This window comes from Streptomyces sp. NPDC050287 (assembly GCF_044459385.1).
Classification (GTDB): domain Bacteria; phylum Actinomycetota; class Actinomycetes; order Streptomycetales; family Streptomycetaceae; genus Streptomyces.
In genome coordinates this window covers 111,651-167,596 of the sequence record NZ_JBITIY010000016.1, presented here as the reverse complement: position 1 = coordinate 167,596, position 55,946 = coordinate 111,651, and the positions used below count along the sequence as shown (strand labels likewise).

The following is a 55,946-nucleotide window of genomic DNA, read 5'->3' as shown; positions in this document are numbered from 1 at the left end:
ACGGCGCTGAGCGAGGGGCAGGCCCTGATCGAGCGGCAGCGGCTCCAGTTGATGGAAGTGGCCACGCCGGTCATCAAGCTGTGGGACGGCATCGTGGCGGTGCCGCTGATCGGGACGCTCGACAGCGCCCGCAGCCAGGTCGTCATGGAGAACCTCCTGGAGGCCGTCGTCGAGCAGCGCGCCCGGTTCGCGATCCTGGACATCACCGGCGTGCCGACGGTCGACTCGCTGGTGGCCCAGCATCTGATGAAGACCGTCGCCGCGACCCGGCTGATGGGCGCGGAGTGCGTCGTCTCCGGGATCCGTCCGGCGATCGCGCAGACCATCGTGCACCTGGGCCTGGACCTGGGCACGGTGATCACCCGGTCCAGCCTGGCCGACGCCCTCGCCTACGCCCTGCACCAGCTGGGGGCCGGCATCATCAACGCGACGCCCGGCGGTGCGGGTTCACGGTGAGCCACGACTTCTCCCGCCCCGTCACGGGGCATGTGCCGGTCCTGCGGCTCGGTGACGTTCTCCTGGTCACGCTCCAGGGGGATCTGTACGACAGCACGGCACAGCAGTTGCAGCAGGACATCGGCGAGACCATCGCCGGCACCGGGGTGACCGGTGTGGTGATCGACATCTCCGGCATCGAGATCATCGACTCCTTCCTCGGGCGGGTACTGGCCGAGATCGCGGCGAACGCCCGGCTGCTGGCCGCGCGGACCGTGGTGGCCGGCATGCGGCCGGCGGTCGCGATCACGCTGGTGGAGCTCGGCCTGACGCTGCCGGGGCTGCGCACCGCGCTCACCACCGAGGCGGCGATGGACCTTCTCGCCGGACTGGATCCGGACACCCGCTCCGGCGGCCGGCGCCGGGAGAGCCGGTGATGCAGACAGCTGCGGGCGTCGAGGCCTGCCTGCCGATCCGTTCGGACATGGATCTGGTGTGGGTGCGACAGCACGTGCGGCAGGCAGCCGGCCTGCTGGGATTCGGTCTGGTGGAACAGACCAAACTGGTCACCGCGGCCAGCGAACTGGCCCGCAACACCCTCGTGCACGGCGGGGGCGGCCAGATGGAGACGGTGCCCGTGACCAACGGGCGGGCTCGCGGACTGCGGCTGACCTTCGCCGACGACGGGCCGGGTATCGAGGACCTGGAGCGGGCGCTGAGTGACGGCTACACCTCCGGCGACGGCTTGGGGATGGGCCTGGGCGGTGCGCGCCGGCTGGTGCACGAGTTCGCCATCGACAGCACCCCGGGTGTCGGCACCAAGGTCACGGTGGTCTCGTGGGCGGCGGTGCCACGTCCGCGCGAGGAGGTCTGATGCCGCGCGTGTGGGACGTCCCGGTGCACGACTCGACCCGGGTGCGTGACGCCAGGGTCGCCGCGGAGAGGGCGGCCACCCTGGCGGGCCTCGACGAGCCGCGTACGGCGGCGGCCTCGCTGGTGGCGACCGAGCTGGCGACCAACCTGCTCAAGCACGCCGGGGGCGGTCAGGTGCTCATCGACATCATCGACGTCGTGGCCCCGCCGCGGGCCGGCGGCTCCCGTCTGGTGCAGATCGCCGCGATCGACCACGGGCGGGGCATCACCGACGTCCGGGCCGCCCTGCGCGACGGCTACTCGACCGCGCGTTCCCTGGGCGCCGGGCTCGGCACGTGCCGTCGTATAGCGGACGACTTCGACCTGCACAGCGTGCCGGGCCGGGGCACGGTGGCGCTGGCCCGGGTCGGTGCCCGCCCCCGGGAGGCGGCACCGGCGGCGGCCGTGCGGGTCGGCGGGGTGAACGTCCCGTTCGCCGGGGCGGACTACTCGGGCGACGCCTGGGCGTGGGCCTGGTCGGGCGACCGGCTGACCCTGATGATGGCCGACGGGCTGGGACACGGTCCCGAGGCGGCCCGCGCGTCGACGGCAGCGGCCGAGGCCCTGCACCGCTCGGCCCACCTCTCGCCGTCTCAGGCGCTGCTCCAGCTGGACTCGGCGCTGCGCGGCACCAGGGGGGCGGCCGTCGCGGTGGCCCAGGTCGAGACCGGCGCGGGCGTGCTGCGTTTCGCCGGAGTCGGCAACATAGGGGCACGGCTGCTGGAGGGCGGCACCTGGCGTTCCCTGCTGTCGCGGCCGGGGATCGTCGGCGTCCACAAGCACGCCACGCTGCGTGAGGACCGTCTGCCCTGGGCGGCCGACCGGCTGCTGATCCTGCACAGCGACGGCCTGCCCAGTCGCTGGACGCCGCCGTCCGATCCGCGGTTGCTGACGGCCGACCCGGCCGTGGTGGCCGCCGTGACGGTTCGCGACGCGAGCAGTTCCGCCCGTCCGGTGCGGGACGACACCGCCGTGGCGGTGCTGGCTCCGACCCCGCCGGAGGCTTCATGACACGCAGCCTGCGGATCACCACCGTCGTCGACGCGGCCCGGGCCCGGATCGCCACCGCTCGGCTGGCCGCCGCCTACGGTGTGCCCGCTCTCGAACGCACCCGTCTGACCTCCGCGCTCAGCGCGCATCTGCGGCAGTGTCTGACGAAGGGCGGCACCTGGCGGCTCACCCTGCAGACCACGGCCGCGCCCACCGACGAGGGGCTGCTGCACGTGGAGGTGACGCCCGCGCGGGGCACGGGTCTCGCCACCGCTCAGACGCAGTGGCGGATGACGGTCCGCTGCCCCGAGGCGGCCGACCCTGCCGGTGCCGCCGCGGTCGCCGACGACCCGACGGTCCTCTCGGAGGCCCTGCTGGGTGCCGACGAGGACACCGCGCTGGTGCTGGAGAAGCTCGCCGAGCAGGAGGATCTGGTCACCTTCCACCGGGAGGAGCTGCACCAGACGAACCAGGGCGTGCTGGCGCTGCACGCGGAACTGGACGCGGCCGGGCGGGCGCAGCGCGAGGCCTTCGCCGCCGAGCGCAAGGCGCGCACCGAGGCGGAGAGCGCCCGGCGCCGGCTGACGTTCCTGGCGGACGCCAGCGCGGTGCTCACGGCGTCGTTGAACCATCACGAGATCGTGCGGCGGCTGCCCGACCTGCTGGTGCCCGAGTACGCGCGCAGCGTCGACGTCTGGCTGTTCGACGACGAGGACCGGCACCGGCCCGCCCCGCACCCGGCCGCCGCCGTGCTCGCGGCCCGCACCGGACGCCCGCAGTACGCCGCCGACCACCCGGGCGGTCTGCCCGGCGTCGACGACCAGCCACCCTCGGCGCTGGATCCCGCCCGGCCCCTGCTGTGCATCCCGCTGCCGACACGGCGCGCCCCGCTGGGCGTGCTGACGCTGTCCCCGCCCGGTGGCCGCTGGGACCCGGACGACGCGGTGATGCTGATCGAGCTCACCAGACGGGCCAGCATCGCCATCGACAACGCCCGCCGCTTCGAGCACAACCGCGACATCGCCGAGACCCTGCAGCGCGCCCTGCTCACGAATCTGCCCGCCACACCGGGGCTCAGCCTGGCGGCCCGCTATCTGCCGGCCACGCACGGGCTGAACATCGGCGGCGACTGGTACGACGCCTTCACGCAGCCCGACGGCAGCCTGATCACCGTCATCGGCGACGTCACCGGGCACGGTCTGCACGCGGCCGTGATGATGAGCCAGCTGCGCACCGCGCTGCGCGCCTACGCCGTCGACGGTGGCAGTCCCGGCCAGCTGCTGACCCGGCTCCACACGTTCCTGCACCATCTGCAGCCCGATCTGTACGCCACCGCGGTCATCGCGCGGTTCCGGCCCGGCGACCCCACCCTGACCTGGGCGGCGGCGGGCCATCCCCCGCCGGTGCTGCGTACCCCCGACGGTCAGGTGCACACCCTCGACGCCAAACCCGGCGCCATGCTCGGCATCCCGCTGCGGCAGAAGATCGCCGACCACACCGCGCCGCTGGCACCCGGCTCGACACTGGCGCTGTACACGGACGGCCTGGTGGAACGGCGTGCGCGGGGCATAGACCCGGGCATCGAGCGCCTGGCGGACGCGCTCGGGTCGTTCGGCCCGGCCGAGCTGGACGCCGATCTGGAGGGTGCGGCGGACGGGATCCTCACCCCGCTGCTGAGCGACTCCGAACGCGACGACGACGTGTGTCTGCTCCTGTGTCATCTGCGTGCCTGAGGTGGCGTCCGCGCAATTCCCTCGCTTTCTTTCCGTTCTGCCCCGGTGCGTTTCGGCGGCCGGGCGGGCATGGTGGTGATCGACGCGTTCGTCTGCCTGCCGGGGCCCGGCAGGTGAACGGCCGGCATCGCGGTGGGACCGATGAGGTGCGAAGCGGCGATCCACGGGCAGGCGAATGGCGTTCGAGGCAGACCGCCTGGAGCCGCAGAAAGGGATGAACACCGTGACACGACCCAGGATCCTGGTGGTTGGCGCAGGCTTCGCCGGAGTGGAGTGCGTCCGCCGTCTGGAACGGAAACTCTCCCCGGACGAAGCCGACGTCACGCTGGTGACGCCGTTCGCCTACCAGCTCTATCTTCCGCTGCTGCCCCAGGTCGCCTCCGGCGTGCTGACACCGCAGTCGATCGCCGTCTCGCTGCGCCGCAGCAAGAAGTACCGCACCCGGATCATCCCGGGCGGCGCGATCGGCGTGGACCTCAAGGCGAAGGTCTGCGTCATCCGCACCATCACCGACCAGATCATCGACGAGCCCTACGACTACATCGTGCTGGCCCCCGGCAGCATCACCCGCACCTTCGACATCCCCGGCCTCACCGACAACGCCTTCGGGATGAAGACCCTCGCCGAAGCCGCCTACATCCGCGACCACGTCATCTCCCAGCTGGACCTGGCCGACGCCAGCCAGGACCCGGCGGAGCGCGCCTCCCGGCTGCAGTTCGTGGTCGTGGGCGGCGGCTACGCGGGCACCGAGACCGCGGCCTGCCTGCAGCGCCTCACCCACGCCGCGGTCAAGCGCTACCCGCGTCTGGATCCAGGCCTGATCAAGTGGCACCTGATCGACATCGCCCCGAAGCTGATGCCGGAGCTGGGCGACAAACTCGGCCGCAGCGCCCAGGAGATCCTGCGCAAGCGAGGCATCGAGGTCTCGCTCGGCGTCTCCATCGACAAGGCCGCCCCCGAGGAGGTCACCTTCACCGACGGCCGGGTGGTTCCCACCCGCACCCTGATCTGGACCGCCGGTGTCGTCGCCAGCCCCCTCATCGCCACGCTCGGCGCGGAGACGGTGCGGGGTCGGCTCGCGGTCACCGCCGACATGAACCTGCCCGGACAGGACGGCGTGTTCGCGCTCGGTGACGCCGCCGCGGTGCCCGACGAGGCCAAGGGCGAGGACGGCGCGGTGTGCCCGCCGACCGCGCAGCACGCCATGCGACAGGGCAAGCACGTCGCCGACAACGTCATCGCGACGCTGCGGGGCCAGGCGATGAAGCCGTACGTCCACAAGGACCTCGGCCTCGTCGTCGACCTCGGCGGCAAGGACGCCGTCTCCAAGCCGCTCGGCATCGAGCTGCGGGGTGTGCCCGCGCAGGCCGTGGCGCGCGGCTACCACTGGCAGGCGCTGCGCACCGGGGTCGCCAAGACCCGCGTGATGACGAACTGGGTGCTCAACGCGCTCGCCGGCGACGATTTCGTCCGCACCGGCTTCCAGGCCCGCAAGCCCGCCAAGCTGAAGGACTTCGAGTACACCGACTCGTATCTGACGCCCGAGCAGGTGCGGGCCCACGTCGACGGCACCGAGCGGCAGGAGCAGTGACGCTCCCGCCCGCGTGACGCGGCTCACTCCTGACCGCCGATCAGTTTCCGTGAGATCGGCGGTCGAAGGAGGGACAGCGCAGCGCCACGACGAGAGGACATCCCCATGACCGCGACCGTGAAGGGCCCAGCGAGCTACTTCCCCGCCATCGAGAAGAAGTACGGCCGCCCGGTCGCCGAGTGGCAGGAGCTCATCCGTTCCTCGCCGCTGACCCGGCACATGGAGCTGGTGTCCTGGCTGAAGACCGAGCACGGTCTGGGGCACGGTCACGCCAACGCGCTGGTGGCTCACACACTCGCGGAGGCCGGGGGCAGGTGATCCGCCCCGTCATGACATGCTGAACGGAGATCATGACGTGACACGGGAGTGAGTCAGGCGGCGTGAAGGCAGCGGGACGTTCGGTCCGGGCACGACTGCGGGACGGCGTCGCGGCGTCCGACCCCGGACTGCTGCGGCTGACCGCGGGACTGAGAACGGTCGGCGCCATCGCGCTCACCCTGGCGGTGCTCGGGCTCGTCGGCGCCGGCATCACCCTTCTGGTGGCCGGGGCCATGGCGGCGATGGTCGCCACCTTCGCCATCCGCGAGAAACAGCGCGCGCGGCAGGCGGTGACCCTGGCGCTGGGCCTGCCGGTGGCGCTGACGTCCGTGACGCTGGGCGCGGTGCTCAGTACCCGTGTGGTGGGCGGTGACGTCTTCTTCGTCGCGCTCATCTTCTGCGCGGTCTACGGCCGCCGGTTCGGCGACCGGGGCACCGCGCTCGGCCTCATCGGCTTCCAGCTCTACTTCCTGTCCCTGTTCGTCGGCGCCACCGTCTCCGGGCTGCCCCGGCTGTACGGCGTCCTCGGCATCGCCTTCGCGAGCAGCGCCCTGGTGCGTTTCGCGCTGGTGCCCGAGACACCCGCGGGCATCCTGGAACGGCTGCGCGACGCCTTCCGGGCCCGGCTCGCCCAATTGGTGTCCGCGCAGATCGACCTGCTCGACGCCGGGCCGGACGAGGTGGAGAAGGCCCTGGCGGACCTGCGCGACGGCAATGCCCGGCTGCACGAGACGGCGATGATGATCCAGGGCCGGCTCGAGGACGGCACCGCCGACAAGGCCACGGCCCGCCTGCTGCAACGCCGTGTCGCCGACGCCGAGATCGCCGCCGAGCGGCTGGGCCTGCTGCTGCTGACCGCGCGCAGCGCCGAACGGGCCGACACGCTCACTCTGCACCTGCCGGGCGCCTCTGTCCGGGTCGGCGCTCCCCCGCCCGTGCGGGACGAGGCGACCGTCACCCTGCGCCGCGATCTCGAAGCGGTGCGGATGCTGGTGCTGCGCCCGGTCTCCGACAACACCGGGACCGCACTGGCCCTGGTGCGCAACCGGCTGCTCGGCTACCGCGACGAGGAGCACCTGCCACCCGCCTCGGCCGCCGTCCAGGACGTGTTCCGGGGTATCGGCGAGGCCGCGCGCGCGGTGCTGGGGCTGCGGATCGCGCTCGGTGGGGCCCAGGACGACGCGGACGACTCCCCGGCGACGGCCCGCTCCCGCGAGGAGCTGGACGCCGAGGACGCGGCGATCGACGCCGGTGGGGACGAGAACCAGGAGGACGAGGCGGCCACCGGGCTGCGGCGGCCGACGACGCGGGCGGCCGTGCAGGTCGCCGTGGGCTCCTCGCTGGCCATCGTCGGCGGCGAGTTCCTCTCCAGTCAGCGCTGGTACTGGGCGGTGCTGACCTGCTGGATCGTCTTCCTCAACACCGCGTCCACGGGCGAGATCCTGGTCAAGGGATACCGTCGGCTGGTGGGCACCGTGCTGGGTGTCGTGGCCGGTATCGTCCTGGCGGGCCTGGTCGGCCATCACACCTGGACGGCGTTCGCGCTGGTGCTGCTGCTGGTCTTCGCGATGTTCTACACCGCGCCCCTGTCCTACACGCTGATGTCGTTCTTCGTCACCGCCGCGCTGGGGCTGCTGTACACGCTGCTGCACACCTACAGCTTCTCGGTGCTGGTGCTGCGGGTGGAGGAGACGGCACTCGGTGCGGCCTGCGGGGTGGCGGCTGCGGCCCTCGTACTGCCGGTGCACACCGACCGTCGTACGAACGATCTGCTGGTCACCGTGCTGGAGCGGCTCGCCGATGTGACGCAGTCGGCGGTCGACCAGCTCAGCGGCGGGCCCGCGGTCGATCTGCTCGACCAGGCGCGCGACCTCGACCAGGCGCTGGCCGACCTGAGGGCCGCCACCCAGCCGCTCACCTATCCGATCACCCCGTTGCGGGCCCGGCGGGACACCGCCCGGTATGTCGTCGCGCTGCTGGAGACCTGCGCGTACCACGCCCGGTCGCTCGCGGCGACGGCCGAGCTGCTGCCCACGCATCGATCGATCGCGGCGGACCCGAGACTGCGCCGCGCCGGAGGGCGGATCGCGCACAACATCGAGGCGATCGCCGCGCACGTCACCGACGGGCAGGTCGCCGCCGGGATCGAAGCAGGGCCGAGCATCGCCTCGCTGCTGGAGCCGGACGCCCCGGGCACACCGAGGTACGGCAGGATCACCGACCGGGTGCTGCGGCATCTGCAGCGTCTGGACGAGACGGTGGCCGGTCTGGCCCGCCCGCTGGACGTTCCCGTGGCCGAGCCCCGGCGGTGATCGCCGTCGCGTCCCTGGGACACCCGAGGGATCCTCAGATGTCCGTCGGCAGGTTGCTCACTTCCGCGATGCCGCGCAGCTCGTCGTTGAGCTGCTGGCGTTCACGGATGTAGTCGGCGATCTCACCCAGGCGGACCGGGTCGGACGCGGTTGCCGCGTCGGTGACGACCCGGACCGGTCCGGTGTCGTCGATGTCCAGCTCGATCACCTCGTTGTCCAGCCGGCCGGTGACGGCGGTGGCGATGACCAGGGCCGCCTCGTCCCGGATCTCCTGGGAGAGCTCGTCGGTATGGGATTCGTCGAGTGCGAAGTCGAGTGCGGGCAGACGTTGTTCGTCGATGGCCCGAAGAACCGGTTCGACCACGCTGAGCAGCATCTCGTAGTCCTCGGTGTCCATACGGATGCGCAGCAGGCCGAGGTAGACGTCCACGGGCCGGCCGTCGGGCGGAAGCTCGGGTTCGTTCATCCTGTGCGGGTTCCCCCGGCAGCGCCGGTTCAGACCCGGCGCCAGCGTGCCATCGCGAACGAGAACAGACCGAACAGGACGAACCCGGCGGCGACGCACACGAGCAGCCACGGTCCCAGGGGCGTACCGGCGAACGAGCGGAGCGTGTCGTCCAGCCCCTTCGCCTTGTCGGGTTCGTAGTCGACGGCGGCGCGCACCGCGAAGCCGCCGGCGGCGGCGAACACCACGCCCCGGGCGATACCGCCGCCCACCCCGGTCACGTCGACCAGCTTCCGGGTGCGCGGGGACAGCTCCCCGAGCTTGAGCTTGTCGTGGTACTTGCGCAGCAGCGCGCGGGCGGCGATCCACACGCCGGCCACCACGATCCCGGCGCCGGCCGCACCCACGAGCCACTGTCCGGCGGGCGCCGCCAGAGCCCGGGCGGTGACGTCCTTGGACTGCTCGTCGCTGGATCCGCTGCCGCCCGAACCCGCCGCGAAGGACAGCACCGAGTAGGCGACGAACGAGTAGAAGACCACGCGCACCGCCGACAGCAGGCGTTTGCTCGCCTTACGGCCGTCGGGTCCCGCCGAGCCGAACAGGACCTCGGACAGCCGCCACAGAGCCATGCCGGCCAGGCCGACGCCGAGCGCCCACAGCAGGACGGCACCGAAGGGTTTCTCGGCGAGTTCGGCGAGGGCGCCGCCGCGGTCCGCCTGCTGCCTGCTGTCGGTGAAGGCGATCTGCAGTGCCAGGACGCCGACCAGCAGATAGATGACGCCTCGCGCGGTCAGTCCCGCTCGTGCGGCGCCCTCCACCGCCGATCCCCTCGCCATCCGGTGGGCCCGCATCCGGCCGGGACTTGCCGTGACACTCGTGTTCATGTCGACCTCCTGGAATCGGGGATGCCCCGGCCTCCGCCGGACACGCCCGGCGCGGACGGTGGTGTTCGACGGCACGTCCCGTGCGCGGGCTCACGACCGTCGCATCCTCAGGCCGCGAAGGGGTGCGGCCGAGGCCGTGCAGGTGCTCCAGGGCGTCCAGGACCACCGTGTGCTCGTGCCAGGCGAGCCATCGGCCGGTCTCGGCGCCGAGCTCGTCGAGCGCCTTGAGCTGGGCCTTCGTCAGTCCGGGCACGGGGTGGGCCAAGTGGGCCGAGACCATGCCCACGCACCGACCGGACGCCGTCGTCAGTGGAACGCTGTGGCAGACCCGGCTGCCCGCCGCGAGGATCGCCGCCCGGGCCGGTTCGGTGAAGACCGGGTCCGTCTCCACGTCGCGGACGGTGACCTGGGCGGCGTCCCGGGCGGCCTGCGCGCAGGCGGTGCCCTGCTCCCCCACGTGGGCGAAGAAGTCGACGAAGTCGCGGTCAGACCGGTGTGCCTCTCCAGGCACAGGCCACCGCGCACCGGGTCGGGCAGTGGCACGGTGCCCATGTCGGTGCCGGTCACGTCGAGCGTCCGGCTCAGTACGGCGCCGAGTACGGCGGTGCGGTGGCGGCCCCCGGGCCCGGCTCCCGCCACGAAGCTCACCGAGGGCTCCGGTTGGCGGACCCGGGACGGGAACCACAAGGTGTCCCGCGGGTCCGGGCGCGGGGCGCTCAGCAGCGCCCCGGCCAGGGTGCGCATCTTGACGTTGGACCGTTGGGACGCCCGCTGCGGCAGCGAGAACGCGCTCTCGGCGTCGGGCAGCGCGTATCGTTCCCGCAGCATGCCCTGGGCCTGCGCGATGAGCGGACGGACGCGGGCCCGGGCGCGCAGATCGCGCACCTCGGCCCGCAACCGCTCGAGTTCCTCCCGCTCCGTGCCGTCGTCGCCGCCGCCGACGACGCTCATCCGCATGCCGTCACTCGAATACCTGCGCGGTTTTGGGCTCCGGGGCGACCTCCAGCAGCCGGTGAGCGGTCTCCAGAGCCAGCCTCACATCGCGCGTCCCGGTCGACACGCACAGCGTGTAGGCGAGGTCGCGGGCCCGCGGACCGGGTCCGCTCGCACCGGCGGCCTCCTCGGCGGCCAGCGCCTCGTACTCGTCGACGAGTCCGCGCAGGAACGCGGGGTGGGGGATCAGCATCCGTTCTGCTCCTCCTTCACTCAGGCCTCACTCAGGCCACCCGCCCGCCCGGGCCACGGCCGTTCGCCCGCTGTCCCATCACCTCGTCGCGCACCCGGGCGCAGCTGCGGCTGATAAGGCGGGAGACATGCATCTGGGAGATGCCGAGCTGGTCGGCGATGCGGCTTTGGGTCATGTCCTCGAAGAAGCGCATGTAGAGGATGGCGCGCTCCCGCTCGGGCAGCCGGCGCAGGCCCTCCTTGGCGGACTCGCGGTCGACGACGGTGTCGTAGGAGGCGTCCGCGGCGCCCAGGGTGTCCACCAGGCTGTAGCCGTCGTCGCCGGCCGAGAGTTCGGCGTCCAGCGACAGGGTGCTGAAGCTTTCGAGGGCCTCCATCCCGGTGGCGACCTCGTCCTCGGTGAGTCCGGTGTGGGCGGCGATGTCGGCCGCCGACGGTTCCGGGGAGCCGGGGCTCTGGGTCAGTTCCCGGCGGGCCACGCGCACCTTGTTGCGCAGTTCCTGCACCCGGCGGGGCACCCGCAGCGCCCACATCCGGTCCCGGAAGTGCCGCTTGACCTCACCGGTGATGGTGGGCACGGCGTAGCTCTCGAAGGCGCCGCGTTCGGGTTCGAACCGGTCGATCGCCTTCACCAGTCCCAGCGCCGCCACCTGACGCAGGTCCTCGACGGACTCGCCGCGGTCGCGGAAGCGGCCGGCGATCCGGTGGGCCATGGGCAGCCAGGCGGTGACGAGTTCGTCGCGGACGGCGTCCCGCTCGGGACCGTCCTCCAGTTCCGCCATACGGGCGAACAGGGCGGCGGTGTCAGGGGCGTCGTCGTGCCGGCGCCGGTTCTGAGAGGTCTGCTGGCCGGACGCACCGGGACGGCTTGTCGACATATCGATGAGCATGCGGAATCGCTCCTGAGCGGTCGGTTCAGGGAATTGCCGCGGGAAGGTCGCTGCCCGGATGACCTGGAAGGGGCCCCGGAGCAGCCACACCACTCCCGCTGGCGCGCCTCCGGTCCGAAGCACGAAACTGCGTCTGCCCTGCCCTCCTGGGTGCAAACTCGGGTTCCGAAAACTCTTCAGGACAGGGGCACCATGGCGGTGATGCACTTACCGCCGGACGGCAGGTCGGTCACCCGGATGTCGTGGGCCAGCCTGCAGACGATGGGCCAGCCGTGGCCCCCGATCCGGCGCCGGCCCCGCCGGTCCACCGCGGGGGCGACGACCGGTACGTCGTCACTGCGGTCGCTCACCGACACGCGGACGTCGAGCCCCACCACGTCGACATGGAAGTCGGTGATGCCTCCGCCGTGCAGGATGGCGTTGGTGGTGAGTTCCGACGTGACGAGCAGGGCGTCGGAGAGGGCGTTCGCGTCGCACCGTGTGCGGGTGGCACGGCAGCGTTCGGTCACGGCCCGCTCCACGGCCCTGCGCGCCTCGGCCGGTTTGCACGGCCCGGCATGACCGCGCCGGTAGGCGGCGAACGGCTCGAGGGCGATTTCGGTCCCGTGCTGATCGCACATCCCTGTAACTCCCTGATCGCTGAAAGAAGGCGGCAGCCCGTTGCGGTCACATCCGCGGCGGTCCCGGCCGGGCACGGGCGCCTGGGTTCCGGCGGCTCCCCGCACCGCCGCAGCGGTCGTGCACCCTCGCTGCGCGGGCCCTGTGCAGGTCTCTCTCTTCCGGCTGACCTTTCCCCGGCCTGCCAAACCCCTCCTTCCGGGCGGGAAACGGGCCATCGTGGGGCGCTGAGCGGGTACGTGGATGCCATGACCGATGTGGTGGACTCAGACGAACTGCTGCGACGCATCCAGCGCGCCCGGGCCTGCGCGGAAGAGGAGGAGCGGGCCTGGAGGACCCGGCGCGAGACCCTCCGGCAGACCGATCCGGACGGGGCGCGTGACGCGGAGGTGCGCAGTGTGGCCTACGAGAGCGTGCTCCGGGTGCTGGACGAGATCGTGACTCCCGGCAAGCACGGCACGGAGGAGGCGTGAGAACCGGTGGACCGCCTGGTCACACGGCTGACTGAGCGACGGTCGCCGGGGCCGGTCACCCGCGCGGACTGATTGGCGGCCGGGGAGGGCGGGCACCCGCGCTCCATGACTGACCACACCCGCGCACCCGTTCTGGAAGCACTGGCCGACTATCACCGCGAGGGACGGCTGACGTTCGCGCCACCGGGTCACAAGCAGGCCCGGGGCGCGGACCCCGCGGTGCGGGAGGTCCTCGGGGACGCGGTCTTCCTCGGTGACGTGCTGGCCTCGGGCGGGCTCGACGACCGGCTCACCCGGGGCCGGGTGCTGGAACGCGCCGAGGAACTGATGGCCGACGCCGTCCACGCGAAGACCACGTTCTTCACCACGTGCGGCAGTTCCCTGTCCGTGAAGGCGGCGATGCTGGCCGTCGCGGGGCCGCACGAGAAGCTGCTGATCGGGCGGGACGCCCACAAGTCCGTAGTCTCGGGACTGATCCTGGCCGGGATCGAGCCCGTCTGGGTGGAGCCGCGGTGGGACGCCGAGCGGCACCTGGCCCATCCGCCGTCCGCCACCGAGTTCGACGCCGCCTTCGACGCCCATCCCGACGCCAAGGGCGCGCTGATCACCAGCCCGACGCCGTACGGCGCCTGTGCTGACCTGCGGGCGGTCGCCGAGGTGTGTCACCGCCGGTCGGTTCCGCTGATCGTGGACGAGGCCTGGGGCGCCCATCTGCCCTTCCACCCGGATCTGCCGTCCTGGGCGATGGACGCCGGCGCCGACATCTGCGTCACCAGCATCCACAAGATGGGCAGCGGTCTGGAGCAGGGTTCCGTCTTCCATCTGCGGGGCGATCTGGTCCCCGCCGAGCTGTTGCAGATGCGGGCCGACCTGCTGGGCACCACCAGCCCGTCGGTGCTGTTGTACGCGGGGCTCGACGGCTGGCGGCGCCAGATGGCCCTGCACGGCGAGGAGCTCATGGGCGGGGCGCTGGAGCTGGCCGCCGAGGTGCGGGCCGCCGTCGAGGAGATCGGCGGGATGCACGTCAACGACCGGAACGACTTCTGCGGTGCGGGGAAGGCCGACGACTTCGACCCGCTGCCCGGGGTCATCGATGTCGAGGCGCTCGGGATCACCGGGTACCAGGCGGCCGACTGGCTGCGCGAGCAACAGGGGATCGACGCGCACCTGAACGACCACCGGCGCATCGGCATGCAGATCACCCACGGTGACGACCATGAGACGGCCGGCCAACTGCTCCGCGCGCTGAAGGAGCTGGCGCAGGCCGCGCCCGACCTGCCCCCGGCACCGCGGGTGGAGGTACCGTCGCCGGGTGAGCTGCGGATGCCCCAGGCCCTGCTGCCCCGGGACGCCTTCTTCGGGCCCGCCGAGAACGTTCCGCTCTCCGAGGCAGCCGGCCGGGTCGCGGCGGAGATGATCACACCGTATCCGCCCGGGATCCCGGCGGTCCTGCCCGGCGAACGACTGACCGAGCCGGTGCTGCGGTACCTGCGCACCGGACGGGACTCGGGCATGAACCTTCCCGACGCGACCGACTCCGAGCTGGAGACGATCAGGGTGGTGCCCCGGAACGCCGAATGAAGAACGAGTGAAACAGGTCACGTGACCCGGATTCGGCTTCACGCCACCGCCATCGATGGTTTAGCGTTCATGCATACGTGGCCACGGAGTCGACGACATCAGTCCTCCGTGCGCCACCACCTACTGCCCTGGCTGGCCTCCCCCGTCCAGCCAGGGCTTTTTTCTGCCCTCGGCCGGATGGGGAGAGCAGCGGCGCGGCGGTCGGAGGACCAGGCGCCGGCCGGGCCCCGAGGAGGGCGTTCTCACCGGTGCCCAACGGCCGCGCTGTCCCAGGCTCTGGCCGGCCGCGGCTCTGGCTGTCTGAACGGGTACGCCGATCTGTACGGGTACACCGACGCCGCGCGCGGGGACTGGCAGATGCCGATCGAGGCGTTCGCCCGCCTCGGGGTGATCAGCGGCGCGGCGAGCGGGCCATCGGCCTGCGAGGCATCGCCGACCGTCCTGCCCGAGGGCGCTCGGGAGCTGTTCCGCGCACAGACCCACCGCGCGCTTGCGCCGGTGATCCTCGGCGCGCGGTGGCCGGTCCCGAGGGCCTGGCCCGGCTGGTCCGGCGGCGGCGCGTCGCGGACCGGAGCGCGGCTGCCCCCTCCCCTCCCCTCCCCGTGATCCACCGGGGCCCGGGGCGCCGGCCCCGTACCCGGCCACGCCGCTCGGTGCCGGTACGGCGCGGCACACGACCGTGCTGCGGCCTGCCTGCTCGTGCCGGGCTGCGGCGCCCTGGTCCTCGTACCGTCACCGCGGTACCCGCACACGACTGTCCAGCCCGAGCCGCCGCCCGCCGCCGAGAAATCCGCGACCGGTTCTCGCGCCGCCGAGGTGCCCCCGGCGCCGCCAGCCGCTGAAATGGGCGTAGGGAAGAACCGGAATCCGTCGCCGGCGAGGAGCCCCGTGTCATGACCAAAGCGATCAAACTGCTGACCGCCCTTCCGCCGCCGCAGCGCGGGCGTCTGATGGGGCTGGCCCGGGAGGTGTCCTTCCCCGAGGACACCCGGATCTTCGAGGCGGGCGGCACGGCCGACCGGTTCTGGGTCATCCGTTCCGGGGCGGTGTCGCTGACCCAGCAGGTGACGTCCCATCAGCGGGTGACCGTGGCGGGCCTCGGCGCGGGCGATCTGCTCGGCTGGTCGTGGCTCTTCCCGCCGTACCGGTGGGACTTCGGAGCGGAGGCCTTCAGCCCGGTGCGGGCCTACGAGTTCGACGCGGACTCGGTGCTCAGGCTGTGCGAGGAGGACCCGCAGCTGGGGGTGATCCTGGTGCGCACGGTGGCCGAGATCCTCGCGCACCGGCTGGAGACGACCCGGGGCAAGCTGCTGGAGCAGTACACGACGCGCCGGCGAGGCACCCTGTAGGGCCCCGGCCTCAGATGCGGTAGCGGCGCAGCGCCGGTATCGCGAAGGCGAGGCCCAGCATGGCGGCGATCACCAGGAGTCCGCCGCCGGCGACCGCCGTGCGGGCGCCGAAGACGGAGCCGGCCGTGCCGTGCAGGACGTCGGCCAGGCGCGGGCCGCCCGCGACGACGACGATGAAGGCGCCCTGCATCCGGCCGCGCATCTCGTCGGTCGCGGCGGACAGCAGGATCGCCCCGCGGAAGACCATGGAGACCATGTCGGCGACGCCGGCGACGGCCAGGAACACCACCGCGAGCCACAGGCTGTCCGTCAGTCCGAAGCCGGTGATGGCGGCGCCCCAGGCGACCACCGCCCCGATCACCATCCAGCCGTGCCGACGGGCCCGGGAGAAGGTGCCGGACAACAGGCCGCCGACCACCGCGCCGATGGGGACCGCCGCGAACAGCAGGCCGAGCGCGAGCCCTTCGCCGTAGGGGGCGTACGTCTGGGAGGCGAGCTGGGGGAACAGGGCGCGGGGCATGCCGAAGACCATCGCGATGATGTCGGCGAGGAAGGACAGCAGCAGCACCTTGCGGGCGGAGATGTAGCGGAAGCCGGCCACGATCTCCCGCACGCCGGCGCGGCGGGCCACCGCGGACGCCAGCGGGGGCAGCGAGGGCAGCTCGTGGACCGCCCACACGGTGACGCACAGCGCCAGGGCGTCGATGAGGTACAGCTCCGGCAGGCCGATGACGGGTATCAGGACACCGGCGAGCAGCGGTCCGACGACCTGTCCGGTCTCCAGGACGGTGGAGCCGAGGGCGTTGGCCGCGGGCAGTTGGTCCTCAGGTACCAGACGGGCGATGGAGGCGTTGCCTGCCGGGGCGTTCAGGCCCCAGAACGCCTGCTGGACGCCGAGCAGCACCATGAGGACGGCCACCGAGTCGAGCCCGCTGACGGCCTGCAGCCAGAACAGGACCGAGGTGACGGCGATGCCGCTGTTGGTGATCAGCAGCAGCTTGCGCCGGTCCATGGTGTCGGCGACCGCGCCGCCCCAGAGCGCGAACACGATCAGCGGCAGCAGTCCGGCGAGGCCGGCGGCGCCCACCCAGGCGGAGGATCCGGTGATGTCGTAGATCTGCTTGGGCACCGCGACGGCGGTGAGCTGGCTGCCGACGGCCGTGACGATCGTGGAGGACCACAGGCGGCGGTAGGCGGGGATGCGCAGGGGGCGGGTGTCCATGGCCCAGCGGCGCCAGCCGCGCCGGGGTGCTGCCACCGAGTCCGCGGCGGGTGCCTGCGGTTCGGTGCTGCTGCTCTCACTGGTGTCCACGGGCTTCCTGGCTGCTTGTTACATCTATCCGGTCGGGGGATCACTATCGCAGCGCTGTCCGGAGGTTCGGGACTCCACGTCTCAGATTCCGGACGTCAGGCCCCGGCCACGAGGGTGGCGCCGAGGACCAGCATCGTCGCGGCGATCAGACCGTCCAGGGCCCGCCAGGCGGCCGGACGGGCCAGGAAGCGGCCGAGCAGGCGGGCACCGAAGCCGAGCGCGGTGAACCAGCACAGGCTGGCGAACGCGGCGCCGAGCCCGAACGTCCAGCGCAGCGGGCCCCGGTCGGCGGCGACGGAACCGAGCAGGAAGACGGTGTCGAGGTAGACGTGCGGGTTGAGCCAGGTCATCGCCAGACAGGTGAGCACCGCCCGCCGCACCGACCCCTCCGCCTCGCCCTCGGTGCGCAGGGCACTGCCCGGCCGGAACACCCGACGCACGGCGAGGAGGCCGTAGCCGAGCAGGAACGCGCCGCCGATCCAGCCGATCGCGGTCAGTGCCCCCGGCCACGCGACCACCACGGCCCCTACGCCGCCCACGCCGAGGGCGATGAGGAAGGCGTCGGACAGGGCGCAGATGCCGACGACGGCGAGTACGGCGTGCCGGCGGACCCCCTGACGCAGGACGAAGGCGTTCTGGGCGCCGATGGCGACGATGAGGGAGAGCCCGGTGCCGAATCCGGCGGCCGCGGCGGTGAGGGAGGCGGTCATGACCTCGACGCTAAAGAAGCGATCACCGCTCGTACAGCTAAAGATTCTTACGTACCCTTAGCTGTCGTGATGATGACCGAGCTTCCCCTGGACCAGGTGCGGACACTGCTCGCGGTGGTGGACGAGGGCACGTTCGACGCGGCGGCGGCCGCCCTGCACGTGACGCCGTCGGCGGTGAGCCAGCGGGTGAAGGCCCTGGAGCAGCGCACGGGGCGGGTGTTGCTGGTGCGCACGAAGCCGGTGCGGCCGACCGGGTCCGGGGAGGTCGTCGTGCGGTTCGCCCGTCAGCTGGCCCGGCTGGAGCGGGACGCGCGCGCCGAGCTGGGCATGAGCGGCGCCGGGGAGCCGACGCGGGTGTCGGTCGCGGTGAACGCGGACTCCCTCTCGACCTGGTTCCTCGGCGCGCTCACGCGGGTCGCGGAGGAACCGCCGCTCTGTTTCGAGCTGCGGCGCGAGGACGAGACACGGACCGCCGAACTGCTGCGGGAGGGGCTGGTGATGGCCGCGGTGACCTCGTCGCCGGAGGCCGTGGCGGGCTGTTCGGTGCGCGCGCTGGGCCGGATGCGGTATCTGGCGGCGGCGAGCCCGGACTTCGCCGCCCGGCATCTGGGCGGACCGCTGCGGGACGCGCTCGCGGCGGCGCCGGTGCTGGTCTTCGACCGCAGCGACGACCTCCAGGACGCGTTCGTCCGCGGACTGCACGGCGGCCGGGGCGGGGCGAGCGGGGTACGGCGGCACTACGTTCCCGCCTCGGAGGGCTTCCTGGCCGCGGTGGTGGCAGGCCTGGGGTGGGGTCTGGTGCCGGAGGCGCAGGCGGAACCGCTGCTGCGGGCGGGCAGCCTGCTCCCCCTGGCGCCGGACCGGCCCGTCGACGTACCCCTGTACTGGCAGCAGTGGAAGCTCGACTCCCCGGCGCTGGCCGCGCTGGCGGAGGCGGTGAGGGCGACAGCGGCGGAGGCACTGCGGCCTGGCCCCTGATCACTCCCGTGTTCGTCTCCAGCCGGGCCCGCGCACTGTCCGGCAGCATCTCCTCCTGGCCGCCGGTGCCTTGACCGGCGCCGGCGTGCTCGGCCCGGAGGCCTTGCCGGCCCGCCCCTTCCCCGACCCGCCCACGGCGTACGGCACTTGCCCTGGAGCCTGCGCGAGTGACGCACGCCATATCTTCACGAGGTCTCACAGGGCTCGGCTGTTTCACCCCCGCATCGACAGGTGACCCGGAAGCGAGTAAGGCATCCCCGAGGGCACGTCCGACTTCGATCGCAGGTGACATTTCATGGAGAACTGGCGCGAACACGCCGCGTGCCGCCACGAGGACCCCGATCTCTTCTTCCCGATCGGCACCACCGGTCCGGCGCTGGTGCAGCAGGAGCAGGCGAAGGCGGTCTGCCGGCGCTGCCCGGTGCGGGAGCAGTGCCTGGAATGGGCGCTGGACACCGGTCAGTCCATCGGCGTGTGGGGCGGCACGAGCGAGAACGAACGCCGTGCGCTGAAGCGGCGCGCGGCCGCCCGGAGGCGCTCCGGGTGACACGGTGACGTGAGGGGGCCCGGTGCCGTCCGGCACCGGGCCCCCTCACGTGCGCGTCAGCCGCCGGTGCGGCGCAGCGGACCCCAGGAGCTCTCCTGCCGCTCCACCGTGTCCCGCGCCTCGTCGATCACCCGGGGGTCGATCCAGCACACCGGCCGCACGTCCGCGACCAGCGGTTCGTTGTCGGGCCCGCGGCCGTTCTCCCGTCCCCGCAGGGCCCAGGGACGGACGCCGGGGCCCTTCTCGTGGGGCAGGTGCGAGTAGTCGTACAGCCGACGGGCCACCCACACCTCGACGGGGCGGCCCTGCCACCACTCCTCGACGTCGAGCGGGTTGGCGGACAGTCCCGGCATCGGCACGCCGGTCAGGTCGTCGGTGCTGGACACGTCCGCGAGGTCGGTCTCCGGTCCCCGTGACCAGCGGACGTACATGCCCTGGTGCCGCTCGACCAGTTCGGTGAACTCGGCGAGTGTGCGTACGACCGGCAGGTCGTCCGATACGCCCATGTCGTGACCTCCCTCTTCGTGCTCGCGCGCTGACGGAGTACCCGTCCGGGCAGGAACGGAATCAGGCAGGCCGCTACCGCTCCGGTACGCCGGGCAGCCGCATAGTGAAGACGCTTCCGGTGCCCGGTTCGCTGGCCACGTCGACGGTGCCGCCGTGCCCCGCGACCAGGTGGCGGACGATCGGCAGGCCGAGGCCGCTGCCGCCGGTGCGACGGCTGCGGGACTTCTCCGCGCGCCAGAACCGGTCGAAGACGTGCGGCAGGTCCTCGGCCGCGATGCCGGTGCCGGTGTCGGTGACCTCCAGCAGTACGTCACCGTCACCCTCGCCGCCGCCGTCGCTGTCCCGGCGGGCGGACAGGGTGACGGTGCCGCCGGCGGGGGTGTGGCGCAGCGCGTTGGAGACCAGGTTTCCCAGCGCCTGCCGCATCCGGACCGGGTCGGCCTCCAGCCACGGCGTGCCGTCCACGGTGGTGCGCAGGGTGACGCCGCCCGCGTCGGCCGCGACCCGGTGGGCCGCGGCGACCTGGTCGAGGAGGTCCTGGCAGCGCACGGGCTCCGGGTGCAGGCGCAGCGTGCCGGCGTCGGCGTCGGCGAGGTCACGCAGGTCGTCGATGACCCGCTGGAGTACGAGGGCCTCGTCGTGCAGGGCGGCGAGCAGGGCCGGGTCGGGGGCGACGACGCCGTCGCGGGTGACCTCCAGCCAGCCGCGGATGTTGGTGAGCGGGCTGCGCAGTTCGTGGGCGATGTCGCTGACCATCGCCCTGCGCTGGGACTCCAGGCGTTCGCGGCGCTCGGTCAGTTCGTTGAAGGCGGCGGCCAGGATGCCGGTCTCGTCCCGGGTGGTGACGGGGACGCGGACATGCAGCTCGGGCGGCTGCTGGGCCGCCTCGGTCAGTGCGCGCAGCGGCCGTACCAGCCGGGTGGCGACCACCGCGGTCACGGCGACGGTGACGGCGAGAACGAGCCCGGCGGTGCCGAAGATCTTGGTCTTGTTCGCCGGGGACATGTCGAACCGGACAGCGGGGGTGTCCCCGCCGCCGCCCAGGAACAGCTGCGCGACGGGGGCGACGTACGGGTCGAGCTGGGCGCGGCGGGCGGCGTCGAGGCAGCGCTGGGCCGCACGGGCGACCCTGGACTCCTGCTCGGCGAGCCTGGGCGCGTAGCTCGGGACTCCCAGGGTCGGGCTGCTGGTGTCCGCCCCGAGGAACAACGGCGTCCCGGGGTCCAGACCCGCCCGGGTCAGACAGCCGCGAGCGCTCTTCCGAAGCGCGGTCAGCGCCTTCTTCTCGGTGGGCGTCGCCGAGTTGAACACTCCGTCGGCACACGCGTCCGGCACATAGCCGGGGTCGGTGCTGCCGTCCGTCACGGTGAGGACCGGACGGCCGCTCGGCATACGGGTCAGATCCAGGTCGATGCCGAAGCGGGCGAAACAGCTCTGCCGTTTCCGGGCCAGGGCGTCGAGCTTCTCGCGTTCCGGCGCCGTGAGCCGGTACGGGCCCACCACCCGGGGGTCGGTGCCGCTGCGCTGGGCGCCGCGCTCGGTGTAGGTGTCGGTGCGCAGCGGGTCGACGGTGGCGGCGGCGGTCAGCGGCAGGGCGGTGCCACGCGGCGCGGAGTCGGCGACGACGGTGCGGTCGGCGCGGGCCAGGGCGATGCGCCGGCCCGTCTTCGCGGACAGCTCCCGCACGGTCTCCCGCACTCCCCGCCAGTCGGGATGGGTGGCGGCGTAGCCGCTGAGCCGGGCGAGGACGTCCATGTCGTCGGCGAGGACCTGTCCCTGCTCCTCCCGCAGCGCGCGGGTGGTGGTCTCCACGGCCAGCCAGGCGGTCGCCGCGACGGAGCACACCGCGATCAGGCCGGAGGCGATGAGCAGACGGACCAGCAGCCGTTTGCGCAGGGGTATCCAGCCGCTCATCCGCGGCCGCCGCTGAGCTTGTAGCCGACACCGAAGACGGTCAGCAGCCGGGTCGGGCGGCGCGGGTCGGTCTCTATCTTGCGCCGCAGGTTCATGACATGGACGTCTACGGCCCGTTCGGTGGAGGCCCGGTCGGTGCCCCGGGTGACCTCCAGCAACTGCCGTCGGGAAAAGACCCGTTCGGGTTCGCCGGCCATCGCGAGCAGGATCTCGAACTCGGCCGGTGTGCACTCCACGAGCGCACCCTCGCAGCGCACCTCGTGCCGTACCGGGTCGACCGTGACTCCCCCGGCACGGACGACGGGATCCTCCCGCCGGTCGGCGACCGCGCGTCCGCTGCGCCGCAGGACGGTGCGGATGCGGGCCATCAGTTCGCGCGGGCTGTAGGGCTTGGTCATGTAGTCGTCGGCGCCGAGTTCCAGCCCCAGCAGGACGTCGTCCTCGGCGGTGCGGGCGGTGAGCATCAGGACCGGGATGTCGTCGTCCTGCCGCAGCACCCGGCACACGCCGAAGCCGTCGATCACCGGCAGCATCAGGTCCAGGACGACGAGGTCCGGCCGGAGCCGGCGGGCCGCGTCCAGGGCGGCCCGGCCGTCGTGGACCACGGTGGCGGTGTGCCCCTCCGCCAGCAGGGACCGGCGGATGAGTTCGGCCTGCATCTCGTCGTCCTCGGCGACCAGCACATGTGCGCACACGCGGCGGATCCTAAGCGGTTGGGGGGACTTCGGCCGACTCAGCGGGCCAGGGAGGCGGCGTCGCCCATGACGACGACGGGGTGGCGGTCGGGGTCCAGCGTCCGCAGCAGCTGCTTCATCTGCGGCTCGGCGAGGCTGACGCAGCCGTGGGTGGGGCCGCCGTGGTCGACGTGCAGCCAGATGCCGCCGCCGCGGCCCGCGCCGAGGGGCCGGGTCCAGTCCAGCGGGGACGTGCCGGGCTCGCGGTTGTAGTTGATGGCGATCACATAGTCGAAGGACCCGGCGAGCGGCTCGCCCTCGAAGCCCGTGCCGGGTGAGGTGAACGCTCCGGATCGGTCGTACGGCAGCCGGCTACCGGGGTCGCGCAGCAGGCCGCCGGCGTCGGTGAGCGTGAAGACGCCGATCGGGGTGCGCAGGTCACCGGCCGTGTGGTGGTCGCTCCAGCCCTTGAGCGCGTTGTGCGCGGGCCAGCTGACGCCGGCCTGCCAGCCGGCCGCGGTGCGCTCGTACAGGACGACGGTGGACGTCGGGGAGTCCTTGTCCCGCCCGGTCACCACGACGGCCTGGCGGGTGCGGGAGGGCACTTGCGCCAGGGTCTTCGGTCCCAGCCCGGGCAGCTCCTGCGGGAGCGCCTCGACCGACGCGTCGGGCGAGCCGGGAGACGAGGGCGCGGACGGCATCGAGCCCCGGGTCGCGAGGGTGCTCGTCTCCCCGGCGGCCCCCGGCCGGTGGTCCTGGACCGCGGCCGCGCCGCCGCCGCATCCGGTGAGCAGCAGGGACGCGGCCAGCAGCGCGGCGGGAGGTGTGCGTCTGATCATGGTTCGACCTTGACCGAGACTTGTGAGGAACTGGTCAGGTTCATGGGCTTGTTCGACTGTCGGCTGTTCAAACTGCCGGCTGTTCAAACTGCCGGCCGCTTCGGGGGGTCGGCCTGTTCGGGTGTCAGGTGTCCCAACCCTCGGCTTGTTGGGTGCCGGCCTGTTCGGGCTACGGGGTGGCCGGCTTGCCCGGGGTGTAGAGCCAGGTGTGGAACAGGGCGTCCAGGTCCTTGCCCGACAGCCGCTCGGACAGGCGCACGAACTGGGGGGTCGTGCCGTGGCCGTCGCGGTGTTCGGTGGCCCAGGTCCGCAGGATGCGGGAGAACGTCCGGTCGCCGACGGCCTTGCGCAGGGCGTGCAGGGCCATGGCGCCGCGGGCGTAGACAGGGGTGCCGAAGATGTTCGCGCCGCTGCCGGGGTCGCCGGGCGGGAACGCCCACAGGTCGTCGTCCGCGGGGCGCTGGTAGAGCTCGTCGAAGGTCCGCTGCGCGCTCTTCCCGCCGTGCTGTTCGCTGTACAGCCACTCGGCGTAGGTCGCGAAGCCCTCGTTGAGCCAGATCTCCTTCCACGAGGTGAGGGAGACGGAGTCACCGAACCACTGGTGGGCGTTCTCGTGGACGAGGGTGCTCAGGTCGGGCGCCGAGTCGTACACGGGCCGGGTCTGGGTCTCCAGCGCGTAACCGACGTTCGGGGCCCGGTCGACGATCGATCCGGCGGCGCGGAAGGGGTAGGGCCCGAAGAGCTTGCTCTCCCATTCCAGGACGGACGGCAGCTGCTTGAGGACGGGCGCGGCGGCGGAGGCCTCGCGGGGGTCGACGGCGTTGTAGACCTGGACGCCGTCGCGGGTGGTGTACCGCTCCGTCTTGAAGGTGCCGACGGTGGCCGTGGCCAGGTAGGCGGCCATTGGTTCGCTCTGCCGCCAGCGGAAGGTGGTCTTCCCCCGCGCGGTCCGCGCGCCGAGGAACACGCCGTTGGCGACGGCGGTCTTGCCTTCGGGGACCGTGATCGTGAAGTCGTACGACGACTTGTCCGTGGGGTGGTTGTTGCTCGGGAACCAGGTCATGGCACCCTGCGGCTCCCCGGCGACGAACGCGCCGTCGTCGGTGGGGATCCAGCCGTCCAGCGAGCCGTCGGGGTCGGTGACCGGGGCGGGTGTGCCGTCGTAGGTGACCGTGACCTGGAACCGCCGGCCCTCGCACAGGGCGTGGCGCGGGGTGACGACGAGTTCCTGGCCGTCGCGCCGGTACTCCGCCTTGGCGTGGTCGACCGTGAGGCCGGTGACCCTGAGCCCGCTGAAATCGAGGTCGAAGCGGGTGAGCCGCTGGGTCGCGCGGGCGGTGAGGACCGCTTTCCCGGAAAGGTGGCGGCTGCCGGGGTCGTAACGGAGCGTCAGGCCGTAGTGGCCGACACGGTAGCCGCCGTTGCCGGCGAGCGGGAAGTACGGGTCACCGACGCCGGAGGCGCCGAGGGGGCCCGCCGCGGCGGGTCCCGCTGCGGCGAGCAGGGCCGCGAGGGCGACGGGGACGGTGACGATCACGGCCTCGCGACGGAGTACCGCGGTGCGCCTGACGGACGGTCTCACGTGGGCTCCTACGGGTGGGGGTGCCAACAGCCTCAGGCTAAGGGCCACTTCTTCCCGTATCGACCTTGACCGGGTCAAGTCCCGTCGCGTCGCCCGTCGTGTCCGGAACCGGGCGATACGCTCCCCGGGAACCGTTTCTCCGCCCGGGAAAGGCCCCGCCCGTGAGTGTGCGCGTCCGTCGCGTCTACGAACCGCCCGAGCCGGACGACGGCGTCCGCGTCCTGGTCGACCGGCTGTGGCCGCGCGGCCTGAAGAAGGAGGCGGCCCGTGTGGACGAGTGGCCCAAGGCGCTCACCCCGTCCACCGAGCTGCGCCGCTGGTACCACGCGGGCGAGGGGTCGTACGAGGAGTTCGCCGAGCGGTACGAGGCGGAGCTGGCCGCTCCACAGGCGGCTGAACTCCTCGGCCACGTACGTGAGTTGGCCACCCGGGGCACGGTCACGCTGCTGACCGCCGCCACGTCACCCGAGGAGAGTCACACTTCTGTCCTGGCCCGCCTCCTGCAGACATGAGGAGACGGACCAGGCGTAAGCAGACGGGGCCCGGCGTGAGCAGACAGACGGGCGATGGCCTCCTGCTCGGCAACGCGGACGCGGGCGCGTCCGTGTCGTCGGCAACGCGGACGCGGGCGTCACCGGGCGTGCGCATACGGGACCAGGCCTGAGGCGACGGGTCCGCCGATGTCAGGCCGTCTGCCGGGCGGCCGCCCGTCCCGCCGTCCGGCCGGAGAACAGGCAGCCGCCGAGGAAGGTGCCCTCCAACGCGTTGTAGCCGTGGACGCCGCCGCCGCCGAAGCCGGCCACCTCGCCCGCCGCGTACAGACCGTCGATCGGCGTGCCGTCGGTGCCCAGGGCGCGCGAGTCGAGGTCGGTCTGGATGCCGCCGAGGGTCTTGCGGGTCAGGGTGTGCAGCTTGACGCCGATGAGCGGGCCGGCCGCCGGGTCGAGGATGCGGTGCGGGGTGGCGACCCGGCCGAGGCGGTCGCCGATGTAGCGGCGGGCGTTGCGGATGCCCTGCACCTGGGCGTCCTTGCTGTAGGCGTTGGCGATCTGGAGGTCGCGGGCCTCGATCTGGCGCCGGATCTCGGCCGCGTCGAGGAGCGCCTTGTCGGTCAGCCCGTTCATCTTCTCCACGAGCTGCTCCAGGTTCGGGGCGGTCACGAAGTCCGCGCCCTTGCGCAGGAAGGCGTCCACCGGCCCCGGCGCCCCCTTGCCGAGCACCCGCTCCTTCAGGAACCCGGCGCGGTCCTTTGCGGTGATGTCGGGGTTCTGCTCGGAGCCGGAGAGCGCGAACTCCTTCTCGATGATTTTCTGGCTGAGGATGAACCAGGAGTGGTCGTGGCCGGCGATGTCCTCGGTGGTGCGCAGGTACTTGAGGGTGCTGAGGGTGTCGTAGCCGGGAAGGCAGGGCTCGGGCAGCCGGCGGCCCAGGGCGTCGAACCACATCGAGGACGGGCCGGGCAGGATGCGGATGCCGTGGCCGGGCCAGATCGGGTCCCAGTTCTGCAGGCCCTCGGTGTAGTGCCACATGCGGTCGCGATTGACCAGGCGCACACCGGCGCCGGCGCTGATGTCGAGCATCCGGCCGTCGACGTAGGCGGGCACGCCGGTGACCATCTCGGCGGGCGGGGTGCCGAGGCGTTCGGGCCAGTAGCGGCGGACGATCTCGTGGTTGGCGCCGATGCCGCCGGTGGTGACGACGACAGCCTGGGCGGTGAGTTCGAAGTCGCCGACGCGCTCGCGGGTGGAGGCGACGCCCCGGGGCGAGTGGTCCTCGGCCAGCACGGTGCCGCGCACACCGCGCGCCGCGCCCTCCTCGACGACCAGTTCGTCGACCTGGTGACGGTGGTAGAAGGTGAGCAGCCCCTCGCGCGCGGCCTGCTTGGCGTGGTGGACGAAGGGCTCGACGACGCCGGTGCCGGTGCCCCAGGCGATGTGGAAGCGGGGGACGGAGTTGCCGTGTCCGTCGGCCCGCAGATCACCGCGTTCGGCCCAGCCGACGGTGGGCAGGAAGCTGATCCCGTGCCCCTGGAGCCAGGACCTCTTCTCCCCCGCCGCGAACTCGACGTAGGCGCGTGCCCAGCGCACCGCCCAGGAGTCCTCGTCGTCGATACGGTCGAACTGCGCGCTGCCCTGCCAGTCGTTCCAGGCGAGGTCGAAGGAGTCCTTGACGCCCAGGCGGCGCTGCTCCGGGGAGTCGACGAGGAACAGGCCGCCGAAGGACCAGAACGCCTGTCCTCCGAGATTGGCGGCGTTCTCCTGGTCGACCAGCGCGACCCGGCGGCCCCGGCTGGTGAGTTCGTGTGCCGCGACCAGGCCCGCGAGCCCGGCTCCGACGACGATGACGTCCGCGTCCATGGCGACCGTTGCCCTTCTCATTGGGGTCTCATTCGGGGGTGCCGCTGCCGTCGGTCAGCAGGGCGGTGAGCAACTGCCCCAGCCAGCCGCGGGCGTGTTCGACGTCCCGGTCCAGCAGCAGTTGGGTGGTGACGCCGTCGTAGGCGGCGACGACCGCGCGGGCGGCGCCGCCGACGTCGCCGAGCACGGCGGGCAGCGCGGTGGGCCCGGTGGCCCGGGCGAGCCGGTCCTCGATCGCCCGCCGCAGCCGCTCCCGGTGCTCCAGCAGGGTCTGGGCCACGGCCGGGTCGCGGGCGGCGTGGACCAGGAAGTCGGTCTTCACCAGCAGCCAGTCCACGTCGAGCAGCAGCACGTCGGTGACCCGGGCCACGGACGCCGTTACGTCGAGTTCGGGCCCGTCGAGGGCGAGCGCCTCGGCCACCTGCTCGGCGATCAGGGCGGCCCGCTGCCGGTAGAGGGCGAAGAACAGTTCGTCCAGGCTGCCGAAGTTCGAGTAGAAAGCGCCGCGGCTGTAGCCGGCCGCGTCACAGACCTCCTCGATGGAGACCCGCCCGAAGCCCTTGGCCGCGAAGACCGCGAACGCCGCGTCCAGGAGGTTGGCCCGCGTGCGGACCCGCCGCCTGGTGACGCGCCTGTTCGTCTGCTCCACCGCCATGTCCGGCCCTCCGTTCGATACAGGAATGTATCCGATACATGGATGTATCGAAAGTGCCGCTCAGCGGAAGGGACACGATATAGGAACAGGTATTCGATTAAGGGGTACACTGGATTCATGACCAGGCATCTCCAGGGCTCCCTCTTCGACCAGACCGACGAGCTGAGGCTCGGCTCTCTCGACGGGATCCGCCGGACCGCGCTCGGCCTGGGCGCCTGGATCGACGTCGTGCCCGGCTGGCTGAGCGGATCCGATGCCCTGTTCGAACACCTGGCCGCCGAAGTGCCCTGGCACGCGGAGCGCCGGAAGATGTACGACCAGGTCGTCGACGTACCACGCCTGCTGGCCTTCTACGGCGCGGGCGACCCGCTGCCGCACCCCCTGCTGACCGAGGCACGCGAGATGCTGTCCGCGCACTACGCCGAGGAGCTGGGCGAACCCTTCACCACGGCCGGACTGTGCTACTACCGCGACGGCCGGGACAGCGTCGCCTGGCACGGGGACCGGACCGGGCGGGGCGCGCACGAGGACACGATGGTCGCGATCCTCTCCGTGGGCACCCCCCGGGACCTGCTGCTGCGGCCGGCGCGCGGCGGCGACACGGTCCGGCGGCCCCTGGGACACGGCGACCTGATCGTGATGGGCGGCTCCTGCCAGCGCACCTGGGAGCACTCCGTACCGAAGACCACCCGCGCCGCGGGGCCGCGCATCAGCATCCAGTTCCGCCCGCACGACGTGCACTGACCCACCAGGACGGCGTGTCCCGGGGCGGAGAGGCGGCTGCTTCGGACGCGCGCGGGGGCTGCCTCCGGCGGATCGTGCCGGAGGCAGCCTCACGACCGCCATGGCAACGTCCGACGTCATGATCACCGCGGCGCCGTCCGGCCGCACCGCCGCCGCGCCGCCCTGTGACACGGGGCAGGCCCGGCCAGGCGCCGTCGCCCGCGAACGGCGGCTGCGGCCGCGCACCGGTCCACGGCGCCAACTCGCCCAGGACCGGGGCCCGTTCGCGCGCCACAGGGTGCACGCCCGCTGTTCGGCCGGTAACCGGACCCGCCGACTCCGCCCGTCTCCCCGTCTGCTTTGCTGTCCCCGTTCGAGCAGGGACCTCACACCCGGGACGATCATGCGGCCAGCTGTGCAGCAAGTAGCCGACGGCGCCTATCTGGTGCACGGCAGCAACACCAACTGGGTGATCCTCACCGAGGGGGACAGCGCGACGCTGGTCGACACCGGCTACCCCGGCGACCGGGAGCAAGTCCTCGCCTCCCTCGCGGAGGTGGGCGGTTCACCGGAGGCCGTGGAGGCGGTGCTGATCACCCACGCGCACAACGACCACCTGGGCTCCGCCGAGTACCTGCGCGGCGCGTACGGCATGCCCGTGTATCTGCACGAGGCCGAAGTGCCGCACGCCCGGCGGGAGTTCCTGCACCAGGTGAATGTCGGGACCGTCCTGAGGAACGGCTGGCGGCCGGGTGTCCTGCCGTGGGCCGTGCACGCGATCCGCGCGGGCGGCACCGCCCATGTACCGGTCACCTCTCCGCAGCCGTTCCCGACGGCGGGTCCGCTCGACCTGCCCGGCCGGCCCGTGCCGGTCCACACGCCCGGCCACACCGACGGTCACGCCGCCTACCACCTCCCGGACCGCGGCATCGTGATCTCGGGCGACGCCCTGGTCAGCGGTCACCCGACCTCCCGGACCAAGGGCCCCCAGCTGCTGCCCGACATGTTCCACCACGAGCGGACCCGCGCCGTGGCCTCGTTGGAGGTGTTCGAGGGGCTGGAGGGCGACCTGCTGCTGCCCGGTCACGGTCCCGTGCACCGCGGTCCGGTCCGTGAAGCGGCTCTTCAGGCCAGGGAGCGCGCCCTTTAAGGTGAGGTGACGATCACCGGCGAGGCGGCAGCACGCCACAGGCGACAAAGGACACCCGACCCATGGCCCTGCAGATCAGCGCGACCAACCCGGAGCATCCCGCGCTCCTGCTCGAACTGCCGTGGCACCTCCCCCTGGAGGAGTGGCCCGACGAGTACCTGGTGCCGCTGCCACGCGGTATCTCCCGCCACGTCGTGCGCTACGCCCGCGCCGGCGACGAGGTGATCGCCGTCAAGGAGCTCGCCGAACGCCCGGCGCTGCGCGAGTACGAGCTGCTGCGCGACCTGGACCGGCTCGGCATCCCCGCGGTCGACCCGCTGGCCGTGGTCACCGGACGCGTGGACGCCGACGAAGCCCCGCTCGAGCCGGTGCTGATCACCCGGCACCTGGGTGGCTCGATGCCGTACCGGTCGATGTTCGAGACGACCATGCGGCCCGCCACCATGCACCGGCTGATGGACGCGCTGGCGGTGCTGCTGGTACGGCTGCACCTCGCCGGGTTCGCCTGGGGCGACTGCTCGCTGTCGAACACGCTGTTCCGGCGGGACGCGGGCGCCTACGCCGCGTATCTGGTGGACGCGGAGACCGGTGACCTGCACCCGCAGCTCAGCGGCGGGCAGCGCGACTACGACCTGGAGCTGGCCCGGGTGAACATCAGCGGCGAACTGCTCGACCTGGAGGCGTCCGGGGCGCTGCACCCGTCCGTGGACCCGATCGAGTTCGGCATGGAGATCTGCGCCCGCTACGGGGGCCTGTGGGAGGAGCTGACCCGCAGGTCCGTCTACCCGGCGGGCAAGTACCAGTACATCGAGCGCCGCATCCGCCGCCTGAACGAACTCGGTTTCGACGTGGCCGAGATGCAGATCGAGCATTCCTCCAACGGCGACACGGTCACCTTCGTGCCCAAGGTGGTGGACGCGGGACATCACCAGCGCCAGTTGCTGCGGCTGACCGGCCTGGACACCGAGGAGAACCAGGCCCGCCGGCTGCTCAACGACCTGGAGAGCTGGATGGCCACCCAGGACGACTACGCGCCGGGCGACCCGCTGGCGGCCCGCCCGGAGGTGCTCGCCCACCGCTGGGTGCGGGACGTGTTCCGCCCCACCGTGCGGGCCGTGCCACTGGAGCTGCGCGGCTCGATGGATCCGGCGGAGATCTACCACCAGCTGCTGGAGCACCGCTGGTACCTGTCCGAGCGGGCGCAGCACGACATCGGACTGGACACGGCGGTGGACGACTACATCAAGAACATCCTCCCCAAGGCGCGCGAGACGCTCCAGCCCAGCCCTGTCGCCGCCGCCGACTGACGGTCCCGGACCGAACGCGTCGGCCGACTCAGGCAGGCGGCACCACGGCCACCGGGCAGCCGGCGTGGTGCAGCACGCCGTGGGCCACCGATCCGATGCGGGCGCCGACCGCCGTACGGTGGGCGCGGCGCCCCACGACCATCAACTGGGCCGTCTGGGCCGCCGACAGCAGCACCTGCCCGGCGCTGCCCAGCTCCACGTGCGCGACGACCGGCACCTCGGGGAAGCGGTCCCGCCACGGCTCCAGCGCCGCGGCCAGGGCCCTGTCCTCGTACGGCTCCAGTCCGCCGGCCTCGTCGAGGAGCTTGAGGGAGCCTGGGCTGTAGGCGAAGACCGGCGGCAAAGTCCAGGCCCGTACCGCGCGCACCGTCGCACCGCGCGCCGCGGCCGTCTCGAACGCGAACCGCAGCGCCTCGGCGCTGTCCTCGGGCTCGCCCTGCTGGCCCACCACGATCTCGCGGCCCGCCGCCTCGGCCGCGGGCTCGTCACCGGCGCGCACCAGGACGACCGGCCGGGTGGCCTCGACGATCACCTGCTGACCCACCGATCCGAGCAGGAAGCCCATGACCCGACCGTGCCCGCGCGAGCCGAGGACCAGCATCTCGGCCTCATCCGCGGCCGCGACCAGCGTCTCGGCGTCGGCGCCCTCGATCACATCGGTGGACACCTCCAGCTCCGGGTGGCGCTCGGTGACGGTCCGGGCGGCCTCTCCGACCGCCTCCTTGGCCCAGCCGATCTGGACCTCCGGGTCCGCCGCCTCGATCGCCTCGTGCGCCTGGTACCGCCAGGCGTGCACCACCCGCAGCGCCAGCTTCCGGCGGACCGCCTCCCGGGCCGCCCAGGCCAGCGCGGCCAGACTCTCCTCGGTTCCGTCGACCCCTGCCGTGATCGGGCGCGTCATGCTCTCCGTCCTCCCTGCCTCGTGGTCCCGTGACCGGAACCCAGTCTTCACCACGCTGACGACATGACGTCGCACGTGGAACAGGTCGTCGTGGACTCGGCCGGTCCGGCGGCGCCGCGCCGCTGGTGGGCCGAGGCGCTCGGGCGGCTGATCCGGGCCGCGTTGACCTCGTGTGCTCTGCCGTGTACCGAGAGCGCACTGTCTCCGGTATCCCCGGGCGAACCCGTACGATCGAACATACGATGACCGGGAGCCGGCACGGTGGCTGGAAGGCGACTGGTCCGCCGTGCCGTCGGTTCGATCCTCGGGGTGGGAGACGTATGGCACAGGCCGCGGACGCAGCGCGGACCGTCATCTTGACCGTGGACGACGATCCGGGGGTCTCCCGTGCCGTCGCGCGGGACCTGCGGCGGCGCTACGGCGAGTCGTACCGGATCGTGCGCGCGGAGTCCGGCGAGTCCGCTCTGGAGGCGCTGCGCGAACTGAAGCTGCGCGGGGATCTGGTGGCGGTGATCCTGGCGGACTACCGGATGCCGCAGATGAACGGCATCGAGTTCCTGGAACAGGCCCTGGACGTGTATCCGGGCGCGCGGCGGGTGCTGCTGACGGCGTACGCGGACACGAACGCGGCGATCGACGCGATCAACGTCGTCGACCTCGACCACTACCTCCTCAAACCGTGGGACCCGCCCGAGGAGAAGCTGTACCCGGTGCTGGACGACCTCCTGGAGGCGTGGCGGGGCAGCGACTTCCGGCCGGTGCCCGCGACCAAGGTGGTCGGACACCGCTGGTCGGCGCGCTCCTCGGACGTACGGGAGTTCCTGGCCCGCAACCAGGTGCCCTACCGCTGGTACTCGGCGGACGAGCCGGAGGGGCAGCGGCTGCTGGCGGCGGCCGGCCTGGACGAGCGGCGGCTGCCGCTGGTGATCACCCCGGACGGCACCCCGCTGGCCGAGCCGGAGGCGCCCGAACTGGCGGCGCGGGTGGGGCTGGCCACGACTCCGGCCGCGGACTTCTACGACCTCGTCGTCATCGGCGGCGGCCCGGCCGGTCTTGGCTCCGCCGTGTACGGGGCCTCCGAGGGGCTGCGGACGGTGCTCGTGGAGCGGTCGGCGACCGGCGGCCAGGCCGGACAGAGCTCCCGCATCGAGAACTACCTCGGTTTCCCCGACGGCGTGTCGGGAGGCCAGCTCACCGACCGGGCGCGCCGCCAGGCGGCGAAGTTCGGCGCCGAGATCCTCACCGCGCGCGAGGTGACGGGGCTGGAGGCCAACGGCTCCGCCCGGGTCGTACGGTTCTCCGACGGCTCCGCCATCGCCGCGCACAGCGTGATCCTGGCGACCGGCGTGTCGTACCGGCAGCTGAACGCGCCGGGCACCTCCGACCTGACGGGTTGCGGCGTGTTCTACGGCTCGGCGCTGACCGAGGCGTCCTCCTGCCAGGGCCACGACGTGTACATCGTCGGCGGCGCCAACTCCGCCGGGCAGGCGGCCATGTACCTGGCCCGGGGCGCCAAGTCGGTGACCCTGCTGGTGCGCGGCGAGTCGCTGGCCGCGTCGATGTCGTACTACCTGATCCAGCAGATCGAGGAGGCGCCGAACATCTCGGTTCGCTGCGGCACGGTGGTGGAGGCCGCACACGGCTCCGAGCATCTGGAGCAGCTGACGCTGCGGGACGTGGCGAGCGGGCGGACCGAACTCGTCGACGCGCAGTGGATGTTCGTGTTCATCGGCGCGGCCCCGCTGACCGACTGGCTGGACGGCGCCGTGCTGCGCGACGATCACGGGTTCATCCTGGCCGGGCCCGACCTGACCCCCGACGGGCGGCCGCCGGCCGGCTGGGAGCTGGACCGGCCGCCGTACCACCTGGAGACCAATATTCCGGGCGTGTTCGTCGCCGGCGACGCGCGCGCCGAGTCGGCGAAGCGGGTCGCGTCCGCCGTCGGAGAGGGAGCCATGGCCGTGATGCTCGTCCACCGTTACCTGGAGCAGTCGTGAGCGGGCAACCGATGCCGTGCAGTCCCCAGGAGGTCGGGGCGCTGTTCCTGTTCGAGAAGCTCACCCCCGAGCAGTTGGGGGAGCTGTGCAGCGTGGGCCGGGTGGAGAAGTTCGAACCCGGTCCCGTCTACGCCGAGGGCGAACCCGCCACCTGCTTCTACGTGATGATCGAGGGCACCGTCGTGCTCTCGCGCCGGGTCGGCGGCGACGACGTGGAGGTCAACAGGACCTCGCAGCCCGGGGTGTACTCGGGCTCCATGCAGGCGTATCTCGCTGACCGGGTGCCCCAGGTGTACACCAACTCGATGCGTGTCACGGAACCCTCGCGGTTCTTCGTGCTGCCCGCGGAGGCGTTCTCGAACTTCATGCAGCGGTGGTTCCCGATGGCGGTGCATCTGCTGGAAGGACTGTTCTTCGGGGCGAAGAACACCCAGCGGGCCGTCGGACAGCGCGAACGGCTCCTGGCGCTCGGCTCGTTGTCCGCGGGGCTCACCCACGAGCTCAACAACCCCGCGGCGGCGGCCGTGCGGGCGACGTCGGCTCTGCGGGAACGCGTCGGCAAGATGCGGCAGAAGCTGCGGGTGCTCTCCGCCGGCTCCTTCTCGCCGGAGGTCCTGGCGAACCTCGTCGACATCCAGGACCGCACCGCCGAACGCGTCGCCAAAGCACCGGCCTTGAGCCCGCTGGAGGCCTCCGACCGCGAGGACGAGCTCACGGACTGGCTCGACGACCACGGCATCGCCGAGGGCTGGCGGATGGCGCCCACCTTCGTGCAGGCCGGGCTCGACGTCGACTGGCTGGACCAGGTCGCGGCGGCCGTGGACCCGGAGATCCTGCCGAGCGCGGTCGGCTGGCTCAACTACACGGTGGAGACCGAGCTGTTGATGGACGAGATCGCGGACTCCACCACCCGTATCTCGCACCTCGTCGACGCGGCCAAGCAGTACTCGCAGCTCGACCGCGCCCCCTACCAGGTCGCCGACGTCCACGAACTCCTGGACAGCACGCTGCTGATGCTGTCGGGCAAGATCGGGCCGCGTATCAAGGTCGTCAAGGAGTACGACCGTGCGGTCCCGAAGGTGCCGGCGTACCCGGCGGAGCTCAACCAGGTGTGGACCAACCTGATCGACAACGCGGTCCACGCCATCGCGAGCACGGGCGGGGACGGCACGTTGACCGTGCGGACGGCACTCGACCACGACCGGCTGCTGGTGGAGTTCCGCGACACCGGGCCCGGCGTCCCGCAAGAGATCCGCGGCCGCATCTTCGACCCGTTCTTCACCACCAAGCCGGTCGGTGAGGGCACCGGGCTGGGCCTGGACATCTCCTGGCGGATCGTCGTCAACAAGCACCACGGCTCCCTCCAGGTCGAGTCCGAGCCGGGTGACACACGCTTCCAGGTCCTGCTCCCGCTCACCGCCGCGGAGCCCGACACCGACACCCCCTCCGAGGAGAGCGCATGACCAGCGACAGCGGAATCGACGGACTCGACCCCAGCGCCCCGCCGAGCGGCGCCGGATGCGTGGAGTGCGACGCGGCCGGCGGCTGGTGGTTCCATCTGCGGCGCTGCGCGCAGTGCGGACACATCGGCTGCTGCGACTCCTCCCCCTCCCAGCACGCGACCAGCCACTACAAGGCCACCGGTCACCCTCTCGTGCAGAGCTTCGAGCCGGGCGAGGGCTGGTACTGGAACTACGCGACCGACGAGCTGTTCGAGTCGGGGCCGGAACTCGCGCCTCCGGCGAGTCACCCGGCGGACCAGCCGACGCCGGGCCCCGCGGGGCGGGTGCCGGCCGACTGGGCTCGGGCGTTGCATCAGTGAGCGTCTGAGCACTCCAGCGTTTTCGGCCGACGGCGGCCGCGGGTCGTTCGTGGCTTGTCGCGCCCACGATGAGGGTCCGCACGACCTGCGGCGCCGCCGGCCGTCGGGCGGGGCGCCGACGGCCGGGACGGCGCCGTCGGCGGAGGGGAGCCGCCTCCCTCCGCTCGAGCGAAGCGAGAGTGGGGGACGAGCCGCACATCGGCACAGCCCCGCGCCCTCAGGCCGGCCCGGTCGCCCTTGGGCACGGGCGCTGTCAGTCTCCCGTGCCAGGATGGATGCGTGCCGACGATCTCAAGCGCCACCCCGCTGATCGGCCGGGAGGACGAACTCGCGCGCCTCGCCGGTGTGTTGGAGCGTGCCCGGGGCGGTCAGGCCGGGGCGGTGCTGGTCGCGGGGGACGCGGGCGTCGGCAAGACACGGATGCTGGACGAGGTGGCCGGCCTGGCCTCGCGGTCCGGGATGACGGTGCTGACCGGGCACTGCGTCGACCTCGGTGACGTCGGTCTGCCGTATCTGCCGTTCACCGAGGTCCTGGGCGTGCTCGCGGCCGACGCGCGGTTCACGGAGATCCTCGCCGCGCATCCGGTCGTGGACCGCCTGCTGGGCGGCGGTGCGGACGCGGGCCGGGACACGGGCGGGCGGCTGCGGCTGTTCGAAGGCATCGCGGGACTGCTGGCCGACCTCGCGGACACCGCCCCGCTGCTGCTCGTCCTGGAGGACCTGCACTGGGCGGACCAGTCCTCCCGGGACCTGCTGCGGTTCCTGCTCAGCCGGGGCATCCTCCAGCGGTCGGCGGGCGGCGCGCCCACCCACCGGCTCGCCGTGTTCGCCTCCTACCGCGCGGACGACCTGCACCGCCGCCACCCCCTGCGGCCCCTGCTGGCCGAGCTGGTGCGGCTGCCCTCCGTGGAACGGCTGGAGCTGCGGCCGATGCCCGACGCCGAGGTGGCCCGGCTGGTACGCGCGCTGGGCGAGCGTCCCCTGCCGGACACCACGGTCCGGCGGATCGTGGAACGCGCCGAGGGCAACGCCTTCTACGCCGAGGAACTCCTCGCGGCCACCGACACCGAGGCCGGTGGCGTGCCCAGCGGTCTCGCGGACGTTCTGCTGATCCGCTTCGAGCAGCTCTCCGACACCGCCCAGCAGGTGCTGCGCACCGCCGCGGTCGCGGGCCGCCGGGTCGAGCACGACCTGCTGCGGGACGCGGTCGGACTTCCCGAGGAAGAGCTGGAGTCGGCCCTGCGTGAGGCCGTCGGACGGCAACTGCTGGTCCCCGGCGCCCAGGACACGTACACCTTCCGGCACGCCCTGGCCCGCGAGGCCGTGTACGCCGACCTGCTCCCCGGTGAACGGGCCCGGCTGCACGGCGCGTTCGCAAGGCTGCTGACCGGTCGGGGCCGTCGCGCCGAGAGCGCGTCGGAACGGGCCCACCACTACCGCGAGAGCCACGACCTGGCCGAGGCGCTGGCCGCCTCGCTGGAGGCCGCCGACCACGCCCGGTCGCTCGGCGCGCCCGCGGAGGAGCTGCGCCATCTGGAAACGGCCCTGGACCTGTGGCAGGCGGTGGAGCCGTCCCGCCGGCCCACGGGCGAGGGGATCGAGCGGGTGACGCTCACCCTGCGTGCCTCGGCGGCGGCCGCGCACGCCGGGCAGGCGCATCGGGCGGTGTCACTCACCCGCGCCGCGCTCGCGGGCGTCGGCCAGGACGCGGACTCCGAGCTGGCCGCCCGGGTCCGGTACACGCTCGCCGGGAATCTGATGGGCGTCGACAGTCTGACGGCGGCGTTCGCCTACAGCAGCGAGGCGCTCGCGATGATCCCGGCCGATCCTCCGTCGCCCACCTGGGTGTGGGCGGCGGCCACCCATGTGCTGGCGGCGCGTCAGGTCGGGGAGGACGGCATCGCGTTGCGCCTCGCCCGGGAGGCGCTGGGCGTCGCGGAGCAGTTGGACGTGGCCGACGCGCGAGCGGACCTGCTGATCTCGCTGGCCGTCCTCGAAGGCGGCGGCCGTCGCACGCGGCAGGGCCGGGAGCAGCTGCGCGAGGCCCGGGATCTCGCTCGTCGCTCCGGCAACGCGCCGGTGGAGATGCGGGCGCTGTTCAACCTCGCCGTCGGCTGCTTCGAGTCGGGTGACCTCGACGAGTGTCTGCCCTGGCTGACCGAGGGGCTGGACCGGGCCCGCCGCGCCGGCCTGCTGTCCTCGCCGTATCCGCTGGAGATGCGCTACCTGCGGCTACTGGTGCTGTACACACTGGGCCGCTGGGAGGAGTGCGTGCGGGCGGCGACCGCGGACGCCGACGTGCTTCCGGCGGCCGGCGGGTACACCGTCGCGCCCGCCCTGTACGCGGCGCTGGCACGCGGTGATCTGACCGCCGCCGATCGCGCCCGCACGCTCCTGGAAGGACCGTTCGACTGGATGGGCACGCTGGTCGCGGGCATCGTGCTCACCGACGCGGCGGCCCGGCAGGGCGACCCTGAGGAGGCCGTGGAGCGGCTGCGGTCCACGGTGGCCGCCCTGACAGCCGAGGCGGGCACACCCCCGGATGTCACGGTCCGGCTCGCCGCGCTCGCCCTGTCCGCGGTCGCCGACCGGGCCGCCGCCCTGCGCCTGACCGGCGACGAGGCCGGGGCACGCGGCTGGTCGGACACCGCCACCGAACTGCGCGACCTGGCCCGGCGCACGGCCGCGCGCGGTGAGGGCGGTATACCGCAGGGTCCCGAGGGACAGGCGTGGCTGGCCCGGGCCGAGGCCGAGTGGACACGGGCCGTGTCCGGGCTGGACGCGGAGGCCTGGGGCAGGGCGGTCGCCGCGTTCGACTTCGGCGACGTGTACGAGCTGGCGCGCTGCCAGGTGCGGTTCGCCGAGGCCCTGCTCGCCGCCGAGCGGCGCGAGGAGGCCGCGGTGCAAGCCCGCGCGGCCCGGGAGACGGCCGTACGACTGGGCGCCACTCCCCTCCTGGAGCAGGTGGACGCCCTGATCCGGCGCGGACGCCTGGCGGGGCCCCCGGCCGCCGACACACACGCCACCGTCCTCACCGCCCGGGAACAGGAAGTCCTGCGGCTTCTCGCCCTCGGCCGCAGCAACCGGCAGATCGGCGAGGAGCTGTTCATCACCGGCAAGACGGCGAGCGTCCATGTCTCCAACATCCTCGCCAAGCTGGGCGCGGCGAGCCGGACGGAGGCGGTGGCGGTCGCCTACCGGCAGGGCCTGATCACTCCGGAGCCGAGCGGATCCGGGCGGAGGCCGTCCTGAGCCCCCTAGGGGGCTGGGTCGGCGCAGTCGAGGGACTTGAGGTCGACGGAGTCCGCCATCGCCTGCATCCCCTTGTCGTTGGGATGAATGTGATCACCTCCGTCGAAGGTGGGCAGCATGCGTTCGTGGTCGTAGGGGCTGCGGAGGACGCGGTCGAAGTCGGTGACGGCGTCGAACTCACCACTGGTTCTGATGAAGGTGTTGACTTCCCGCCGTACCGCCTCGGCCTCCGGGTCCCATTCGGACCAGCCCTTGAAAGGCCCGACCGTGGCTGAGACGACGCACTTGCCGGCCGCGTGGGCCCGCTCGACGATCTCCTGGTAGCCGCCGATCAGGTCGTCGGCGGTGACGCCGGTGTGGGCCTTGAGGTCGTTGACGCCCTCGAAGAGGAACACGGTGCGGACCCCGGGCTGGGAGAGCACGTCGCGCTCCAGCCGGTTCAGGGCGCTCTGTCCGGCGCCGTCGGCGAGGACCTTGTTGCCGGAGATTCCCTCGTTGGCGACGCCCTTCACCTCAGTGTCCGCCCGTTGCAGGCGGCGAGCGAGGTAGTCGGGCCAGCGCCGGTCGAGGTCGCTGGTCGACTGCCAGCCGTCGGTGATGGAGTCGCCGAGGGCCACCACGGCCGCGGTGCGGGCGCTCGCCCGTACGGAGACCGCGTCGAGGTAGAACCAGGAGCCGGTGGTCTGCGTCCAGGCGGCGGCGCTCTCCTCGGCGGTGTGGTCGCCCGAGGTGGCGTACGACGTCTGCATGGCCATCCAGTGCCCGGTCGCCGGGCCGGCCGCGTCGGGCGAGTGCAGGCTGACGACCAGGTCGGCCGCGGCGGGCAGCCGGCCGGGCAGCCGATCGCTGAGCACGGTCTTTCCGGCGGGCACGGAGACCGAGCGCGCCCCGTCGAAGGTCAGCCGCCGGTTGCTGCCCCGCACCAGCTCCGCGCCCCGCTTCTGGAGACCCGCGTAGACGCTGTCGAAGGTCACCGGACGGTCCCCGAAGGCGTTCGACAGCCTCACGCGCAGGTCCTGGCCCCCGACGCTGGTGTGCACGACGAGCCGGTAACCGCGGTCGGCGGCGGCCTCGCCGAAGCGGTCGGCGCTCGCGCCCCAGGTGATCACACCCTCCGGGACGTCCGTCGCCCCGGCCGGCGTGGACGGAGACTGGCAGGCGCAGGCCAGCAGCAGCACCCCGGCCACCCGGCCCACGGCCGCGACGAGTCGGCCCGTCACTGTGCGAGGTCCTTGAGGGTGACGGACTCTCCGGGCTTCAGACGCACGGTCCGGACCGTACCCGCGTACGCCACCGTCGTGCTCCGGCCGCCCACGCTGCGGAACCGGGCCCAGGTCGGCCTGGAGTCCCGCCAGCGCAGGTCGACGACGAAACCGCCCCGGGCGCCCGCCCCGGTGAGGGAGCCGGACGCCGACCACGCGTCCGGCAGGGCGGGGAGGAGTTCCAGATGGCCGGGGCGGGAGTAGAGGAGCATCTCGAGCATCGCCGCCGGGGTGCCGAAGTTGGCGTCGATCTGGAAGATGCCCCGGCCCGCTGAAACTTCGTAGATGTCGAAGAGGTTGGGGGCGGTGCCGTTGCCGCCGTCGGCCGAGGGGCGGAGGTTGTTGACGACGAGCCGGTAGGCCGTCTCCGCGTCTTTGAGGCGGGCCCGGCACAGACTGCGCCAGGCGTTCGCCCAGCCGAAGCTCTCCGTGCCCCGGGCGGTGAGCAGGGCGGTCGCGCCCTTGACGATGTCGGCCGGGGTGGAGCCGTCGGGGCGGATGCGGTCGCCGGGGAACAGGCCGACGAGCGGGGACAGGTGCCGGTGGGTGGTCTCACCGAGGTTGTCGGGGGACATCCACTCCTCCAGCCAGCCCGTCTTCGGGCTCACCTGCGGCAGGTGGAGCCTGCGGCGCAGCGCGGCGACTGTGTCGGCGTAGCCCGTGTCCTTCTTCAACTCGGCAGCGGCTGTGCAGTAGTTGCCGAACAGCGTCCACACGAGCTCCTGGGCGTAGGTGATGCCCTTCGCGTCGAGCGGGCCGTGTTCCGGCGACCAGTCGCTGTCGGCGATCAGGACCTCCCGGGTGGTGCCGGGCAGGGTCGTGGTGAGCAGCCTCGCCTCCCAGAACTCGCACGCGCCCTTCAGCAGTGGGTAGATCCTCTCCAGATGGGATGACGACCGGGTGAACTCGTAGTGCTCCCACAGTGAGTTGCACAGCCAGGCGTTGCCGGCGGGATGCCACCACCAGCCGTTGCCGCCGTGCGGGTTGGTGGAGATGGCGAGCGTCCAGCCGGCGATCTTTCCGGTGGAGTTGCGGTAGCGGTTGCGCGGGTCGTTGAAAAGCCGGTGGGTGAGGTCGGTCCAGGAAGGGAGTTGGGCCAGGCAGTAGTCGGTGAGCGCGTCGAAGCAGTCGGACAGGCCGGCGCGGTCGGCCATCCAGTAGTTCATCTGGAGGTTGATGTCGGTGTGGTAGTCGCCCATCCAGTCCGGGTCGTTGCCGTCGAGCCACAGCCCCTGGAGGTTCAGCGGCAGGCTGCCCCGGGATCCGGAGATCATCAGGTAGCGGCCGAACTGCAGGTAGGCGGCCTCAAGTTCGGGATCGGGCCGCCCGTCCCGGGCGCGGGCCCGCAGGCGTTCCCAGGTGTCGAGGGAGCGCTGCTCGGCGGAGGATGTGCCGAGGGAGAGGTCCATCCGGCCGTAGAGCCCGCGGTAGTCGGCGACGTGGGTGCGCAGGAGCGTGTCGGCCGCGTGAGCCGCCGCGTCGCGGACCTTGGTGCGAGCCAGCCGCTCGGGGTCCAGGGACGGGTCACGGTAGTGGGTGGCGGCGTCGGGCGCGTAGTTGGTGCCGCCGCCCACCACCACGGTGAGTTCCTTGCAGCCGGAGAAGGAGATGCGCGGGCCGTCGACGGTGACACGGCCGCCGTCGCCGTGTGCGGTGACCGCGGCGCCGTAGCGCAGCCCGCCCGGGAACGCGGCGCCGAACGAGGTTCCGGCGCCGTCGCCGTGCGTTCCCTCCAGCGTGACGGTGCCGGTGTGGTGGCCGCCGCCGCTCTGAGTGAAGTGCAGCACGATCACGTCATCGGGGCGGCTGGCGTAGATCTCCCGCCGGTACGTCACTTGGGAGCGCACGTACGAGGTCGTCACCACGGCCCGGTCGAGGTCCAGGGTGCGACGGTAGCCGGAGACGGCGGACAGGTCGTGGTCGGGGATGTCGACAGTGAGCCGGGCGAGGAGGGTGAAGGAGCCGAAGTTGTCGCGGTCATAGGGGAACTGGCCGTCGGCGTCGAGGGAGTCGTTGAGGCCGCCGGTCCACATCGTGGCGTCGGTGATCAGCAGGGTCTCGCGGCCGGGGTCGTTGCTCGCGAGGGCTCCGAGGCGGCCGTTCCCGACGGGCAGACCCTGCTCGATCATCGACCCGTCGTCGGCGGGCGCCTGCCACCACAACTGGTGGCGGGGGTCGCTCGTGAACGCGGTGGTGCCGGCGGGGCGTTCTGGCGCGGCGTTCGCGGTGAACGTCGGCAGGGCGGCGAGGGCTCCGGTCGTCGCGGCCAGGGCGAGCAGGCCGCGTCTGGGCAGCCGGGGTGCGGGGTACGTGTCCATGCGGGCTCCCGGAAGGTCGGTCAGGACGACTGGGGGACGTCGATGCGGTCGATGTCCGGGGCGTAGCCCGTGCCGCTGTCGAAGGTGATCGTGTTGCCGCCCGCCTTCAGGGTCACCGGCACGCTGACCGTCTCCACGGTTCCCCAGTCCCCGGTCGAGGGGAACTTGTGGCGGGTGGGACCGCCGGTGTTGGCCAAGACGTCGACCGAGCGGGCGTCACCGCTGATGTAGGCGACCTTGACCCAGTAGGTGCCCGCCTTTGCGACGACCACGTCGTTGAAGCGGAGCTTGCCGCCGAGGTACAGGTTGCCGGTCTTCTTGCCGCCGGAGCAGGCCGGGCAGTCGGCGACGGAGGCGTTGCCGCTGAGGGTGTTCGCCGGGGACTCGGCCTCGTAGGCGGTCGTGGTGAGCGCGCCGCCGTGCGGGGTGACGGTGAACAGGCGGGAGCCGTGGGCGGGCAGGGCCTGGGTGATCCTGTTCTTGTAGGTGCCGAGGTTCTCGTGGTTCCACAGGTCGCGGACAGCGGCCTTGCCGGTGAAGCCGAGGACGGACCAGTCGGCGGTGACGGCGGCGGGCGCGTCGGCGAGGTTGAACAGGGCGACGGTGTAGGTGCCGTCGGGGTTCTTCGCGGCCCACACCTGCTGGGCGTCGGACGCGGTCACCGGCCGGGCGGGCGGGGCGGCGCCCTGGTCGATGGCGATGACCTCGCGGTTGGTCAGCAGGGACACACCGTAGGAGTCGAGGCGGGTGAGGTCGTCGCCGGTGTACAGCGGGGACTTGGCGATGGCCCACAGGGTGGCGTAGCTCTGCCGTTCGGCCTTGGTCAGACCGTCCATCTCGCCGTTGCCGACGTCGAGGGAGTCGAGGTCGTTCCAGCCGCCGGGCCCCGCGTGCCGGGTCCAGGCGGGGGCGTCGTCCCAGCGGTCGTCGACCGAGTTCTCCCAGCTGACCAGGGTGTTGCAGTAGCACTCGACGTCGGTGTCGATGCGCCAGCCGTTGGAGTACTTCTTCCAGTCGGCGGCGTGTCCGATGTCGAGGGACCAGGAGATCTCCAGGTGCACCGGGCGGCCGGTGGCGGCGATGGCCTTGTTCCAGGCGGCCACGTCGGCGACGTTGTCGTACTGGTCACCGCTCTTTCCGGAGCCGGGCCCGACACCGTCGAGCTTGAGGAAGTCGTAGCCCCAGTCGGCTATCGACCGGGCCTGGGAGTCGATGTACTTCTGGGTGCAGGGGCGGGAGAAGTCGAGCTTGTACGCGCTGTCCCAGCCGTTGGTGGTGCGCAGGTCGCCGTAGACGATGTCGGCGGTGGTGCAGCCGTCGGCGTTCCAGATGGGCGTCTTCCCGTCGCCGTACGCCTCCTTCTCCAGCCCGGCGGGCAGGTAGATCCCGGCCTTGAGGCCCTTGGCGTGGATGCGGTCGGCGACGGCCTTCATACCGCTGGGGAAGCGGTCGGGGTCGGCCTTCTGGCGCCCGTACCGGTCGAACCCGGGCTTCCATGCCTTGTCTCGCCACCAGCCGGCGTCGATGTTGACGTACTCGTAGCCGTAGTTCTTCAGCTTGGCGGCCAGGGCGTCGGTCTGCTTGAGGACGTTCGCCTCGGTCAGGTAGCTGTAGTCGCCGTCCGGGTTGAGGCCGGGGTACTTGGACGACTGCATGCTCCAACTCGACCAGCCCATATAGGGCTTGGCCGCGACGGTGGGGGCGGCCGCGGTCCCGGCGTGGGCCGCGGGCACGGCGGTGGTGGTGCCCGCCGCGAGGGCCAGGACCACGGTGGCTCTCAGGGCGCGTGCGGGCAGGACGGCGTACGAGGATGACCGCATGGGTCGTACCTCCTGGGGTCGGCTCAGCAGGGAACTGCCAGTCGGGGTGACGGTCGGTGGGGGACGATCGGTGGGGGGACGGCGAGTTGGGGGAGGGTGCCGGTAGGGGGATTGTCCGTGGGGGAACTGCCAGGAGGGCCTGACTAGGTGTCGGCTCGGATGAAGGACTGGATGGCGGTGGCCGCTGCCCCGCGCGCCCACTCCTCGAAGGTCAGCGGGCGGATCTGGACGTCGCACCGGGCGGCGGAGCCGAAGGCGGCCGCGGTGAAGGCGTCGCGGATCTGCTCGGCGAACAGGTCGTAGGCGGCCAGGCCCTCGCCGGAGATGATCACGCGTTCGGGTCCCAGCAGGTTGGCGACGGTGGCGATGCCGCGGCCGATGGCCTCGCCCGCCCGCGCGTACGCTTCCCGTGCCGCGGCCACCCCGCTGTGGGCGAGCCGTACGGCCTCGGCGGTGTCGGTGACCTCGACGCCGGTGGCCTCGCGGATCCGCCGGAGGATCGCGGCGTCCCCCGCGATCGCCTCCACACAGCCACGGTTGCCGCAGTGGCAGCGCGGACCCGACGGGTCGACGGTGACATGGCCGATCTCGCCGGCCACGCCGTGTGCGCCGGCGACCACCCGGCCGTGTACGACGAGGCCGCAGCCGATGCCGGCGCCGACCGTCACCACGGCGAAGTCGGACAGGCCCGCTCCGGCGCCGAACCACTGCTCGGCGACGGTCAGCGCCCGCACGTCGTTGTCGACGGTGACCGGCAACCCCGTGGTGGTGGCGGCGAGCTCGGCGAGGGGGACGTCTCGCCACTCCAGGAACGGCGAGTAACGGACGGCCCCCTCGCCCCGGTCGACGTCGCCGGAGACGGCGATCCCGACGCCGAGGACCGCCGCCCCGAAGCCGTCCGCCTCGATGCGGAGTTCCTGGACCACGTCCGCGACGGCCGCCAGCACCGCCGTGAGGTCATGACTCGTCAGCGAGGTGCGGCGGGCGACGCGGATCCGGCAGCACAGGTCGGTGAGCACGCCGATGATCTCATCGCCGGTCACTTTGATCCCGACGAAGAGTGCCCGTCCGCTGTCGACCCGTACGAGGTTCGCGGGCCGTCCCAGGGCGGGAGGCGCCTGCGCGTCCGCGTCCTCCACCAGGTAGCCGGCCTCGATCAGGGGCCGGACCGCCTTGGTCACGGCGGCCGCGGACAGCCCGGCGCGCCGGGCCACCTCCAGGCGCGTGAGGGGCCCCTGGGACAGCACGGTGGTGAAGATCTGCGAGGCGGCAGGCGTGTTGACCGGAAACCTCTCGGCCCGGGGTGTCGGGAGCATGCCCGGGAACCTAGGGCTGTTCTTTTCCGACGTCAATAAAAGAAACAGAATCGGGCCGCCGGAACTGTCGAGGCATACGCGAAGCAGCCGAAAGTAAGGATGAAATGCCCGATTTCATACAATCTTGCGGCCATACTGTGCGCGTCCCGCCGACAGCACCAGGACAGGAGAAGAACCGGATGGCATCAGCAACAGCGCGCAGGGGCACGGTGGTCGGGGCGGTTCTGCTGTCCCTCCTGGGGGTCCCCGCGCAGGCCGCCCCGCGGCAGTCGACGGCCGCCGAGGCCGGCAGCACCCTGCCGGCACCCGACCTCGTGGGGCTGCGCGCTGTCCTGCGCACCGCGCAACGCCAGGGCGCGCCCGGCGCGATGGCTCGGATCGACGACCATGGCACGGCCTATCGGGTGGCCGAGGGCTTGGCCGACCGCGGCACCCGACGGGCCCTCGACGAGGCCGACCGTTTCCGCATCGGCAGCGTCACCAAAGTCTTCACCGCGGTGGTGCTGCTGCAACTGGCCGACGAGAAAAAGCTCCGGCTCGACGCCCCCGTCAACCGCTATCTGCCGGGACTGCTCCCGGACGACCGGATCACCGTGCGGCACGTACTGAGCCACCGCAGCGGGCTGTACGACTACACGCACGACATGTTCGCGCAGTCGGTCCAGGGCTTCGAAGCGGTCCGCGGCAAGGTCTTCACGTACCGCGAACTGGTGGACCGTTCGCTGCGCCGGCCGCGCACCGACGCGCCGGGCGCGGTGTACGCGTACTCCAACACCAACTTCGTGGTCGCCGGGATGCTGGTCGAGAAGCTGACCGGCCACTCGGTGCGCACCGAGTACCAGAACCGGATCATCGAGCCGCTGAACCTGCGCGACACCGTCTACGTCCACCCCGCCACGAAGATCCCCGGCCGCTACGCCCACGGCTATCTGACTCCCGACCAGGCGGGTGCCGCGCTGGTCGACGCGACCGACCAGACCGCGTCCTGGGCGCAGAGCGCGGGCGCGATCATCTCGACCACCCGGGACCTCAACACCTTCCTCAGCGCGCTGCTCGGCGGACGGCTCACCTCGGCCGCGCAACTGGCGCAGATGCGACGGTGGATGCCGTCGGGCACCGCGCAGGCGTACGGACTCGGCCTGCGCCGGCGTGACCTGTCGTGCGGTGTGTCGGTGTACGGCCACACCGGAGCCGTGCAGGGCTACTACACGTACGCGTTCGCGTCGAACGACGGTCGGCGCAGCCTCAGCGCTCTGGCCAACACCTCGAACAACGGCACCGTCCTCACCACGATGCTGGGCACGCTGGAATCCGCGTTCTGCGGCGAGCGCACGAGGGTGCCGAGCGGCTCTGCCGGACCGGTCGAAGGCCCCACCGAACGGCCCGTCGGGCGGCCCGCCGCAGAGGACATCGCTCACGGGATCGCCGCGGACTGACCGGCGCCCGCGGGTTCGGACAGGACGGGGAACCCTGCGGCGCCGGCACGCGTTGTCCGGACGACCCCACGGGGTCCCGTACGACGACATCCGGGCGGCACGATGAACGAGTTGGTTCCCGGGGGCAATGTGCCCCTCCCCGGCGGTGCCGTGACCGTCCGGGTCCCCGGCCCGTTCGACGTGTCCGCGCTGATCACGGATGACAGCGGCAGGGTCCGGGGCGACGAGGACTTCGTCTTCTACAACCAGCCGGCCGCGCCCGGCGCCCGGCTGCGGGGCGACACGCTGACCGTCGATCCGCCGGGACTGCGCGCCGGCGCGACCCGGGTCATCGTGGTCGTCAGCCCCGCCGACCCCGCCACTCCCCTGGGCCGCCTGCCCGCGCCCACCCTCCAGGTCACCGGCGTGGGCGGACGCCCACTGGCCCGGTTCGCCCCGCCGCGCCCGCGGCAGGAGACCGTGCTGCTCCTCGCGGAGCTCTACCGGCGCGGCGACGGCTGGAAGCTGCGCGCCCTGGGGCAGGGGTACGCGGACGGACTCGCGGGCCTGGCCCGCGACTTCGGGGTGGACATCGCGGACGAGCCGGACGGGCCCGCGGTCCCGCACACACCGTCTCCCGCCTTCCCCGCACCGCGAACCCCGTCCCACACCCATCCGGCCCCGTCCGCGCCCACACCGACCCGCCCCGAGTCCCGCGCACCGTCCGCCACCCACCCGGCATCACACTCCTCGTCGGCAGCCGGCCTCGCGGCCCACGCCCCTCCCACCGACCAGGACGGCTTCCTCGGCTTGGTCAACTCGGCCCGGGCCGCCGCCGGTTCGCCCCCGGTCTCCGTCGACGCCCGCCTGGCCGCCGCGGCCCGTTCGCACGCGTCCGCCATGGCCTCGGCCGGGCGCCTCGGTGTCGAGGGCCCGGACGGTGTCTCGGTCCACCAGCGCGTCGCCGCCGCCGGATACGCGTACCTCACCGTCGGCGAGCACCTGGTCTCCGGCCCGCGCACGCCCGCCGAGTTCGTCGCGTACTGCCTGCGCACCGAACAGCCCCGTCGCACCCTGCGGGACCCGGTGTTCCGCCACGCCGGACTGGCGTACGTCACCGACGGCCGCTCCGGCGACACGTTCTGGACCGCGCTGTGGGCCACGCCCTTCAGCGCCGCCGGGCTGGCGCGGACGCAGGCCGAGGTCGTCGAGCTCACCAACCGGGAGCGGGCGCGGGCCGGGCTGCTTCCCCTGGCGGTGGACCCGCCGCTCGTCACCGCGGCCCAGGCGTACAGCGCGGACATGGCGGCCCGGGCCTTCTACTCGCACACCTCGCCGGAGGGCACCCAGCCCTGGGACCGGGCCGCCGCCGCGGGCTCCACCCGACGCTCGATCGGCGAGAACATCGCCTGCGGCCAGCGCTCCCCCGCCGAGGTCGTGGACGGCTGGATGAACAGCCCCGGCCACCGCGCCAACATCCTCAAGCCGGACTTCACCCACATCGGGGCAGGGTTCGCGGGCGGCGGCCCCGCGGGCACGTACTGGACCCAGCTCTTCGGCGCCTGAGGCAACCGGGGGCGGCACCAAGGCGCCCTGACGACCCGGGAATTCGGCACGTCCCCGCTCATCCCGGCCCCGCCTGGCGCACGATCTTGGCGGAATGTATCCGTCCGGGACAGGATGCCCCCATGAAGGGTGACCTCTTTTCCAGCGAGCACATGGTCCAGCCGGCCACACAGGCGGGCATGACGGTAGAGAACGCCAAGTGCATCCGGTACACGGTGAACGGCGAGATGCTCGCCCGCCAGGGTGCGATGATCGCCTACCGCGGCAACCTCCAGTTCGAACGCAAGGGCCAGGGCGTGGGCGGCATGCTCAAGCGCGCGGTCACCGGTGAGGGGCTGCCCCTGATGACGGTCCGCGGACAGGGGGAGGCCTGGTTCGCGCACGAGGCGCAGAACTGCTTCGTCGTGGACGTCGACCCGGGTGACGAGTTCACCGTCAACGGCCGCAACGTCCTGTGTTTCGACGCCACACTGGCGTACCGGATAGCGACCGTGAAGGGTGCCGGGATCGCCGGCGGCGGCCTGTTCAACAGTGTCTTCACCGGCCAGGGCCGGCTTGGCCTGGTGTGCGAGGGCAACCCGCTGGTGATCCCGGTCTCGCCGCAGTACCCGGTCTACATAGACACCGACGCGGTCGTCGGCTGGACGGCGGGCCTGTCGACCTCGCTGCACCGTTCGCAGTCGATCGGCTCGATGCTGCGCGGCGGCTCCGGGGAGGCGGTCCAGCTGATGCTGCAGGGCGAGGGATACGCCGTCGTACGGCCTAGCGAGGCGACACCGCAGAAGGCGCAGCAGCACTGACCTCCCGTCGGCTCCCAGGGGCACGAGGACCTCAGGAAGCGATCTGCGCCTCACGGGCAACCCCAGGGCTGGCCAAGTCCCTGGCCCGCCTGGGCCGCGACCGCGCCGGGACGGCCGCCGAACTGGCCGATCCGGCCCGCACCCTGGACCGCCTCGGCCTGCGGCACGCCCGGGAGATGGTGGCCCGGGCACAGGAGGAGTTCGGCGTCTCGGAGGAGTCCCGAGCGCGGTCCGACGAGCGGGCGGAGGCCGTACGGCGCCGGCGCCGGCGCCGGCCGCACCCGAGGTCCTGGACCGTTGCCGCGCGTTGGTGCGGCCCGCGCTGGAGGAGACGGTCGGGCGTCCGACGTGCTGGGCATCTGGGGCGATCCCGCCGTCACCGGCAAGCCCGTCCACGGCGATCCGCGGGAGCGGAAGAAGACGCTCCCCGTACTGGCCGCGCTCGACGGCCCCTCCCCCGCGGCCGGCCGGCTGGCCGCCCTCTTGAAGTCCGACGCGGAGCCCGCGCGGGTGGTCGCGCTGATCGAGGAGGCCGGCGGCCGGACCGTGGCGCTGGCCGAGGCACGTCGGCACATCGCCGCCGTGGAGACGGTCCTCGCCGGCGTCCCCATGGAACCCGCGGCCGAGCGAGAGCTGCGGTCCCTGCTGGACTTCCTGGTGCGCCGCGACCTCTGAGCGGGGCGGCCTCTGGCGCGGCCCGCGTCGGAAGCGTGCGGGGAGCGCGTCCATTCCGGTCGGTCCTCGTGCAGTTCCACTGACGGGTCGTACAGCAGTCGAACAGAAGGAAAGCGCTTCTCTTCTGTCGGGGATTCATTGAACGCACCCCGTCCTGGCCCGCGTACCTCTGGGAAAGGTGAGAGCCAGAAGGTTTGAAGAGCCAGGGGTTCAGCGAGGGATGACCATGGTCAAGGCGCACGTGTCGACACATGAGTGGGTCGCCGGAAGGTACCGACTCCTGGAGGTCCTCCACCGCGAGACCAACCGCGTCTGCTGGTACGGCGAGGACGTCGCCACCGGGCGCCCCCGTCTCCTGACCGAGATCGGCCTGCCGGCAAACGCGGACCCGGAGAGTTCGCGCCGGGCCACCGCCCGTGTCGTGCGGATGGCCGAGACCATGGAGGCACTGTGCCCGGGCCGGGTGGCGACGGTCCTCGACGCCGTCGAGGAGGCCGGCACCCTGTGGATCGTCACCGAGTGGATCGACGGCACCCCTCTGGGCGAACTCCTCGCCCAGCAGGGCACCTTCACCTGCGTCCGGGCGGCCCGCGTCGGTCTGGAGGTGCTGGACGTGCTGGAGGCCGCGCACAGCGAGGGCATCACCCACGGCGAGCTCAGTCCGGGCCAGGTGTTCGTAAGGGACCAGGGCACCGTCGTCCTCACCGGTTTCGGGCTGACCGGCGCGACTCTGGCACCCCGGGTCACCGCACCGGCATACGCCTCCCCCGAACAGGCCCGCGACGAGCGCATCGGACCGGCCGCCGACCTGTGGGCGCTGGGGGCGATCCTGTACACGATGGTCGAGGGACGCCCCCCGTTCCGCGACCGGGACCGGCCGGAGAGCACCCTGCGTTCGGTGGACCGGCTCCCGCTGCGCGGCCCCGTGCACGCCGGGCCGCTCACCCAGACCGTGCAGGGGCTGCTGCGCAAGAACTCCCAGGAACGGCTGACCCGCCCGGTGGTCCGCGAGGCGCTGACCCGGGTTCTCTCCGAGGATCCGGACGCGGCCCTGCGGGCGCTGCCCAAGCCCCGGCTGCGCGGCCTGTACCAGTCGGGCCCGGTGTGGAGCAGGCGGACCATGATCGTCGGGACCGCGCTGGCCGTGGTCACCGTCTCCGTCGCGGTCCTCGCCGTGACCCGTCAACTGCCGGGCACCGACACCTCCTCGGGCGGTCCGCAACCCCAGCCGAGCGCCTCGGCCCCGGTCACCGACGAGCAATCGTCCCTCCCGGCAGAGACACCACCGCCGCCGACGCCGACGTCCGCACCACCGCCCGCTCCCAGGCCGACACCGACACCGACCAAGTCCGCTTCCGGCACGCCACAGCCCTCCGGTTACCGTGAGTATCACTCGCCGGAGGGCTTCTCTGTGGCCCTCCCCGACGGCTGGAAGCCGCTGAACACGACGCGGATGGGCGACCTCGCCTACCGCGTGATCCTCGGCAAGCAGGGCGATCCGCGCACCCTGGCCGTCACCTACAGCGAACGTGTCGGCCCGGATCCCGTCGCTGTCTGGCGCGACGACGTCGAACCGAACCTGAAGCAGGAGGACAGCGACTACCGTCGGATCGGCGAGATCCGGGCGACGACGTACCAGGGGCGCAAGGCCGCCGACATGGAATGGCTCGCCGACGACTCCGACGGCACCCTGGTGCGCACGTTCGGCCGCGGCTTCCTCATCGGCGAGGGGCGCAGCTTCTCACTGCGCTGGACGACCCCCGCGGCGGACTGGAACGACTCCGCGAACCAGGAGGCCCTGGACACCTTCCTGAGGACCTTCCGGCCGTCCACGGACTGACGCGCGGGCCCCCGGCCATCGGCGGGCGACGGTCCAGAGGGAGGCGATCGGCCTGTTTTCCCTCCCGTTCACCGGGGACCCAGCCCTTATGGTGCAAATCGGATACACGATGATGACCGAGCAAGCCGGCCCCCGTGAGCTGGTCGACCATGTCGTCCGGGCCGAGGAGGCGGGCTTCGACTTCTCGGTGACCTCGGACCACTACTTCCCCTGGCTGCGTACCCAGGGTCACGCGCCGTACGCGTGGAGTGTGCTGGGCGCGGCCGCCCAGGCGACCTCGCGCATTCCGCTGATGACGTACGTGACCTGTCCGACCCGCCGCTACCACCCGGCCGTGGTGGCGCAGAAGGCGGCCACGGTGCAGCTCCTGTCTCAGGGGCGCTTCCGGCTCGGGCTCGGCTCGGGCGAGAACCTCAACGAACATGTGGTGGGCGGCGGGTGGCCGTCCGCCGACATACGGCACGAGATGCTCGAAGAGGCGGTGGACATCATCCGCGCCCTGTTCAAGGGCGGCCATGTGAACCGTCGCGGCAAGCACTTCGACGTCGAGTCGGCCCGGCTGTGGGACCTGCCGGACCAGCCGCCGCCGATCGGTATCGCCGTCTCCGGAGAGCAGTCCTGCTCGCTCGCGGGCCGGCTGGCCGACCTGGTGATCGCCACCGAGCCCAAGGCGGGGCTCCTGGAGGCCTTCGACCGGCACGGTGGCCAGGGCAAGCCGCGGGTGGGCCAGGTGCCGGTGTGCTACGACACCGACCGGGACGCGGCGATCAAGCGGGCGCACGCGCAGTTCCGCTGGTTCGGCAACGGCTGGAAGGTCAACTCCGAACTGCCGCACCCGGACGCCTTCGAGTCGGCCACCCAGTTCGTCACCCCCGACGACGTCGCCGACTCGATCCCGTGCGGCGACGACCCGGAGGCCTTCGTCGAGGCGGTACGGCCGTACGCCGAGGCGGGCTTCACCGAGATCGCCCTGGTACAGATCGGCGGCGAGTCGCAGCCCGAGTACCTGGACTGGTCGGCGAAGACGCTGCTGCCCGCGCTGCACGACGCGCTGGACTGACGACACTCCGGAGTGACGCCACGGAAGGAGGCCAGAGGGACCGCGGGGACACTGCCGACGGCCGCAGGGGCGACGGGGCACCGCCGACGGGTGCCATAAGCTTCCGGCCTGCACACCCATAGGTGCGGTCCGAGCAGCCTGCCCAGGAGAATCCCCCGTGACCCTGTCGATCGTCCGGTCCGAGATGTCCCCCGTGCCCCTGTCCGACCTCGTGGCGCGGGACGCGCGTGAGTTCGGCGTCTACGCGCGCACCGGAGGATGGGCCTTCGGCCTGATGGTGGCGCGCAGCGTGCGCCCTGGCGGCCAGAGCGCCGACGAGACGCCCAAAGTGTCGGCGAAGGAGTTCGCCGAACTGGCCGGCTGCTCGCCAGAGCGCGTGATGCGCTACTACAAGGCGTGGGACCGGGCCGCCGACGACGGTCTCGTCCCGCACTTCGAGGCGCTGACCCCCGGGCAGGAGGTGGAACTGCCGGACGCCGACGTGTGGCTGAGCTACTACGTCTCCCGCAGCAGCGCCGGCTCCGAGCGCGGCACCGCCATCGCGGAGGCCGCCGAGGCCGAGGGCATCCGGCCGACCAAGGCACTGGAGGTCGCCGAGAACCCGACCGCGCTGCGCGCCGCGATCCTCGCCGACCCCTCCACGGCCCGCGCCGCCCGCCAGGCCCTCCTGGACCGGGTCCGCGAAGATCCGGAGCTCCAGGCCGAGTTGGCCCGGGACGTCGTCCGCACCGACGATCTGAAGAAGGCGGTCGCCAGCGAGAGCAGGTCGGCCGACCGGATCGGATACGTCCGCCAGATCGCGGAGTCGGGCCAGATCAGGACCCCGGCGGGACAGACCGTGGACGCGCCCGTCGACATCCGCCAGGAAGCCGAGCGCCACCTCTTGCTCCTCGACGAGCTGGAGGAGGACGAGAACACCGGCGAGTGGGCCACCGAGGCTTACGACACCATGAAGTCGCTGGTCGTCGAGGCGGTGGAGGCCGACCCCGAACTCCGCGTCCAGGAACGGCGGACGAAGTTCTACACCAGCCTCCAGAAGGCCACCAAGGTCTTCGAGGAGCTCACCTTCGACGACGCCCAGGAGTTCTACGAGGACGACATGGTCCAGCAGCTGGAGGAGCTCCAGCAGGCCATCGCCGCCTGCATCACCTCGCTGCGGGGAGCACGCGGGAATCACTCGTAGAGCTGAGCATTTTGTGCACGACGGGGGTACTAGAGGTCTCTACGACTGTTCTTCCCGGAGGCACTCTCGTGAACTCGTTCGTGCACAAGACCCTCGTCGTGCAACTGCAGGCGGGCGGCACGGAACGCTGCCCGGTGCTCGCGCACCTCAGCTACGACGCCGCGGACCCGTTCGCCGTCACCGCGGTGTTCAGCCATGACGGCCGGGTGCTCGCACGGTGGCGGCTGGACCGCGAGATGCTCGCGGACGGTCTGGGCCGTCCGGTCGGGGTGGGTGACGTGCGGATGCGTCCGGCGTCGACCGGCATGTGGGAGGAGCTGCGCGTCGAGTTCCTCGGTGACGCCCGCCCCGACGGCGGCCGCCAGCGTGCCGTGGTGTTCGCGTGGGCCCCGGCGGTCGCGGCCTTCCTGCGGGCGACCCGGGAGGTCGTGCCGCCGGGCCGCGAGGAGGTCCGCATCGACGACTTCCTCCAGGACGTCATCGCCGGGGGCTGAGGCGGGACGGGTGCCGGCCCGCCCCGGTCATCACTTCGTCGTATGACGGCGCCGGATCAGCAACGGTACGACGAACCAGCACACCAGGTACCAGGCGACCACTCCGGCGACCAGGTAGGGCACGTACGTGTTGTGCGTGGCCACCCTCAGGATCAGCAGGAGCGCGGCCGTCATGGTGGTGAGCAGCAGCACCAGGCCGACGAAGGTCAGCCGCGAGGCCCACTCGACCGCCTGTGGTTTGACCCGTCGGCCGACGACCAGGCGGTGCAGGGACACCGGGCCGATCAGGGCGCCGGTGGCGCACGCTCCCAGCACGACCGTCACGATGTAGATCGACTTGTCGGTGTCCGCCAGGTCCGCGTACTTCGGTGTGAACACGACGGTCAGCAGGAAGCCGAACAGGATCTGCACCCCGGTCTGGGCGACCCTGACCTCCTGGATGAGCTCCGACCACTTCCGGTCGGCCCGCTCCTCCTCGGTCTCGTTGCGCCCCGTGTTCTTCTTCGTGTCCGCTGTGCTTCCGGTGGCCGACAAGCTTTCCTCCCTGCCCGATTGAATCCGGCACGTTCCTGAGCACCGTGTTCCCTGTTTCACCCGTTCTTGACCGGTGGTGACATCAGTGGGAACAGGACGTGACGCAACGTGTTTGCGACCGGTCCGAACGGCAAAGCGGATCCCATGACGGAATCGGACAAGCAGACGACCAGCAAGCAGACGACCAAGAAGACGGCAGCCGCCTCCAAGGCACGGCAGAGCACGGACAAGGCGACGGCTCCGGTGACCGACACCGCGCGGGCCGCCGCCACGAAGACCGACGAGGCGGCCTCGGCGGCCAGGACGGGCGCCCAGCGGGCGGCCGACGTCACGAGCACGGCCGCGCACACCGCGGCCAAGGGGGTGGAGACGGGACGCCAGGCGATCGTCTCGGCCTCGGGACAGGTGGCCGCCGGCGCCAAAACGGCGTGGACGGTGCTCAGCCACCGCAAGATCGTCGCCGCGGGCGTCGGAGCGGGCCTGACCGCGCTGAGCGCCGCCTCCTACGTGGCGGGCCGGCGCGCCGAACGGCACACCCAGGGGCCGATCACCCGCATGATCGGCGGCCGCATCTGACGGGTGGGCATCGGGTCGCTGTTTCAGCGATCACCGGACGGTTACACGGAGCGAGAGGCGGGGGGGGGGGGGGGGGGGGGGGGGCGGGGGGCGGCCCGCCCCGCCCGCCCCCCCCCCGCCCGGCGCCCGCGGCCGCCGGCGGCG

52 protein-coding genes and 1 pseudogene (1 of these 53 only partly in view) are annotated in these 55,946 nt (G+C 72.3%); 32 read left to right on the top strand and 21 right to left on the bottom strand.

Annotation, left to right across the window (positions count from 1 at the left end):
* The 8 genes from ACIBK3_RS39740 to ACIBK3_RS39705 form a co-directional block, all read left to right on the top strand.
* A protein-coding gene (locus ACIBK3_RS39740) for an STAS domain-containing protein (RefSeq protein WP_399372864.1) crosses the window boundary here: on the top strand, positions 1–456 show its 3' portion. 444 nt of this gene lie to the left of the window's left edge; 456 of the gene's 900 nt are visible here — the last part of the coding sequence; its start codon lies beyond the left edge, outside the window; the stop codon is at positions 454–456.
* Positions 453–872, top strand: coding sequence for an STAS domain-containing protein (locus ACIBK3_RS39735; RefSeq protein ID WP_399372862.1), 420 nt, complete (start codon positions 453–455; stop codon positions 870–872). Before ACIBK3_RS39740 ends, ACIBK3_RS39735 begins: the two co-directional genes overlap by 4 nt.
* Positions 872–1,309: an anti-sigma regulatory factor gene (locus tag ACIBK3_RS39730; RefSeq protein WP_399372861.1), complete on the top strand. Its 438-nt coding sequence runs from the start codon at positions 872–874 to the stop codon at positions 1,307–1,309. The genes ACIBK3_RS39735 and ACIBK3_RS39730 overlap by 1 nt, the downstream gene beginning before the upstream one ends.
* A complete protein-coding gene (locus ACIBK3_RS39725; protein ID WP_399372860.1) occupies positions 1,309–2,358 on the top strand; it encodes a SpoIIE family protein phosphatase in 1,050 nt (349 codons plus the stop codon). Before ACIBK3_RS39730 ends, ACIBK3_RS39725 begins: the two co-directional genes overlap by 1 nt.
* On the top strand, positions 2,355–4,070 hold the full coding sequence (locus tag ACIBK3_RS39720; protein ID WP_399372858.1) for a PP2C family protein-serine/threonine phosphatase: 1,716 nt from the start codon (positions 2,355–2,357) through the stop codon (positions 4,068–4,070). Before ACIBK3_RS39725 ends, ACIBK3_RS39720 begins: the two co-directional genes overlap by 4 nt.
* Positions 4,071–4,284: 214 nt before the next feature.
* On the top strand, positions 4,285–5,661 hold the full coding sequence (locus ACIBK3_RS39715) for an NAD(P)/FAD-dependent oxidoreductase (RefSeq protein WP_399372857.1): 1,377 nt from the start codon (positions 4,285–4,287) through the stop codon (positions 5,659–5,661).
* A 105-nt stretch (positions 5,662–5,766) separates the two neighbouring features.
* Positions 5,767–5,979, top strand: a complete 213-nt coding sequence (locus ACIBK3_RS39710) for a DUF4287 domain-containing protein (RefSeq protein WP_399372856.1) — start codon at positions 5,767–5,769, stop codon at positions 5,977–5,979.
* 62 nt (positions 5,980–6,041) lie between these two features.
* The gene (locus ACIBK3_RS39705; RefSeq protein WP_399372854.1) at positions 6,042–8,291 is read left to right on the top strand and encodes an FUSC family protein; all 2,250 of its coding nucleotides are present in this window, start codon (positions 6,042–6,044) and stop codon (positions 8,289–8,291) included.
* A 34-nt stretch (positions 8,292–8,325) separates the two neighbouring features.
* Here ACIBK3_RS39705 and ACIBK3_RS39700 read toward each other — a convergent pair whose 3' ends face one another.
* The 6 genes from ACIBK3_RS39700 to ACIBK3_RS39675 form a co-directional block, all read right to left on the bottom strand.
* Entirely contained in the window at positions 8,326–8,757 is a 432-nt protein-coding gene (locus ACIBK3_RS39700; protein ID WP_399372853.1) for a hypothetical protein, read from the bottom strand.
* A gap of 29 nt (positions 8,758–8,786) precedes the next feature.
* Positions 8,787–9,620 (bottom strand): DUF1206 domain-containing protein, encoded by an 834-nt coding sequence (locus ACIBK3_RS39695; protein WP_399372851.1) that lies wholly within the window; start codon positions 9,618–9,620, stop codon positions 8,787–8,789.
* Between the two features lie 306 nt (positions 9,621–9,926).
* Positions 9,927–10,577: an ANTAR domain-containing protein gene (locus ACIBK3_RS39690; protein ID WP_399372850.1), complete on the bottom strand. Its 651-nt coding sequence runs from the start codon at positions 10,575–10,577 to the stop codon at positions 9,927–9,929.
* A gap of 4 nt (positions 10,578–10,581) precedes the next feature.
* Positions 10,582–10,806 carry a DUF5133 domain-containing protein gene (locus ACIBK3_RS39685; RefSeq protein ID WP_399372848.1) on the bottom strand — a complete coding sequence of 75 codons (225 nt, stop codon included), beginning with the start codon at positions 10,804–10,806 and terminating at the stop codon, positions 10,582–10,584.
* A gap of 31 nt (positions 10,807–10,837) precedes the next feature.
* Positions 10,838–11,695, bottom strand: a complete 858-nt coding sequence (locus ACIBK3_RS39680) for a SigB/SigF/SigG family RNA polymerase sigma factor (protein WP_399372846.1) — start codon at positions 11,693–11,695, stop codon at positions 10,838–10,840.
* 176 nt (positions 11,696–11,871) lie between these two features.
* Positions 11,872–12,315, bottom strand: coding sequence for an ATP-binding protein (locus tag ACIBK3_RS39675; protein ID WP_399372844.1), 444 nt, complete (start codon positions 12,313–12,315; stop codon positions 11,872–11,874).
* Positions 12,316–12,561: 246 nt separating this feature from the next.
* Between ACIBK3_RS39675 and ACIBK3_RS39670 the strand changes: the two genes are divergently transcribed.
* From ACIBK3_RS39670 to ACIBK3_RS39655, 4 genes are all read left to right on the top strand, one after another.
* Complete coding sequence (locus ACIBK3_RS39670; RefSeq protein ID WP_030939829.1) at positions 12,562–12,786, top strand: hypothetical protein; 225 nt, start codon at positions 12,562–12,564, stop codon at positions 12,784–12,786.
* A 105-nt stretch (positions 12,787–12,891) separates the two neighbouring features.
* A complete protein-coding gene (locus ACIBK3_RS39665) occupies positions 12,892–14,367 on the top strand; it encodes an aminotransferase class I/II-fold pyridoxal phosphate-dependent enzyme (RefSeq protein WP_399372842.1) in 1,476 nt (491 codons plus the stop codon).
* A 357-nt stretch (positions 14,368–14,724) separates the two neighbouring features.
* Positions 14,725–14,973, top strand: coding sequence for a hypothetical protein (locus ACIBK3_RS39660; RefSeq protein WP_399372840.1), 249 nt, complete (start codon positions 14,725–14,727; stop codon positions 14,971–14,973).
* Between the two features lie 287 nt (positions 14,974–15,260).
* Positions 15,261–15,716, top strand: a complete 456-nt coding sequence (locus tag ACIBK3_RS39655; protein ID WP_399372838.1) for a cyclic nucleotide-binding domain-containing protein — start codon at positions 15,261–15,263, stop codon at positions 15,714–15,716.
* Positions 15,717–15,726: 10 nt separating this feature from the next.
* On the opposite strand, the gene ACIBK3_RS39650 is transcribed toward ACIBK3_RS39655, so the two are convergent.
* Both ACIBK3_RS39650 and ACIBK3_RS39645 read right to left on the bottom strand, forming a co-directional pair.
* Entirely contained in the window at positions 15,727–17,028 is a 1,302-nt protein-coding gene (locus tag ACIBK3_RS39650; RefSeq protein WP_399372837.1) for an MFS transporter, read from the bottom strand.
* A gap of 95 nt (positions 17,029–17,123) precedes the next feature.
* Positions 17,124–17,738 carry a LysE/ArgO family amino acid transporter gene (locus ACIBK3_RS39645; RefSeq protein WP_399372835.1) on the bottom strand — a complete coding sequence of 205 codons (615 nt, stop codon included), beginning with the start codon at positions 17,736–17,738 and terminating at the stop codon, positions 17,124–17,126.
* Between the two features lie 69 nt (positions 17,739–17,807).
* Between ACIBK3_RS39645 and ACIBK3_RS39640 the strand changes: the two genes are divergently transcribed.
* A complete protein-coding gene (locus ACIBK3_RS39640; RefSeq protein WP_399372900.1) occupies positions 17,808–18,716 on the top strand; it encodes a LysR family transcriptional regulator ArgP in 909 nt (302 codons plus the stop codon).
* Between the two features lie 295 nt (positions 18,717–19,011).
* Entirely contained in the window at positions 19,012–19,263 is a 252-nt protein-coding gene (locus ACIBK3_RS39635) for a WhiB family transcriptional regulator (protein ID WP_030676081.1), read from the top strand.
* Between the two features lie 56 nt (positions 19,264–19,319).
* Here ACIBK3_RS39635 and ACIBK3_RS39630 read toward each other — a convergent pair whose 3' ends face one another.
* The 5 genes from ACIBK3_RS39630 to ACIBK3_RS39610 form a co-directional block, all read right to left on the bottom strand.
* Positions 19,320–19,769 carry a DUF6098 family protein gene (locus ACIBK3_RS39630; RefSeq protein WP_399372833.1) on the bottom strand — a complete coding sequence of 150 codons (450 nt, stop codon included), beginning with the start codon at positions 19,767–19,769 and terminating at the stop codon, positions 19,320–19,322.
* 73 nt (positions 19,770–19,842) lie between these two features.
* Positions 19,843–21,684, bottom strand: a complete 1,842-nt coding sequence (locus tag ACIBK3_RS39625) for a sensor histidine kinase (RefSeq protein WP_399372831.1) — start codon at positions 21,682–21,684, stop codon at positions 19,843–19,845.
* Positions 21,681–22,379 carry a response regulator gene (locus ACIBK3_RS39620; protein ID WP_399372830.1) on the bottom strand — a complete coding sequence of 233 codons (699 nt, stop codon included), beginning with the start codon at positions 22,377–22,379 and terminating at the stop codon, positions 21,681–21,683. The genes ACIBK3_RS39625 and ACIBK3_RS39620 overlap by 4 nt, the downstream gene beginning before the upstream one ends.
* A 38-nt stretch (positions 22,380–22,417) precedes the next feature.
* On the bottom strand, positions 22,418–23,197 hold the full coding sequence (locus ACIBK3_RS39615; protein WP_399372829.1) for a L,D-transpeptidase family protein: 780 nt from the start codon (positions 23,195–23,197) through the stop codon (positions 22,418–22,420).
* A 169-nt stretch (positions 23,198–23,366) separates the two neighbouring features.
* On the bottom strand, positions 23,367–24,779 hold the full coding sequence (locus tag ACIBK3_RS39610; RefSeq protein ID WP_399372828.1) for a M1 family metallopeptidase: 1,413 nt from the start codon (positions 24,777–24,779) through the stop codon (positions 23,367–23,369).
* A 161-nt stretch (positions 24,780–24,940) separates the two neighbouring features.
* Here ACIBK3_RS39610 and ACIBK3_RS39605 point away from each other — a divergent pair, with 161 nt between their 5' ends.
* Positions 24,941–25,291 carry a DUF488 domain-containing protein gene (locus tag ACIBK3_RS39605; protein ID WP_399372827.1) on the top strand — a complete coding sequence of 117 codons (351 nt, stop codon included), beginning with the start codon at positions 24,941–24,943 and terminating at the stop codon, positions 25,289–25,291.
* Positions 25,292–25,462: 171 nt separating this feature from the next.
* Here the strand turns inward: ACIBK3_RS39605 and ACIBK3_RS39600 are convergent, their stop codons facing one another.
* Together ACIBK3_RS39600 and ACIBK3_RS39595 are read right to left on the bottom strand one after the other, a co-directional pair.
* Positions 25,463–27,136: an FAD-binding dehydrogenase gene (locus tag ACIBK3_RS39600; RefSeq protein WP_399372899.1), complete on the bottom strand. Its 1,674-nt coding sequence runs from the start codon at positions 27,134–27,136 to the stop codon at positions 25,463–25,465.
* Between the two features lie 28 nt (positions 27,137–27,164).
* Positions 27,165–27,791, bottom strand: a complete 627-nt coding sequence (locus tag ACIBK3_RS39595) for a TetR/AcrR family transcriptional regulator (protein WP_399372826.1) — start codon at positions 27,789–27,791, stop codon at positions 27,165–27,167.
* A 117-nt stretch (positions 27,792–27,908) separates the two neighbouring features.
* Between ACIBK3_RS39595 and ACIBK3_RS39590 the strand changes: the two genes are divergently transcribed.
* From ACIBK3_RS39590 to ACIBK3_RS39580, 3 genes are all read left to right on the top strand, one after another.
* Positions 27,909–28,535: an alpha-ketoglutarate-dependent dioxygenase AlkB gene (locus ACIBK3_RS39590; RefSeq protein WP_399372824.1), complete on the top strand. Its 627-nt coding sequence runs from the start codon at positions 27,909–27,911 to the stop codon at positions 28,533–28,535.
* A 382-nt stretch (positions 28,536–28,917) separates the two neighbouring features.
* A complete protein-coding gene (locus ACIBK3_RS39585) occupies positions 28,918–29,664 on the top strand; it encodes an MBL fold metallo-hydrolase (protein WP_399372823.1) in 747 nt (248 codons plus the stop codon).
* 62 nt (positions 29,665–29,726) lie between these two features.
* Positions 29,727–30,971, top strand: coding sequence for a DUF4032 domain-containing protein (locus ACIBK3_RS39580; protein WP_399372822.1), 1,245 nt, complete (start codon positions 29,727–29,729; stop codon positions 30,969–30,971).
* A 28-nt stretch (positions 30,972–30,999) separates the two neighbouring features.
* On the opposite strand, the gene ACIBK3_RS39575 is transcribed toward ACIBK3_RS39580, so the two are convergent.
* A complete protein-coding gene (locus ACIBK3_RS39575; protein ID WP_399372821.1) occupies positions 31,000–31,872 on the bottom strand; it encodes a universal stress protein in 873 nt (290 codons plus the stop codon).
* Positions 31,873–32,192: 320 nt separating this feature from the next.
* Here ACIBK3_RS39575 and ACIBK3_RS39570 point away from each other — a divergent pair, with 320 nt between their 5' ends.
* The 4 genes from ACIBK3_RS39570 to ACIBK3_RS39555 all read left to right on the top strand — a co-directional run bounded on the left by ACIBK3_RS39570 (position 32,193) and on the right by ACIBK3_RS39555 (position 38,943).
* Positions 32,193–33,869 carry an FAD-dependent oxidoreductase gene (locus ACIBK3_RS39570; RefSeq protein WP_399372820.1) on the top strand — a complete coding sequence of 559 codons (1,677 nt, stop codon included), beginning with the start codon at positions 32,193–32,195 and terminating at the stop codon, positions 33,867–33,869.
* Positions 33,866–35,332, top strand: coding sequence for an ATP-binding protein (locus ACIBK3_RS39565; protein ID WP_399372817.1), 1,467 nt, complete (start codon positions 33,866–33,868; stop codon positions 35,330–35,332). The genes ACIBK3_RS39570 and ACIBK3_RS39565 overlap by 4 nt, the downstream gene beginning before the upstream one ends.
* Positions 35,329–35,691 (top strand): UBP-type zinc finger domain-containing protein, encoded by a 363-nt coding sequence (locus ACIBK3_RS39560; protein ID WP_399372815.1) that lies wholly within the window; start codon positions 35,329–35,331, stop codon positions 35,689–35,691. The genes ACIBK3_RS39565 and ACIBK3_RS39560 overlap by 4 nt, the downstream gene beginning before the upstream one ends.
* A gap of 279 nt (positions 35,692–35,970) precedes the next feature.
* Positions 35,971–38,943 (top strand): AAA family ATPase, encoded by a 2,973-nt coding sequence (locus tag ACIBK3_RS39555; RefSeq protein ID WP_399372814.1) that lies wholly within the window; start codon positions 35,971–35,973, stop codon positions 38,941–38,943.
* A gap of 5 nt (positions 38,944–38,948) precedes the next feature.
* On the opposite strand, the gene ACIBK3_RS39550 is transcribed toward ACIBK3_RS39555, so the two are convergent.
* From ACIBK3_RS39550 to ACIBK3_RS39535, 4 genes are all read right to left on the bottom strand, one after another.
* Positions 38,949–40,112, bottom strand: coding sequence for an SGNH/GDSL hydrolase family protein (locus ACIBK3_RS39550; RefSeq protein WP_399372898.1), 1,164 nt, complete (start codon positions 40,110–40,112; stop codon positions 38,949–38,951).
* Between the two features lie 47 nt (positions 40,113–40,159).
* On the bottom strand, positions 40,160–42,523 hold the full coding sequence (locus tag ACIBK3_RS39545) for a glycosyl hydrolase family 95 catalytic domain-containing protein (RefSeq protein ID WP_399372813.1): 2,364 nt from the start codon (positions 42,521–42,523) through the stop codon (positions 40,160–40,162).
* Between the two features lie 20 nt (positions 42,524–42,543).
* On the bottom strand, positions 42,544–44,343 hold the full coding sequence (locus tag ACIBK3_RS39540) for an alpha-galactosidase D (RefSeq protein WP_399372811.1): 1,800 nt from the start codon (positions 44,341–44,343) through the stop codon (positions 42,544–42,546).
* Between the two features lie 143 nt (positions 44,344–44,486).
* Positions 44,487–45,659, bottom strand: a complete 1,173-nt coding sequence (locus ACIBK3_RS39535) for an ROK family protein (RefSeq protein WP_399372810.1) — start codon at positions 45,657–45,659, stop codon at positions 44,487–44,489.
* A gap of 179 nt (positions 45,660–45,838) precedes the next feature.
* Here ACIBK3_RS39535 and ACIBK3_RS39530 point away from each other — a divergent pair, with 179 nt between their 5' ends.
* The 9 genes and pseudogenes from ACIBK3_RS39530 (at position 45,839) to ACIBK3_RS39490 (ending at position 54,692) form a co-directional block, all read left to right on the top strand.
* A complete protein-coding gene (locus ACIBK3_RS39530) occupies positions 45,839–47,095 on the top strand; it encodes a serine hydrolase domain-containing protein (RefSeq protein WP_399372808.1) in 1,257 nt (418 codons plus the stop codon).
* Positions 47,096–47,197: 102 nt separating this feature from the next.
* Complete coding sequence (locus ACIBK3_RS39525) at positions 47,198–48,640, top strand: CAP domain-containing protein (protein WP_399372806.1); 1,443 nt, start codon at positions 47,198–47,200, stop codon at positions 48,638–48,640.
* A 122-nt stretch (positions 48,641–48,762) separates the two neighbouring features.
* The gene (locus tag ACIBK3_RS39520; RefSeq protein ID WP_399372804.1) at positions 48,763–49,440 is read left to right on the top strand and encodes an AIM24 family protein; all 678 of its coding nucleotides are present in this window, start codon (positions 48,763–48,765) and stop codon (positions 49,438–49,440) included.
* A gap of 65 nt (positions 49,441–49,505) precedes the next feature.
* A pseudogene (locus tag ACIBK3_RS39515) lies at positions 49,506–49,697 on the top strand (hypothetical protein); the annotation flags it as partial.
* A gap of 91 nt (positions 49,698–49,788) precedes the next feature.
* Positions 49,789–50,115: a hypothetical protein gene (locus tag ACIBK3_RS39510; RefSeq protein WP_399372802.1), complete on the top strand. Its 327-nt coding sequence runs from the start codon at positions 49,789–49,791 to the stop codon at positions 50,113–50,115.
* A gap of 220 nt (positions 50,116–50,335) precedes the next feature.
* The gene (locus ACIBK3_RS39505; RefSeq protein WP_399372801.1) at positions 50,336–51,955 is read left to right on the top strand and encodes a serine/threonine protein kinase; all 1,620 of its coding nucleotides are present in this window, start codon (positions 50,336–50,338) and stop codon (positions 51,953–51,955) included.
* 88 nt (positions 51,956–52,043) lie between these two features.
* Positions 52,044–53,015 (top strand): LLM class F420-dependent oxidoreductase, encoded by a 972-nt coding sequence (locus ACIBK3_RS39500; protein WP_399372799.1) that lies wholly within the window; start codon positions 52,044–52,046, stop codon positions 53,013–53,015.
* Positions 53,016–53,199: 184 nt separating this feature from the next.
* Positions 53,200–54,198 (top strand): hypothetical protein, encoded by a 999-nt coding sequence (locus tag ACIBK3_RS39495; RefSeq protein ID WP_399372896.1) that lies wholly within the window; start codon positions 53,200–53,202, stop codon positions 54,196–54,198.
* A 68-nt stretch (positions 54,199–54,266) separates the two neighbouring features.
* Complete coding sequence (locus tag ACIBK3_RS39490) at positions 54,267–54,692, top strand: SsgA family sporulation/cell division regulator (protein WP_399372797.1); 426 nt, start codon at positions 54,267–54,269, stop codon at positions 54,690–54,692.
* A 30-nt stretch (positions 54,693–54,722) separates the two neighbouring features.
* Here ACIBK3_RS39490 and ACIBK3_RS39485 read toward each other — a convergent pair whose 3' ends face one another.
* The gene (locus tag ACIBK3_RS39485) at positions 54,723–55,226 is read right to left on the bottom strand and encodes a DUF6328 family protein (protein ID WP_399372796.1); all 504 of its coding nucleotides are present in this window, start codon (positions 55,224–55,226) and stop codon (positions 54,723–54,725) included.
* 144 nt (positions 55,227–55,370) lie between these two features.
* Between ACIBK3_RS39485 and ACIBK3_RS39480 the strand changes: the two genes are divergently transcribed.
* Positions 55,371–55,802 (top strand): hypothetical protein, encoded by a 432-nt coding sequence (locus tag ACIBK3_RS39480; protein WP_399372795.1) that lies wholly within the window; start codon positions 55,371–55,373, stop codon positions 55,800–55,802.
* The last annotated feature ends 144 nt before the right edge of the window (positions 55,803–55,946 follow it).

Coding starts and splice junctions, on each gene's coding strand:
- ACIBK3_RS39730 (WP_399372861.1), top strand. CDS start 872: ATGCAGACAGCTGCGGGCGTCGAGGCCTGCCTGCCGATCCGTTCGGAC.
- ACIBK3_RS39725 (WP_399372860.1), top strand. CDS start 1,309: ATGCCGCGCGTGTGGGACGTCCCGGTGCACGACTCGACCCGGGTGCGT.
- ACIBK3_RS39720 (WP_399372858.1), top strand. CDS start 2,355: ATGACACGCAGCCTGCGGATCACCACCGTCGTCGACGCGGCCCGGGCC.
- ACIBK3_RS39715 (WP_399372857.1), top strand. CDS start 4,285: ATGAACACCGTGACACGACCCAGGATCCTGGTGGTTGGCGCAGGCTTC.
- ACIBK3_RS39710 (WP_399372856.1), top strand. CDS start 5,767: ATGACCGCGACCGTGAAGGGCCCAGCGAGCTACTTCCCCGCCATCGAG.
- ACIBK3_RS39700 (WP_399372853.1), bottom strand. CDS start 8,757: ATGAACGAACCCGAGCTTCCGCCCGACGGCCGGCCCGTGGACGTCTAC.
- ACIBK3_RS39695 (WP_399372851.1), bottom strand. CDS start 9,620: ATGAACACGAGTGTCACGGCAAGTCCCGGCCGGATGCGGGCCCACCGG.
- ACIBK3_RS39690 (WP_399372850.1), bottom strand. CDS start 10,577: ATGCGGATGAGCGTCGTCGGCGGCGGCGACGACGGCACGGAGCGGGAG.
- ACIBK3_RS39685 (WP_399372848.1), bottom strand. CDS start 10,806: ATGCTGATCCCCCACCCCGCGTTCCTGCGCGGACTCGTCGACGAGTAC.
- ACIBK3_RS39680 (WP_399372846.1), bottom strand. CDS start 11,695: ATGCTCATCGATATGTCGACAAGCCGTCCCGGTGCGTCCGGCCAGCAG.
- ACIBK3_RS39675 (WP_399372844.1), bottom strand. CDS start 12,315: ATGTGCGATCAGCACGGGACCGAAATCGCCCTCGAGCCGTTCGCCGCC.
- ACIBK3_RS39670 (WP_030939829.1), top strand. CDS start 12,562: ATGACCGATGTGGTGGACTCAGACGAACTGCTGCGACGCATCCAGCGC.
- ACIBK3_RS39665 (WP_399372842.1), top strand. CDS start 12,892: ATGACTGACCACACCCGCGCACCCGTTCTGGAAGCACTGGCCGACTAT.
- ACIBK3_RS39660 (WP_399372840.1), top strand. CDS start 14,725: ATGCCGATCGAGGCGTTCGCCCGCCTCGGGGTGATCAGCGGCGCGGCG.
- ACIBK3_RS39655 (WP_399372838.1), top strand. CDS start 15,261: ATGACCAAAGCGATCAAACTGCTGACCGCCCTTCCGCCGCCGCAGCGC.
- ACIBK3_RS39645 (WP_399372835.1), bottom strand. CDS start 17,738: ATGACCGCCTCCCTCACCGCCGCGGCCGCCGGATTCGGCACCGGGCTC.
- ACIBK3_RS39640 (WP_399372900.1), top strand. CDS start 17,808: ATGATGACCGAGCTTCCCCTGGACCAGGTGCGGACACTGCTCGCGGTG.
- ACIBK3_RS39635 (WP_030676081.1), top strand. CDS start 19,012: ATGGAGAACTGGCGCGAACACGCCGCGTGCCGCCACGAGGACCCCGAT.
- ACIBK3_RS39630 (WP_399372833.1), bottom strand. CDS start 19,769: ATGGGCGTATCGGACGACCTGCCGGTCGTACGCACACTCGCCGAGTTC.
- ACIBK3_RS39625 (WP_399372831.1), bottom strand. CDS start 21,684: ATGAGCGGCTGGATACCCCTGCGCAAACGGCTGCTGGTCCGTCTGCTC.
- ACIBK3_RS39615 (WP_399372829.1), bottom strand. CDS start 23,197: ATGATCAGACGCACACCTCCCGCCGCGCTGCTGGCCGCGTCCCTGCTG.
- ACIBK3_RS39600 (WP_399372899.1), bottom strand. CDS start 27,136: ATGGACGCGGACGTCATCGTCGTCGGAGCCGGGCTCGCGGGCCTGGTC.
- ACIBK3_RS39595 (WP_399372826.1), bottom strand. CDS start 27,791: ATGGCGGTGGAGCAGACGAACAGGCGCGTCACCAGGCGGCGGGTCCGC.
- ACIBK3_RS39590 (WP_399372824.1), top strand. CDS start 27,909: ATGACCAGGCATCTCCAGGGCTCCCTCTTCGACCAGACCGACGAGCTG.
- ACIBK3_RS39585 (WP_399372823.1), top strand. CDS start 28,918: ATGCGGCCAGCTGTGCAGCAAGTAGCCGACGGCGCCTATCTGGTGCAC.
- ACIBK3_RS39580 (WP_399372822.1), top strand. CDS start 29,727: ATGGCCCTGCAGATCAGCGCGACCAACCCGGAGCATCCCGCGCTCCTG.
- ACIBK3_RS39575 (WP_399372821.1), bottom strand. CDS start 31,872: ATGACGCGCCCGATCACGGCAGGGGTCGACGGAACCGAGGAGAGTCTG.
- ACIBK3_RS39570 (WP_399372820.1), top strand. CDS start 32,193: ATGGCACAGGCCGCGGACGCAGCGCGGACCGTCATCTTGACCGTGGAC.
- ACIBK3_RS39560 (WP_399372815.1), top strand. CDS start 35,329: ATGACCAGCGACAGCGGAATCGACGGACTCGACCCCAGCGCCCCGCCG.
- ACIBK3_RS39545 (WP_399372813.1), bottom strand. CDS start 42,523: ATGGACACGTACCCCGCACCCCGGCTGCCCAGACGCGGCCTGCTCGCC.
- ACIBK3_RS39540 (WP_399372811.1), bottom strand. CDS start 44,343: ATGCGGTCATCCTCGTACGCCGTCCTGCCCGCACGCGCCCTGAGAGCC.
- ACIBK3_RS39535 (WP_399372810.1), bottom strand. CDS start 45,659: ATGCTCCCGACACCCCGGGCCGAGAGGTTTCCGGTCAACACGCCTGCC.
- ACIBK3_RS39530 (WP_399372808.1), top strand. CDS start 45,839: ATGGCATCAGCAACAGCGCGCAGGGGCACGGTGGTCGGGGCGGTTCTG.
- ACIBK3_RS39525 (WP_399372806.1), top strand. CDS start 47,198: ATGAACGAGTTGGTTCCCGGGGGCAATGTGCCCCTCCCCGGCGGTGCC.
- ACIBK3_RS39520 (WP_399372804.1), top strand. CDS start 48,763: ATGAAGGGTGACCTCTTTTCCAGCGAGCACATGGTCCAGCCGGCCACA.
- ACIBK3_RS39505 (WP_399372801.1), top strand. CDS start 50,336: ATGACCATGGTCAAGGCGCACGTGTCGACACATGAGTGGGTCGCCGGA.
- ACIBK3_RS39500 (WP_399372799.1), top strand. CDS start 52,044: ATGGTGCAAATCGGATACACGATGATGACCGAGCAAGCCGGCCCCCGT.
- ACIBK3_RS39495 (WP_399372896.1), top strand. CDS start 53,200: ATGTCCCCCGTGCCCCTGTCCGACCTCGTGGCGCGGGACGCGCGTGAG.
- ACIBK3_RS39480 (WP_399372795.1), top strand. CDS start 55,371: ATGACGGAATCGGACAAGCAGACGACCAGCAAGCAGACGACCAAGAAG.